This window comes from Pseudovibrio sp. W64 (genome assembly GCF_001623145.1).
In the GTDB taxonomy this organism is placed as follows: domain Bacteria; phylum Pseudomonadota; class Alphaproteobacteria; order Rhizobiales; family Stappiaceae; genus Pseudovibrio.
Window position 1 is genome coordinate 771,374 of sequence record NZ_LMCI01000038.1, and the last position, 57,671, is coordinate 829,044.

Below are 57,671 nucleotides of genomic sequence, written 5' to 3' on the forward strand. Positions count from 1 at the left end.
TAGCTCGGCAATCTGTGAGCGGATGTTTTGCAGGTCAGACAGAACTTTTTCTAAAAACTCTTCGTCCAGCTGCAAGATCTGCACGCGCTTTTCGCTGATGGCTTCCTTGGTCTGGGCGACCTGAGAGATCAGCCCGCCACGATCACCAACCAGCTCGGCCCGTTCCCGCTTGATGGCGGTGACCTGAGAGGCGTTGATCAGGCGCTTTTCCAAAAGAGAAGCAAAGTCGGCGAGTTGCTGCGTGACAAGATCAATGCTTTCGGCTTTCGCATCGCGCTGCACCTGCAGGCCTTCAATCTGCTGCTCCAGCTGAGCAATCTGCTCGCCAAGCTGCTTCTTGCGGCCTTTGATGCCTTGCTGACGGGCAGCAAAGAGAGCTTGCTCACCATCCAGAGCAGTGGCAGCAATCTTGTCGGTCTTTGCCAGCTCAACCAGATATTCCGGGAAGGTGACCTGAGCGTCATTGCGCCATTCGGCAGAAAGGCGGGCTTCCTGCGCCTGCATCTGATGAAGACGCTTGCGGGTGATGGCCAGATTGGCTTTCACCACCGTTTCATCAAGGCGGAACAGCACATCACCGGCTTTGACCTCATCGCCATCTTTGACCAGGATTTCGCCGACAATGCCGCCTTCCTGATGCTGCACTTTCTTGGCCTGTCCATCGACAGCGATGGAGCCGGAGGTGATCACTGCGCTGTTGATCTTGGCAACGGAGGACCAGCCGCCAAGGCCAAGCACAAGAACGCCCACAAGGACGAGGCCCCAGCGCATGTGTTTCTTACGAGAGGTCTGAATGGTGGAAAGGGTTGTTTGCTCAGGCATGTGGCACCACGCTCAATGGTCCTGTTTTTGCAGCAGCTGGGGCTGGTTGTGCGCCGGGGGCCGGTTTTGCACCGGGTGCTGGCACACCAGCTGGGGCGCTGATTTTTGGCAGGACTTCGTCTTTCGGGCCAAAGGCGGCCTGCTGGCCATCCTTCACAACAAGCAGCAGATCAACAGCTGAGATCGCGCTTGGACGGTGGGCAACGACAATGACAATGCTGCCGGTCTCGCGCATCAGCTTGATAGCGCGGGTCAGGGCTGCTTCGCCTTCTGAATCCAGATTGGAGTTGGGCTCATCGAGCACGATCAGGAACGGGCTGTCATAAAGCGCACGGGCCAGACCCACACGCTGACGCTGTCCGGCAGAAAGCAGTGCCCCGCCTTCACCAACCTGCGTGTCATAGCCATCAGCCAGACTGGTGACCAGCTCATGCACATTGGCAAGCTGGGCGGCTTCTAAAATCTTCTCGTCATCGCGTTCTGGAGCAAAGCGTGAGATGTTTTCGGCAATGGTGCCGTCAAACAGTTCCACATCCTGCGGCAGGTAGCCAACAGCTGTGCCCAGACGATCTTCCGACCACTGGCCCAGCTCAGCGCCATCCAGACGAACGGCACCGCGCAAGATTGGCCAAACGCCGACAAGCGCACGGACCAGACTGGTTTTACCGGATCCGGACGGGCCGATAATGCCCATGCCATCGCCTGCTTTAAGCTCAAAGTTGACGCCAGCCAATGTGACTGCACGAGCGCCCGGAGGCGCTGTTGCGATCTGCTGTACATTGAGGGCCTTGCTTGGCAGTGGCAGTTCGGTTTCTGGCGGGGTCTCATCCAGACCTTCCAGCGATTTTTCCAGACGGGTGCGGGCCTGACGGGCTGCGATGAACACGCGCCACTGGCCAACAGCCTGCTCCACAGGAGACAAAGCACGGGAGGTGATGATGGACGCTGCGATCATAACGCCAGGAGAGACTTCCTGAAGGATCGCAAGCCATGCACCCACGGCCAGAACGGCAGAACCGAGCAGGAAGCGGAAGGCTTTGATAGCAGTGGCGAACAGGGAGGCGCGGTCGCCTGCCTTGGTCTGGGCATCATAAAAGCGGGCGTTGGTTTCATCCCACTTGTTGGTGAGTGTGGAGCTCATGCCAAGGGCGCGCACCACTTCCGCGTTGCGGCGAGCGCCGGAGCGGGTGTTGCTGCGCTGTGCGTTTTGTGAGGCCAGCTCCCTGGAGGGATCGCGGCTCATGAACTCGTTGGCAAGAACGAGAGAGAGGATGATGACTGCGCCAGCCAGTGCCAGCATACCGAGCCAGAAGTGCAGTACGAACACCAGACCCAGATAGATCGGCATCCATGGAATATCAAAGAGCGCGGCTGGACCCTGACCACCCCAGAACTGGCGCATGGTTTCCAGATCGCGGATCGGGTCTACATTCTTGCCGCTGTTGCCCATGCGCAGTGGTACGCGCAGGTTGGCAAGGAACGCGGTGCGCGACAGACGGGCGTCGATTTCCTGAGAAATACGCGAGAGGCCACGGGCACGGATGCCTTCCAGCAGGGCGAAGAACAGATAAAGGATACCGGCGAAGCTGGCGATGATCACCAGTGTTGGCACGCTGTGGCTGGCGAGCACGCGATCATAGATCTGCAGCATGAACATCGGACCCGTCAGCATCAACAGGTTGATGACCAGACTCAAAACCCCAACGCCCGCATACCCGGACCGAGACGCCGCAAACGCCTCGGCGACTATGCGCCGAGGTGATTTATTTGTAGGACTATTCATTTAAAGATCAGACCAGCTGGAAGTCGTCTTGATGCAGATCTGATTTCAGAACGCCTTTGAGGGTCACTGAGTTATCATCATCCAGAGCTATTATTGTATCTGTGCCATCATCACTGGTTGCAGCAAGAATGTCATCATAATCGCTGAAGACGTCACCATCAAAACGAATGATGTCGTCAGATGAAGCTCCTATCTCAAAGTCCATTATCTGATCATGACCAAATGTCGGGTTAGTGAAAAGGAAGGTATCAGATCCTTCTCCCCCAATTAGAACATCACTGTTTGATGTTCCAGACATTATACTGCTGTTCTCAGTCCCTAAGAGCATCACTTTTCCATCGTCTAGCAACTTGATGCCATCAAACTTTGCTCCGTCAGCAAACTCGAAGCGTTCAATATGATCACCTAGATTAGAGACACGCAACTGCCCCTGCTCACCCTCATTATTCCAGCGGAAGTTAAGTGTGACGCCGTTGATATTACCGTAATCCTGCGTGTCAATGATGGTGAAATCTGCAAGGCTCAGGTCAGCAAAGCGGATAATGTCATAGCCATCATTTGCACCTTCACTGCCATGGATCAGAGTGTTGCCACCACCTGTGCCGTAAATATAGGTATCATCCCCGCCATAGCCATATAGATACTGCCAGTTTCCTGCGCCTTGCACGGCACTCAAAGTGTCGTTGCCGCCAGCTCCAAAAACGAAGTCATCATAGTTGGAACCATAAATGATAGTGTCTTCATCACCCGGAAGAGCCAACAACCTGAGACGCCCTTCAGTCCCAAACTCAATACCGCCAAACTCTGATCCGTCCGCAAACTCAAAGCGTTCGATGTGCTTGCCAAGATCCGAAAGATATAACGTTCCTGATTGCCCATCTTTGGTCCAGCTTAACCGCAGGGCTTCGCCGTAAGAAGCATGGTCGTATGTCGTCACTTCGAAATCTGAGAGATTCAAATCTTTAAAGCGAACCGTATCTGTTCCACTTCCAGCCCATTCTCCATCCTGTGTTATCCAGATTTCGCCATCATCTGCACCGATCAGATAGGTATCATCTCCTTCCTGACCACGAAGGTGTTGCCATGATTGATGATAACCACCAGCATCAAGTGTATCGTTGCCCTTACCTGCATCGATGATGTTGCTAACATTTGTGCCGATGATCAAATCGTCTCCATCAGTTCCCGTCAGGCCAATACGCTCATGTGAATGGAGGCTTAGATCTGTAATTACTGTGCCATCAGCAAATTCAAAGCGTTCGATGTAGTCACCCATTTGTGCAACACGGAGTTGGCCTTGTTGACCATCAATGCTCCACTGAAACTTCACTACCAGTCCATTGGAATCGCTATATTGCTGAGTACCAATCTCGAAATCTGAGAGATTTAGATCGATAAAGCGAACAGTATCAAATCCATCATTTTCTCCTTCACTTGAACTGATCAGCGCATTGCCACCACCGATGCCATAAAGATAGGTATCATTACCATTATAACCGAATAAGTGCTGCCAATCACCGGCTCCTTTACCTGGATCAAGGACGTCAGCTCCTGTTGTTCCGTAAAGGAAATCATCATTATCCGACCCTGTGATTTTTACTCCTGCATCTCCAGCCGCTCCATAAAGCTTCAAGCGTCCATCATCACGGACTTCTATCTTTTTAAGAGCAGAGCCATCTGCAAACTCAAAGCGTTCGATTTGAGTATTGTCAGTACTCCAGTTCTTGACGGTAAGGACGTCAGAAATGTCCTCCAGATCTTGATCCGAACTGGATGGATCGATCAGGTAGAACTTCAATCCATCGTTATCGACAACAATCTTCAGGTCGGCAAGGGTGATGCCGTCTTCGAAGCGGAGGGTGTCTGTGCCGGAGGTCTCGATTAGGGTGTCTTTGCCAAAACCTCGGCTGAACACATAGGTGTCGTTGCCGGAGCCGCCTTTAAGCTGGTCGTTGCCAGCACCACCAACCAGGGTGTCGTTTCCTGAGCCAGCGTTTAGCATGTCGTTACCACCAAGGCCCATGATCAGGTCATCAGATGATATTCCTGTAAAGGTGTCATTGCCTTCGCTAAGAAGGGCAAGGCGGCCCTTGATTGATCCATCGGCAAACTCGAAGCGCTCGATGGAACTCTGCCAATCTTTAATACGCAGCACGTTTGAGAGCTCATCCAGAGCTGTTTCCGGATTATCTGAAACAAGCTTATAGACCAACAGGTCTGCGCCATCTTTCACGAACTTCAGATCGGAAAGCGTGATGGTGCCTTCAAAGCGGATGGTGTCCAAGCTACCTGAACTGTCGATAACCACGTCTTTGCCAAAGTTGCCTACAAAGACGTAGGTGTCACTGTCAGCGCCACCTTCAAGTCGATCATCTCCGGTTCCACCGATCAGGGTATCATCACCAGATCCACCTTTGAGAACATCATCGCCTTGGTAGCCTTCAATACGGTCATTGCCACCAGCACCATCAATGATGTCGTGGTTCTCGCCTGCAATGAAGACATTGTCCTTGTCAGTGCCAGTAAGGTTATGGCTCTTGCCGAGGCCAAGTTCAGCTGCGGCCAGCAAGGTTGCGACCCAACCAGAAGCAAATGCGCTATCAGGTTCATTGGCGATCAAAGCATCAATGGCATCTTTGTTGTCTAGATACTTACGGTAATCGTTAGCAATCTGGGCCTGACGCATATACTCCGCAACACCTTCAGTCGTGCGCGGATCAACAGAGGTGTAGATAATCCTGCTTCCAGCCCCATCGCCAAGCTGGGTAACGTCGTCCTTCCAGTTCTCGTGAGCTGCGACCTTAATCAGATCCCCATCTTTGAACTCCAGATTCTGCAGGTTCTGGAAGATGGCGGCCCGTACCATGCCAGCAGTATCCTTGCCATGGATAAGAACACGCTGGCCATCGGTATTGCGGAACAGTTCTGTCTTGAAGTCATCCCAGCCTTCAGGGTTGTCACTGTGATGATACCCAAAGGTGTGATAGGTCCATGAGGTGGCCCAATCAGCGTCACCGCCAATGTCCTCAATCACCGCATGCATGGTATCCTTATAGGCTTCCTCCATGCCATTGACGACACTTTCAATATCGCGGTTGGAATCTTTGTTAAAACCGGTCTGAGATGTGATCTCGTTGTTTTCATCATCAAAACGTTGCTCGCGGTAGTAAGCTGGATGATCGCCAAACCACTTGTCAAACTGATCTGAAAGAGCCCCGCCAAACCAGCGATCAACGGTCTCAAAGATAACCGCTCCACCGACAGTCCCAATAAAGGCGCCGATACCTGGGAGGATTAATGCAGTCAGGAAGGTGCTGACTGCAGTAGTTGCTACGCCCGCGACAGCGCTAGATACTGCGCTGACCACAGCGGTAGATGTAGACCAGGCTGTCGCTGCTGCCGATCCGATTGAGGCAAAGACACTCTCACCAATGGAATCGATCTCAACCACTTCATTGGCAAGAGTATTACCAATAAAGCTACCAGCGGCTTTGACAAAATTAACTGTCTCAAACCCAGCAAAGATCTCATCAACCTCCAGGCCACCTGCCCAAACATCGATATCTGACAGATTTTCGTAGAGCTGCTGTGTGATTGTATTGCCAGCTGTGGTGAAGGCTCCTTCTGCAAACCCTTCCAGACCAATCGCCTCAGAAAGTTCACCCATCAACAACGACGAAAAGTACCCGGTGACCTGGCCTTCCAGATTTAAGACAAGCTCCTGACCAAAATTATCGAGTGTGTAATCTGTCAGGATGTCTTCCAACACGCCAATCGTTGTATCGGTGGAATCTTTAACTACGTACTTGATTGAGCTTTGTATGAACTGGCCGAAGTTCTGCCCAATCGTGCCTAATATGGTTGAGTAACCAATTTTGGCAAAGGCATTATCTCCGGCAATCAGAGCTCCAAACTGGGAGCCAAGTGTGACTCCAACTGCAGAGCCATACTGAACACCACGATCTTCAAACTCGAGCAGCTGAACATCTTTGACTTCATTGGTCTCTTTGTCATACGTGGTGTATGTGTGGATCTTGACGCCTTTGTCGTCATAGACGACAGTTTTGTCTTCTCGGATTGTATCGCTTGCATCATCGAAGCCAGTGCCGGTTAGATGTACGATCCCACCATCGGCTGAGATGTAATCAAGCTCCTGCTTACCAGCATCATTATTAAAATCATGATTAAGATAAGTCGCGCCTTCGGGTAAGTAGTCCAGGATCGAAGTGTTGTGTACCCGAATATCTCCAGCGATGTAGGTATGCGTAGATTCAACTTCGAAATTGTAAGTTGCGTAACGGCTCCCGTCTTCATTTAAATGCGCTTGAAACGAAGCACTATCAGCAGTTACCTGAGTGTCAGGAGAGGATGTCGGGAGACTGTTTAAAACAGCCGAGCAGTCAAAGGCAGGCGCAACAGCATCTGCTGTAATTTTAGTCAGTGTCATAAGATCTATCAAAACATGCGATAGTGCCCGTTATCCGGGCACTCGTTGAAGAAATACAGGTTAATTGAGCTTAGAGCGGAGGCGGAGCGGGATATTGGGCTTACCTCGTGCGATATCTTCAGCGCTCCGTGTGATTATGTGGCGCTCTGATGGTACATCGCCTACAGGCAATGCTGATGGCTTACTTTCCCATTCAGCCGCCCCATAAATCTCCGTCAGGCTCACCTGTGATCGCTGCAGCATATAATCTTCTGGTGCTGGTAGGTTATCACTAAAGATCCAATGAAATGGCAGTGGCGTCTCAGAACCATCCAGCTTGATATAACCACCTTCAGTCAACTCACCATTGGCCGCTTTGATCAGGTCAAGTAAGCAAACATCGCGGCCATCATCCAGAATAAAACGGGATCCAGCACGGATCTGGGCATTCTGTTTAATTGCTACATTACCATCAGCTTGACGGTCACCTGTCACAGCCCAAAGAAGAGCATCTCCTTCGCTCCCAACTTGGCAGCCTGTTCCTGCACGTACTAAACTTCCATCGCTCTTCATCAATGCGCCGTCACTGCGCAAAATATCGATGATTGGCACGTGTTGCCCTTTAAACTGGCCATCTCCGCAATAGGTTACGTGACCCGGTGTAATCATCAGCCCGAAGACATCCAGAATGTGCTTAGATTGTTTGCGGAGTACCTTCGAGACCCGGCTAGCTACTAGCTCACCAGCTGAGTTATAAGACTGTACTTCATCGCCAACAGCGATCTCTTCAATCGGCTTGTTAGTGCCGTTGGCAAGCAGAATCGGAGTACCAGCGAGAAAGCAGGGTTCAACATCAATAAAACCGCCACTGTCATCTGTAAATACTCGCGCTATCTTCTTGAAGCCGTAATCCTTCAGTTCTGCTTGAGAAAAACTATGCCCGTTCGCATCAACAATCTTTGTTTTGAGATTTAGGAGCCATGTGCCGTCCGATTTTCTTCCAACAGCCTGAATTTCTTGGGTTACTGTTAACTCTGAGCCGTTTTGATCTTCGAATGTCCAAGAAATACTTGCTGGGTGACCCGTTTCACTTATATAGGAAATCATCTCGGTGTAAGCGTTACTTTCGAATGGATGCGTCTTTACTTGGCCTCCAAGTTTAATATCAAAAACATCTGCGCTTACAGTGATTGAAGCTTCAATCCCACCCCCAACTTGTAGTCCGGACGAAGTATAAAGTGTTGTTCCCTCAGGTAATAGACGAAGAGCTTCTGTTACACTTCTCAAATCAGACTTATCAAAGTCTCTGACAACGTTTCCTATATGGTCAAATAATCCTAGTCCGGGAGTAGAAACGCCCGCACCAACTGCGACGCCTCCCTCTACAGTTACGGATATGCCAGGAATTATGGCATCCGCATCACCATCACCCAAGTACACAATTCCTAACTCACCAACGTATTCAACAGGTAATCCTGGACCGCCGAGAGTACCCCCAGCTGAGTAAAAGCGACTGATTGAACCATCTGTTTCGTAAACTGAAAGTTTGCCAACCTCAACACCGACTAGGTTGAATATGCTAGCTTCTCCAGCCGTAGCATAAGTCAAGGCAAAATCATTTGGCAAACTAGCTGCGGCAGCTTGGAGAAATGTATCGTCAACAGTATCTCCTAGTTTTACTAGGTTTTTTATTAAGTTTTGAAGGTCGATATCTTGCATTTTTTATTTTCTTAGGGTGAATTCGATAAACTCGATTAGGTACGTATATCCCAACATACTGAAGGGAGTAAGCAAAACGTGCCAAAGCCCAATTTTTGAGAGCTTCACATGAACACCTTTAATCGGGTCACTTTTTTTTCGGAAGAAAGCTGGTATCAATTGAATTAGGTTTAGATTTTTGCAAAGCCCCAGCTCACGGAGTTGGCGAAACTCATCTTGCTTCCTAATTCGATGAAAGGAGTAAATGGCTCCAACAAAAATTGCTATAATGCCAACATAACTTAGGATGTCGAAGAACAAGAGCTCACCTTTCGTTAAGACTTGATTTCCAAGCGGAGTGTTTTAGTCAAAGTACCTTTGCTATCTTGCGACTGGTCTTAACTATTTGCCAGGGAGAGAAAACCAACTCATGGTTGTTATCCGGGAAAAAGCTACTTGATCCTGAGCGACAAATGATCATTTTGTAAGTTATTTATTGGTCTTGAATCATATTTTTGTCTATTAAAACAATTAGTTGAGCTTTTTGGGGAATTTGCTGAAGACATAGTAGCCAGGCACAGTTTCTAAGACTTTTCCACGTCAACTATATTTGCTCTCACTTAAGCTGCTGCGCAATTAGAGCTAACTCATTTACAACAGAAGCTTACCTATCCAGATATGTGGAACTGCCTCGATGTGCTTCACCCATAAAAAAGTCGGGTGGTGTTCGAGGGAGTTCAGTCGTGCCCAGGAAACTCGATAACCTCATTATTGTCGACGACCTTTTCAGGTTTAGATAGCTCTTTCCCAACTGATAAACAGTAATTCAAAGGTTTATTTTAAATTCAAGATATTAATTGGTGTTATATAACAGCATACTAAGTAAAAGGATTTTGCTAGTTATAGATGCTTTCTAAAAAAAGCTGTTCATGTCGATGTATAGCGTTCGAAACAGGGTCATCCATGGGTTTCCGAGATTGCTTGTTCTTAGTTTTGTTCTATATATGTTCTCATGACTCAGAAGGTAACTCAACTCTCCAATGTCGCTTTTGGCGGTGATTGGTCTGAAAATTTGCTGGAGCAGTTTGAGACGACAACCGTGCTCAAAGTGCTGCGCGAAGCCGTGGAAACCTGCCAAGAGGAAGATCCACGAGGACAATCACTCTTGGATGCCATCGAGCACTTAAAATCCTCAATCGACAAAGGAGAGGATCTGGCGAACGGCCTTTTGAAGGCACTGGACAAGGCAGATCCAGTACAGCACCAGAAAGAAGCGCTTCGTTACTTAGAGCTTATCGAGCGGCACTCAGGAGGCCGTTACAGATAACGACAGCCAGACAAACAGCGCTCTTTAATACGGAAAGCCGCTGAGCGGCTTACTTCTTATCTGTTCTCTAAGTCCCCGCTCTGCGTGGTCAAGGCAACCTGCAAGCAGGCATTCCGACCAGCTTCCTTCGCTGCGCTACATGCAGCCGGTTCCCTCCGGTCGCAATGACCTTGACCAAGCAGAACGGCCTCCCTGTGACGAGAAAAGTGAGAGCGAACCTTCCAGAAAGGGAAGGGGAGCTGAACACACAAACTCAAATAGGGATGACCGCCATGGGCTCTACTCCTGTCCAAGAAAAGACAGCCTCTATCACACAGGCCGTGCAATCAATCTTCAAGTCACTTGAAGTGCTTGAGAATGATATTCGCCAAATCGTTTTGCATCACGAACATACAGCACCGCATGATTACCATGAGGGTGAGTTTGTGATTTATGCTGCTCTTTACGTCAACGGCGAAGAAGATCAGCAACCTCGTGTTGAAGGCCTGATTGCACATGCATCCAGGACGCCGAAACAACTCACCTACAAGTTCATCAGTGAAGAGAACAATCCTTGGCCTCGTGAGTGTCCAATCTCGGTTTTGGACTTCCTGACGCCGACCAGGCACCCATGGGCCATTGCTTGGCGTGAGGAATGCCGGAACTTTCAGCTTAATCGAGAACCTTTCAAACGCATGGCGAGCTAGGGAGATCCCCCATGAAATACCTTTCTGTATTTGCCTTCTTTCTTCTTGTCGCCTGCAGCTCAACCCATCAACCGGCCACGCCGCTCGATTTGGAGGGGATGGTCACAAAGCCACCATTGAATCAAATGTGTGGGGAAGGGGAGTTCACTCTCGAAGGATCTCGCATCATCTGAGTCTCCGGATCGCGATCAGCTGAGCAAGCTGGTCGAGGATCTGCAGCATACACCGCGGAGTGAGTTCAATGGATGCATTCAAACTGCCTGAAGGCAATGTGCAAATTGCCCTCTCTGGTGGGCGTACCAGTGCCTACATGCTCTACCAGATCTTGAGAGCGAACGGAGATCTACCCGAGCGAGTAAAGGTGCTGTTTCAGAACACCGGCAGAGAAATGCCCGAAACACTGGACTTTGTGAAGGAGATCGGAGCGCGCTGGAGCGTCGATGTCATCTGGTTGGAGTATCAGCCTGCAGAGCCTTTGTTTCGTGCTGTAGATTACGCTTCTGCTTCTCGTGAAGGGGAGCCGTTTGAGGCATTGATCGCAACGCGGGCTTACTTGCTCAATCAGCGGGCGCGGTACTGCACAGCTGAGCTGAAGGAGCGCACTGCAACCCGCTATCTCAAAACCCTTGGCTGGAAGAAATGGAGTTCAGCAGTTGGGATACGCGCCGATGAACCGCACCGGATCGGCAAGCCCCGCAAAGAGCGTTGGACCCAATGGACCCCGCTTGCCACCGCAAATGTATCCAGGAAGGACGTTGCGGCTTTCTGGAAGGGGCGGAACTTCGACCTTCAGCTCCCGAATGTTGGAGGGAACTGCTGGCTTGGGAACTGTGACGGGTGCTTCCTGAAATCGGAAGCCAACACTGCAGCGCTTACAAGAGATTATCCGCAGCGTGCCAGTTGGTGGGAGCAGATGGAAGCTTCAAAGCAAGGGCAGACCACCAGCAAAGAAGCTGCACAGTTTTCCGAGCGCTATTCGCGTGCGGATCTGAGAGAGTATTTGTCCCGTCAGGGCGATTGGATTTTCGGCAATGAAGCCAGCTTTTGCCAAGCTTCAGCCGGTGAGTGTTTCTAGGAAGAAAGATTGATCAAATGACATACTTTGAACTTTCAATGTTACTTGCCATCGAAACAGTGGTTGCAGCTGCTTTGATCTCATTTATCGCAGGCTACCGGCTTGGAGTAGCCATGCGCTACACACCGCAAGCCATCGCTCTGGCGTTTGTAGGACTGCTGGCCTTCCTACAGCTCTTCTACTGGGATGAAACCATCTTCGTGTGCATTGTGATTGTGTCTGCTGTTCTGCAAGTCGAAGGGGTGGTGGTTGCCGCAAAGATTAAGGTTTTGAAGATTGAACGTGATACATAGGCCACTGGTAGAAATAGCTAGACTAAATCAATTGACGAGTACAGCATACAAGTAAGCGCTTTGCGCTTACCTAGAGGATATTGCTCGGAAAGGGTCGGTTATGATTTGTAGATTTTTGATTTTTGCTTCTCTTACAGTATTACCTATGGAATTAGTCGCTCAAGAAACTTCACACTGTAATGCGCTTTTACAGCACGGGATTAATAATATTACGCGCTATCAAAGCGCTGAGCACGCAATTGCTTATAAATACCATCAAAATTGCGGATCAGACTTTGATAGTATGAGTGACAGCAGAGTTCGTGCTGCTGCTGTTAGTGTTTTTGGTTATGGGTCTGGGCAGGCTAGTGGGAACAGTTCACAGATGCGAACTGCTTTGAGGAAATGGTGTGACACTAATCAGGATTTTGCGGCTTCTCGAACACAGCTTTTCCAAGAGGCTAGTACTCTAAACTCATCAGCACTAACAGCGTGGAATCAGTGCCAAGATATCGCCAAAAAGGCGGTGAACATCAGTTTCCAGGCTTTGGGTGATCATTCAAATTATGTTCACATAGAAGTTGATAGTACTTTGGATGCCAATTTGGTGTTCTTCGGTGTTGATACGGACGGATATACCTGTGAGACAAAGTTAGTGGATCCAGCGGGTAACGTCACAACGAATGCGGTTAATCAACGGATCGGAAACTCAAATATTCAGATTGATTGCCAACGGGATGCGCCAGTTACTACTGAAGAAAATGGAGTTGGGAAAATTGAGTTTAAGCAAGGGTACATAGTCGTAAATACGAGTGGCTCAGCTCTGCCAATCGCATTTGAGCAAGTCGTTGACACATACTATGTTACTCCTCCGGGTGCGATCATGGCATTCAATCAAGCATATTGCCCTGAAGGTTGGACACCCTTCAAGGAAGGGGCTGGGCGCTTTATTGTTGGGGCTTCCGATGAGATTTCGTTCGCATCGCAGGGTGGGCGAGCCGATATACCAGATGAGGCAGCACATAATCACACTGGACGTACGAATGGTATGGATGACTTGGGCCAACCGCATCCACATGGACATGATCGTCACAGTGATAACAATCGAAACCACAATCACGCATTCTCGACCTCAACTGTTGCAGCGCATAATCATGGAGGAGATAATATGCCGCCATATGTCGCAATGACATTGTGTCAGCGCTGATTTTCTCTTCATAAACTGAAGTGCTTGACCATCGGTTTAGTTGATAGCTTCCGGCTTGCTCACGGCGGGTGTTACCGCCATATGTCAGCCGGAAGCCAGTTGTCGTTCTTATCTGAGGAGCCGCTGCTAGGGGCTTCGCCCCATCGCTGGCGCAAGGACTAAAGCCGCTTTGCGGTCTCCAGGCCGGTCTCCCCATCCTTCCTTAGCTTTGCTTGTGCCGGCAGACCGGTACCGCAAATCTGCGTGCAGGACTCGACCTGCAGCTGCAGGTCGGCTTTCGCGCACACGCGCTCAGGTGGGTGATACCCCTCCGGCCTTCCGATCCTTGCACCGCTCCCCCCGCTGTCTTCGACAAGAAGAAAGAAACGGACCTCAAGCGGGAGCAAAACACATGATTATCTCAGACGCCCTTTCAATCCTCGGCTTGTCTTCAGGTGCCAGCCAGGACGAAATCAAAGCGGCCTACAAAGCAGCGGCCAAGAAATACCATCCAGATCTAAACCCAGACGCCAGCGCTGCAGGCGGTGAGATGATGAAACTCGTAAACGCTGCTTATGATGCTCTAAAAAATGCCGACAGCACCGAAACTGAAGAGGCCACAAACAGCAACTATGGGGAAGAACTCAACGCGGCATTGAACGCGATTATCAATCTGGATGGTTTGGAGATTGAAATTTGCGGTTCGTGGATCTGGGTGAGCGGTAACACCAAGCAACACAAAGACGCCCTGAAAGCAGCCGGTTTCAAATATGCATCCAAAAAGAAAAAGTGGAACTACCGCCCTGCAGCTTGGCGTTCTAGCAGCCGTGGCCGGTATTCAATGGACCAGATCCGCGAACGTCACGGCAGCGTTCGCCCATCCAAAGCGCATTTTGGTTATGCGTCTCTTGAGGCTGCAGCGTGACCCTTTCTGATACAGTAATGCCAGTTGCAAAGCTGCTTTTCGAGGGAGAGGGTAAGATCCTCTCCCAAGATCACCTCGTCACCGTTGAATCTCAGGTGGGAGCTTTGGTTATCAGGTTTTTTTCAAGCAAAAGACGGATAGTTGTAAAGGCCAGCTTGCGTCAGGATTTGGGAGATTGCCACTATTGGCGAGACTTGAAACCGCATGCCACGCCTGATGAGAATGTTGAGTTGCGGCGAACCTTTGCGCCAGGACGATTTACGACACAAACTCAGCAAGTCCTTACTCAAATCAACCGCGATATCGTCACGCCTGCACTACCCCGAGCCTATAAAGCTTTGGCCGAAGTCGCAGAGCACGAGCGAAAAAAACGGAAGATTGCAGAGACAATAAACCGAGCTGCGCCCATGGAGGCTGAAGTCAACATGTTTGGCAGATACAAGCTGACAGAAGCCATTCGCAAGTTTGATCCTCAAGCCAGTGGGTCGATTGAGGTCAGAGCAGACAGCGAATATTGCGAAGTCGAGATCCGGAGCTTGTCACTTCATAAAATGGAAAAGCTTGTCGCGTTTCTCAATGAGGATTGAAAAGAGAAGGCGAGGGGAGCCCTCGCCATCTTGTGACCTGTGAAACGACTTGAGCTAGTGGCCGGTGCTCAGCGGGATCTGCGAGATCCCACATCGCACTCACTCCGTTCATAAGGTGACGTATGAAACAGATGCAGAAGCAACCTGAAATGTCCAACTCTGTCCAGGCGCGTTTGAAGGCTGCAAATCGGCGTCATAGGCCCAGGTCCATCCTGTTGCACTTGGAGCCCAGAAGTTAAGAGTGAGGCTCATGTCGGACTGAGGAGCCTGTGAGGATTTTCGAACGGTAACTCCGTTGACAAGCCATTGGATGCCAGTTGATGACCAGATGATATGCAGATCAATAGGATTGCCGAACACTTGATGAATGGTGTTTTGTACAGCTGTGCCTCGGCTGCTGTCGAGGAAAACATTTGTGTTGATCTGCGGCTTTGGTTCGTTCCAGTACTTTGAGATCAGCTCAAAGTCTATTTCATCTCTCTGATCTTTATCCTGATTGAGGAGGTTATAGGCAAACAAGGCGGCAACAGCACCTTTGGGCATCAAGGTAGGGCATATGACTCTCGCGTGAAAGGCGACCTTCGCGTAGCGGCTCAGTCCCCATTTTTTGATTGTATTGATCTGAGCGCCGAGCAGGCTAGTGTGGTTCGGGTCAAGTGGGTTGTATGTGCTAAGCCTTAACTGAGCGCGGCCATTTTCGACAGGTGTGCAGCCAACTGAGCCTTTGAAGTCAGTTGGGTTACGCAGTGCCGTGCGTCCCAGAAAAGACGGGTTGTAACCAGAATGCCAGATAGGGCTTGTCCAGACAGACCGATCCACGTCCGGACCATCGGTAAAAGCAAAATTCTTCGTGATCCAAAGTCCTGGCTCAATGGTTTCAAGTAAATTACTTTTGGCATCCATAGTCTCATCCTCGGCATATCTGCTTGATTGATAAGATATCGTAGCGCGGGGTTATGACTGCTGCATCGGATCTTATTAGGTAGAGTTACGACCACGTAAAGCAGCACGGTTAGCCAAGAACTAAGTCCCCGCTCAATTTGCTCAAGGCAACCTGCAAGCAGGCAGTGCGACCAGCTTCCTGCGCTGCGCTCCGTGCAGCCGGTCCCCTTCGGTCGCCCTGACCTTGATCAAACTGACCGGCTCCAAATGACAAGGAAAGTGAAAGCGGGCCTCACATTGAGGCTGCTCACTTATCAGGTCAGGAGAGCCGGACATGAGTGCAAAGATCTTAACTTTTCCAACCAAACAGAACACGATGAGCCGCAGGGATGTAATCTCATTTTCTGAAGCGCTGGATGCTGCATGGGATGCTTCGTTGGAGGCCACAAGTGTTTTTGTCGAAGAAAACGGCGACTATTTTTCTAAAGGCGGGGCTTATGTTGTGTTTGATGACCTCAATGCTCCATTTGTGCGCCTTTTGAAGGTCAAAGGAGTAGGAGAAGCTATGATCTCCGGAGGGTGGAAGGTGTCACTTCTTCTAGGCCTGCCTTATAAGTCCAGCTGCGCTTATGAGGCAGGCTGTAACGCCTTTGTTGAAGAGTTAAAACTTCATAATATTTTGGCGCGTGTGGTTGCTTATGATGACCATGATGAGGCGACTTGAATGAGGGGCTTGTCTCCCTTCTCCGTCATGAGCAAGATGCGTGAGAGCTAATGAGCAGAGACACCTAGTTTAGTCTGTGCTGGCGGCAATCAATCTGAATAACAGATGTAGACAAACGCGCCATTTCCAAACGCTTCGAAACGTCCGCCGAATGGGCCTATAACGTGTTTTTCTACAGTCTCTTTTGTCATCCGTGGCGGATAGGTGCCCTTGATCTTCATACCCTTATGAACGGGGCCAAGGATCTCGAAAGACGGCTTTCGTGGATCATCTGTTGGGGCATTGCTAAGAGATGGTTTGTCGGACATTTAAGCGCTGCTCTCATGAGTTGGATACTGGTAAGCAGAATAGATTGTACCACCACATGTGACGGAATAAAGTAGTTCGGAATGATTGAGGCGTTTGGAGTAAAAGGGTTTATAATCTCAGCTAAGAGCTAAGCTCATGACATTACTTGTTTTATCAAGGTGCTAAGCAAAAATTTGCATTCATCGGTCCAATGTAAACTTCACTAACCCTTGCTGATAAAACGTTACTGATATGCCCAGATTAGACGCTTTAGGTTTCATTGTCACAAACGTAGTCGGGAACATATAGCTTCCAATCCTTCGCTATTGCAGCACGTAGCAGCTGACCATTAGCCGCCATTCGCGTTATCTCAGGGTAACCAAGGGCATAGCGAAATTTCAACTCTAAGTCGCTTTGAACAAATGCTCCGTTCATGTCTCACAAAACGGACCGTTGCTTACTAAAAGGGTGAGGTGCTTACCTTCAATGGTAACTGAGATCTGATAGCAGTGGCAGCATTACGTCGGGCTCATATCCATTAAACCAAATTTCACCATCAACATTTTGCTATTTTGAATATGTGACACCCACTTACGCAATGTAGAACTCATCTTTTAGTTGATGATGGCAAATCTACAAGGTGCACATAATAAGCCTATTGATATAATTGATCAGTAGGCCTGACTGTCTACTGATCAACCTTGCAAGTCAGTTAAAGCGCTGCGAGCACCAGAACCTCGATTTTGTAGTGAGGTTTTGCCATGCGGGCTTCGACGCAAACTCGTGTTGGGGCTGCGTTGAGATCAGCGACCCACTCATCCCAGACGTTATTCATCCCATCATATTCACGCATGTCTGCCAGCCAGATCTGGACGGAAAATACGTTTTCACGAGTTGTCCCTGCCTCAGCAAGCAAACTGTCAACTTTTGCGAAAACGTCTTTTGACTGTTCGGTGATGTCACCCTCAACCAGCTGAGACACCTGACCTGCCAAGTGAACGACATCATTGTGAATTGCTATGGCAGAAAAGCGCTTTGAACCGCCTAGTTTTTTGAGTTCTGAGCTCATTTTTACTCCAGTTTTCATCAGTCGGCGTGTTCATGCAAACACCTGACCTCTTGCATCGGTTTTCTTAATCTTGAGATTGAAGAGCGGCTGCTGATCAGTCGTTGTCTGTCAGGCCAGCACCAGCGCCACGCAGGCGGGATGCTTCTGTCGCCGGGGCGAAAGTTCGCTGTGCAAATACCCCAAGCCGGGCCCAACATGCATCCCCAACAACCGCTCGATGGATAGGTTTGCTTTGCGAGAGCATTTGTGCCGGAGCAGAGCATTCAACCCGTTTGGCATGGGAGGAGAAAATCGCTTCAGAGTTGCCCTGAACGCAGAGTTCCTTGCCATTGGTGACCATGCGCGTGCCTTCCCATTCCACAGCAACTGGCTGGCCAAGACGCAAGGCTGCACCAGATGCGAAAGGGACAACCAGCAACGGGTAGTCAACTTCCAGCATTGTTATGATGTTGCCCAGCTCCATCTTGATCGCACAATCGCTCATCGCGGCGCCCGCAATGAGCGGGCTTAGCCTGCCTGCCGGAGCACGCCAAATGCCCTGAAGTGCCACCGGTGATAGGTCAACTGCTGGTAATCTGTCGTTCAGCTCTAAGAGTGAGACAAGCAAGTCTGGCCCAGGAAACCCAAAAGACGCAAGCCAGCGCGTTCCTTTGGCAGCCTCCTCACATAAGCCCCATGGCAACCCTGCACCACGAGAAGCACGCTTGCACATCGCTTCGATTTCATTGAGAGAATAACTCATCTAGTTGCCCCTGCTCAGTGCTGGATAGACCCAGAAATCATCAGATTGTAACGCCAACTCCTCCGGATAAGGCGCGTTTGCATACATGTTGATGCGTACCCAACGATCAGAGCGCGGATCGAATTGCACTGCACCGAAAAAGGCAAGTTTACATCTCAGCATATCGATCGGCAGAACATCGCTTGCAATCGTATTGTCGCGGATTTCAGCATAGGGCGCCTGATTGACAATCTGAGCGCGGCGAACGATGTGCCGGTATTCAGGATGCCTCAACAGAAACTGAGCGATGTTTTTGTCTTCTGGCCAGTGGCCCAGAGCATGATAAAGCGCAGCTGCATCTCGCCCGGGCGCTAAAGGCTGCTCATATTCTTCAATCGGCTCTTCAAAGCGTTCACCCAGACGCGGCTCCAGCTTTTCTTCAGAGACGTACCAAGCCTTTGCTCTATTCTGCTGATCGCTCCAATCAATCTCCAGAGCCCAGCCATAAACACGTTCAAGAACCCCTCGCAGATCACCGAGTGTCATTGCACCGGCTATGCGGAATGTTGGCGTATTGTCAGCGGCCATGGTGTTTGCCAGATCATCCACAAGGGCGCCATAGGGTTCCAACATCAATGAAGTCAGACACTCCTGCCCTTCAAGAGTCAGTTCTGTTTCTGCCCAGGCATTTAGCTGGTTCCAGGGATGGTCACTGGTTTCAGAGAGTGTTCCAGCTTGCTGCTGCAGTACTACGAGATCACGCTTGAGCCCTTCAATCTTTTCAGACTGGACCTGATGGTCTGTTGTCCAGGACGTCGTCAATAAAATGCTGCGTTCCAGCAACTCACGAAAGAGTTCAATCTCTTGTTCACTTGCCTGAGGGAGTGCACGTACGCGCGCAGCAGCTTGTTCCCTCGCGGCAATCCAATTGTTAAACAGCACAGGGTGATTGAGCAGAAACGGTGCCATTCCCAGCCCGGTCGAGTTCCCGATGCCCATAGAACGAGCGATAGCAGGATCCAACTTTATAGCTTTGCTTCCCCCCTTCATCCGCGCCATATGCTCGACAAGGTCGCGTACAAACGCGCGCGTCAGAAAGACGGAAAGCATCTCCACCTGGAACGGACTTTGGAACTCAGGACGGTCCGCGATCATTTCGCGATCAGCCGCCCCAAACTTGCCTGACCCATACACAGCAGTGGTGCGCATGAGATATCCGACGGCTTCGATCTTCTCTAGATCCGGCTGCTCTCCCTCTGCCAGAGCCGCCACGATGTGCTCCCACAAACGCGTTGAGCGGTTAGCGCGTGACAGCGACAGCTCAGTCTCACAAATGCGCCCAGCCTCTTGCAAAGGTACGTTGCGAGAAAGACGTTCAATATCCTCAGAGGTCGGAATACCGTCAAAAAGAGCGAACGTTGCATCCCAGGCATCCGCGATCACGCGATCTGATCGTTTCCCAGCTGGCAGGTCATGCGAGAAGGCAACCAGAGAGTAGGTTCGATCCAGACCATGAGCGGAATAGACAGCATGCCCGACACCGTTTTCATCAATATCAAAGACAGGTCGGTCAAATCGCCAATTCTCATTCTGCATGCGTCTTAAAAGAATACGCATGAAGGACAGGCGCGATTGATGGATTGAACCGAGCCGGCTTAACTTCATCACCTTATCAGGTGAACGCAGCTGGGTTGCATCGGCTTCACAAACACTCATAATCATCTCATCCTCTGGACAATCCGAAGCTTAAATTGCCCGAGCCATATAGGATATATGTACTCGGGCAACATGCTTAGCTGTCTCTTCCTTTCGCTATTGTGATGCGCAAAGCATCCCAAAGTGACGGAATGAGTAGCAAGGATACTGGTACCGCTGTGATGACGATAAAGCTCTGCAACTTTGAAACGCCGCCAGACCCGACAGAAATCAGGATTATTGCCATCATGCCCATTGCAATGCCCCAGAACACACGGACTGCCATAGATGGTGTACCGCTCTTGGACATAGTGACAGAGATGACGTAGGTCATTGAGTCGCCCGTTGTGGCCACGAAAATCGTTGTCAAAACCAAGAAGAGAAGAGAGACAAAGAAGCCAAGCGGAAGCTGCTGTGTGATCGCCAGAAGTGCAGCTGGAAGATTGAAGCCTTCAAAAGCAGTCGCAATGGAGCCAGCCTGCTGAAGTTCAAATGCAATCCCTGAACCGCCAACAATAGTGAACCAGAAGTTTGTGACAATTGGCGCAACAATGGACAGCATGATCACAATAGAGCGAATGGATCTGCCACGAGAGACACGCGCGATGAACATCGCCATCAACGGCCCATATCCCATAAACCAGCCCCAGAAGAACACAGTCCACCAACCAAGCCAGCCCGGTTCTCCGAAGACACCAGCTTCACCGCGATAGAGCGCCATGCCGAAGAAGTTGCCAAGGTATGTTGCAAAACCTGAAAAGAAGCTGTTGAAGATGAAGGCTGTAGGACCCGCAAGCAAAACGAAGAGCAGCAAACCGGCAGCCAGAATGACATTCAGGCGGCTCAGAAGCTGGATACCTCTGGAAAGACCCGAGATGGCTGAAATCGTATAGAGCGCGACCAGGCCAGCAATCACAACAGCTTGTGTTGTAAACCCATCTGGAATGCCAAACAGATCACTCAGACCGTAACTGACTTGCAACCCTAGGAAGCCAATCGGACCCACGGTTCCAGCAACCACAGCAATGATACTTGACGCATCTGCTATAAGACCAATTGGACCGTTGATCGCTTTGTCGCCAAAAACTGGGTAAAGCAAGGTCCGCGGTGCGAGTGGCAATCCTTTTTCATAGTGATAATGCATCAGCATGACGGTACTCAAAGAGCCAAGGATCGCCCAGGCCAAAAAGCCCCAATGCATAAAGCTTTGTGCCATGGCTGCATCCACGGCAGCATCCGTACCGGCTTCTGCGCCAAACAGTGGAGGCGATGACAGGAAGTGCGCCATTGGCTCACCTGCAGCCCAGAAGACACCGCCACCTGCCAGCAGGGTGCACATGATCATTGCGCCCCACTGGAAGACCGTAAACTCTGGCTTTGCCAGGTTGCCCATAATTGCCTTGCCGCCCGGCAATACACAAAGGATCAAGCCCAATAGAAACGTCGACAGAAGCAGCACCTGCCAAAACAAGCCGAAGTATGTTGCAGAAATATTGAAGCCCCAATCAACAAATGCAGATAATACATCGAGATTGATAAGTGCGACTAAGCAGAAGAGCACGATAAAGCCACCTGTAATCGCAAGCAGCGGCATATTGGTATCGTTAGCGTCCTCTACAGATTGCTTGGTAATGTCCGTCATGTTTCCCTCCCTGGTGACGGCAATGCAGCATGTTCAGTTAAGCTGAACAGTTCTTCTTCAACTCCGATGGGGATGAGTTAAGCAGCCTCTTTTCGGCTGGCGCTGCGTGAAAACTGCTTTCATAAAAGCAGTACCAATTTCGGCCCATGATCCCTGCAGTTTCCTCCTCATTGAAACCGACAGTTCGCAAACCTCTTTCAAGGTTGCCAAAATCTTTGTTGCTCTCGAACCATGTAGGCATTGGCGGGAAGCCCGGTGCGCTCGCCGATCCCTCACCGTAATCCGTCTCTTTTGTCCAACGCCCCATACGCATCCATTCCACGATGCTATCTGGCTGGTCCTGACAAAGGTCAGAGCCTATGCCTAAATGCTGTGCACCAAACTTCTCTGCAGTCCGCGCAATCATCGTGCAGAAGCTTTCAAGCGTGCACGCTGATTTGTCTTTGAGGTGATGTGGATAAAGCGAGAAGCCCAGCATTCCGCCATTTTCTACGACAGCCCGAATGACTTCATCTTTTTTGTTGCGCAGTGCAGGTGCCCAATCAAACGGATTGGCATGCGTGATTGCGATTGGTCTTTCAGAATAGTCCGCAGCCTCAATCGTCGACCGATCAGCAGAATGGCTCATATCCACAACAAGCCCGACCCGGTTCATCTCCCTGACAACCTGTTTGCCCATCCGCGTAAGACCGGTATCTTCAGCTTCATAACAACCTGTGGCAAGCAACGACTGGTTGTTGTATGTCAGTTGCATGAACCTTGCACCAAGGCGGTGTACGATCTCGACGAGGCCGATATCATCTTCAATCGGGCTTGGGTTCTGGAACCCAAAGAGGATTGCAGTTCGATTGGTTTCGCGTGCAACATCGATATCAGCAGCGACATATGCGGGCATAATGAGATCGGAATATTGCTCAAACCAACGGTTCCATTGTTCAAAGTTGAGGACCGTCTCGCGAAAGTTCTCATGATACGCGATCGTTACATGAACAGCGTCTAATCCCCCCGCCCGCATTTGCCGAAAGATTTTCTCAGACCAGTTGGCATATTGAAGATTGTCGATCCACATCACACAGGAACTCCGGATGAGATGTAGGAGGTTTTGACGATGGTGTAGAAGTCCTTCGCGTGAGAACCCTGCTCACGTGGGCCATATGAACTGTCTCCACGACCACCAAATGGAACGTGATAATCGGTGCCAGCTGTCGGCAGATTAACCATCACACACCCAGTACGCGCGTTTCTGCGGAAATGGGTTGCCCTTGCGAGGTTTTGCGTCACGATGCCTGATGTCAGTCCGAAATTGGTGTCATTGACGGTCGCGAGCGCTTCATCATAACTGCCAACCTTAATGACTGCCGCCAATGGAGCAAACATCTCTTCACGGTTGATTTTCATGGAACTGGTCGAGTTCAGGAAGACACCGGGCGACATATAGAAACCCTGCGTCGGCATCTCCAGACGTTGCCCACCACATGCGAGCTCTGCACCTTCGGATTTACCAAGCTCCACATAGGCCAGATTTTCGTTGAGCTGCTGCTCAGAGACAACCGGACCAATCTGAGTACCCGCCCGCAATGCATGACCAACCTTCATGGCTTTTGTGCCAGCAATGAGCTTCTCAACAAACGCGTCATGAATGGCTTCGTGGACAACCAGACGGGAAGACGCTGTACACTTCTGACCAGTTCCGCCAAACGCACCACCGATTGCTAAAGTTGCAGCCAGATCAAGGTCAGCATCATCCATAACAGCAAGAGCGTTTTTGGAGCCCATTTCCATCTGAACACGTGTGAAATTCTGAACAGCTGCTGATGCTATGCCGCGACCAACCGGAACAGAGCCCGTAAAGGAAATCGCATCAACTTTCGAGCTCTCAACCAAACGCTGACCAATGTTACGACCAGAGCCCATGACCAGTGAGAAGAGGCCTTTGGGTATGTCTTGCCGCTCAATAATCTCTGCCAGAGCGACAGCAGAAGCAGGCGTCAAATTTGCCGGTTTCCAGACAACAGCATTTCCAAATGCAAGCGCTGGAGCAATCTTCCAGGAAGCCGTTGCTGTTGGGAAGTTCCACGGAGAGATGATCGCAACAACGCCAACAGCTTCCCGGCGGACATCAACCTCGATACCATCCCGCACTGAATCTGCGTTTTCACCGATCTGACGCAGTGTTTCAGCGGCATAGTAGGTAAAGAACTGGCCCGCACGGTAGACTTCGCCCTTACCCTCCGCGAAAGGTTTACCTTCTTCACGAGAAAGCAGAGTGCCAAGTCCCTCGGCACGCGCCATCATCTCAGTTCCAATCGCATTCAGCACGTTGTATTTACGCTCAATGCCATAAGCAGCCCATTCCGCCTGAGCAATGCGTGCCTGGTCCAAGGTCGCTTCCAGCTGATCAGCGGATGCCTGCGCAAATAGACCAACAAGATCACTCAGATCCGATGGGTTCCGGTTCTCAACTTCGCTTGTGCCAGCGGTCCAATTTCCTGCAATGAGATTCAGTTTTGTGTCGACCATGTGATCTGCTGCCTATTCGCCTGTAGAATTACTGAGCAGACTATGGACACATGATACAATTTCAGTCAAAATCAAACTTCTGTAACTTGTTTCAGGAAAATTGAAATGCAGATCAAGATTGAGATGCTTCGTTGCTTCGTCGCTGTTGCACGAACCGGCAACCTTAGTGATGCAGCCGAGGTTCTTGGGCGCACACCTTCAGCACTCTCCATGATGCTAAAACAACTGGAAGAGAATCTGGGACAATCATTGTTTGAGACTGATCGTAAGAACCGGCTCTCAGCGCTTGGATCTTTCGTTCTGGAGCAGGCAGAGTGGGAACTTTATCAATTTGACGGCATGGTTCAGGACATTGTGAACTTCGCAAAAGCAAAAAGCGGAAAAGTGCGGTTGGCCGCCGTTCCATCTGTTGCAAACACAATCATGCCGGAAGTCATTGCACGGTTCCTTTCTATGCGCCCTGATGTTCACATCGAACTCCGCGACATGGATTCTGCTTCCATCCTACGCGAGCTAGCAAAAGACCGTATTGATCTGGGCATTGCCTCCACACAGGGCCACGCCACTTCATTTCACACTCAAACTCTCTTCTCTGACCGCTTTGGTATTCTGTGTCACAAATCCAGCAGTTTGCTTCTAAAAGATCAAGACTTGAGTTGGGAAGACTTGAAAGGGGAACGCTTGATTGCAAACAATCTGTCTCAGTCGATTCAGGTTTCAGCTTGTCAGAGGCTACACGCTGAATCTGGTCTAAAAGTCCATAACATAACATCATTGATAGCAATGATCCGTAATAAGGTCGGCATTACTATTCTACCTGAGACAAGTGCTCAGATACTCAACACAGACGAGATCAGTTTTGTTCCGCTTCCAGGAGCAGGCCTCCAACGAGAAATTGAACTTATCAGAAAATCAGAAACACCTGCTTCCCCAGCAGCAGGAGAGCTGGAGCGGACAATTCTGACATTCATTCAAGATAGAAAGTAAGTTCTTTCAAAATACGAAAGAAACAACAGTGCCTTCTATGCAGGCAGCCTCAACTCTTGATGGAAACACTTGAATGGCAGGTAATGGCCCACGATGCTGGCAACAGCCTCTCACTTACCTCAGTTCACGCAGTGCAGTGAATGGAAGTAAAGTCTGATGGGCTCAACTAATCGCTGCAATACATTCGGCAAACTTCTCAGCTACAAGAGGGACGTCGATCTGGAGGCAAAACTCAACCAGTGGGAGTGATTTTACAACCTTCACCGGCCGCTTACGAAGCACTCAGAGAAAAGTTTACAGTCAACGCCTTAATCGCCTCGTGAGTAGCTGCACCTTACCGATCGGTTGAATTGCGACAATCGGGATGCCATAAAAGTGCAAACAGCAGGAAGCGCGGTGCGAACCCTGCCGAGAGCATAAGTAAGTGTCGTTTAGACTTATTGAATAAGGCCGTACCGAAAACCCTCAGCTACCGCGTGTGTTCTATTCGAAGCATGCAGCTTTCTGGCAGCCGAAGCCAGATACCAGTCCGCAGTATGCTGAGAAATATTTAGGATCTGACTGATCTCCCAACTTGTCTTGCCTGCAGCTGCCCACTTCAGACACTCAAGTTCACGAGGAGTAATGCGATGACGAGGACGACTGATGTTTGAACCAGCTAGTTCACGCACTTTATTACTTGTATAAATGCCAACCAGATGAAGAACACTGATTTCGCGTTCATTCAGTCGAACTTCTGGTCCACCAAAAATCAGCATGCCTTGATAGTTCTGAAGGCCACGCACTGGCACACACACTCCGTCATACATTCCGTAATCGCGTGCTTCTGACAGAACTTGCTGTGCAGCTGCAGAAAGATTGCTATCACGGGCAACGCTGGACCAAAGAAATGGGCGACTAGCAGTACGCGCTTTCGCGACAATCGGATCATTTTGTATGTAATTACGATCGAGATAACGTTGTTGCCATTCAGGCCGCCAGCCACTCAACATAATAGACCCATCAAAGGATGTGTTAGCTTCGGGGATCGCGGCAAGACAAAAACTTGTAAAGCCAAAAGACTGACCAAGTTCAGCAAGACGCTTAGAAACAAGATCAGGTGTCTCTTCATTATTAACAGATTCAATAAATTCTAGTGCAGCAGTCAATGAGTTCATTTTATACGCCCCTACATATAATGCCTCCAACAATCTTACCTTACGAAATATTCACCTGATTTATAAGGTGAAGCTATTACCCATCATCTAAAAGAGGCTAACTATTTTCATAACAATAAATAAATGTATTCAATATTACTTCGTTCCCAATAGAAATATGCCCATAGATATTAGTACTGTTAAATTGCACTATGTTTTATTTGAATAGGTCTCATTTAAAAATTTCAGATTTCAAATTATAAATAGATTTTTATTAGGAAAATACATTGAAAAGAGCGCGTTAACACTTGGTTAGTGTTTTCTTACTGATACGGTTCCGCATTTAATCCAATGAAAACATTATACTTTTTTACACATGGTCGAGATCAGATTTCGTGCTTCTATTTGCCCTAGATAGATGCAAAAACCTCAGCGATATATCTGAGGGGGACAACGGGGACAACTCCATTCCAGGGCCGCTTTGGGCTCAAAATGCCCCTTATCTTATCGGGCGCTTCACATAATCATATGCTGAGAAGAGCTCTTCAGAAAGAGACCGTAGTCTCATCTGCAAAGACTCGCGCAACCCTTGATAGAAGTCGTCGAAGGTCCGCTCATGGCCCTCACGCACGCGCGCTCAAAGCACGGCCTTATCTCGACAACAACACGACCGAGCGGGCAATGAGACCTGTGGCTCTTGGGCGGAAAAATTATCTCTTCATGGGATCAGAAGGTGGCGGCAAAGCTGCGGCAATCGCCTATACCTTCATCGAAACAGCCAAGCTCAACAATGTGGACCCCTCATGCCTGGCTCACGTTGGTTCTGACCTAAGTCGTTGATCACAAGATCACCGACCTCATGCCGTGGTGTTACGCTGCAAAGTCAGCGTAACAGGGCCCATTGCTGGTTGGTAGGTCGCCTTCACCAAACGCTTACCTTACACCCCAATGTTGGGATTCTAAATTATACGAAGATGAAGTCCTCTGCACCAATAAGTGAGAGATCCGTATTTTGTAAAATGATCTCACTATCTCCAAAGGCGACAATGACGTCGGCATCCCTATTGGTCAAAGACAGCTCTGTAAAGGAGTCCGCGCCAAATTCAGAGCCGAGCTGAATAAAGTCAATTGTGTCCTGAAAGTCAGCAATAGTGTCAGTGTCACCTATACTCGTGAAACTAAAGGTATCACGTCCCGCACCACCTTCTAAAAGGTCATCTCCTTGAGCTCCATCAAGGAAATCATCGCCAGAGAAGCCCTGAAGTACATTCTCCAAGGAATTTCCAACCACAGTATCACTGCCAGCGCCACCAGAAGCATTTTCTATCTCAACACCATTGGCGATGGTATACCCTCCGCGCACACCCTCTGCATAGGAGAGTACACCACCGCCTGTGCTGCTGTAATCAAGAGTAGCGGCTACAAGCGAGATATTGACGCTGCTGAAGCCCGTATATGCGATTGTATCGATGCCGCCAGTGTCCCAGATGCACGAATAAAATGTGCCCGAACCGTTAAGTTCTGGTAGGAGATATGTATTGTTATCTATATTCGCGTCTTTTGCTCCGTATTTCTCCTGTAGAAGCGCCAGGTCGAACGCCATAGGGCCCACCGTCGCGCCATAATCACTCGGCCATTCCGGATAAAGCTCTGCATGGCCGACATTATAGCTCATCATGGTATAGATACCTTGATTGAGATTGAAGTCACCATAATCGCCGCGTGAGCTGGAAACCCCGTTCATCACACTGGAACCGCCCCCGGTATCATGAGGGTGCGACATACCCAATCCATGACCAACTTCATGTTGAAACACAAAGTACTCAAGTGAGCCTGGATCCAGATTTGCTAAATTCATATTAGAGGTATTGAAAACGGCTACGCCTGGATTTGCTTCACTCGGAGGATTCATATAGGCATAAGTACTGCCGCCAAAGGCAGATGTTACAAATTTAAACTCTGCATTATTTGAGCTGCTTGCTACCGAAAAAGTGAGATTTGTCCCTTGCGATAAGTCGTTTAACGACGCCATCGCACCATCAATCTGCGCCTGCGTCCAGCCATCTGAACTTTGGCCATCAAAAACTTCACCAGCTTGCGCAAAGTAGACAGAAATATTTGTTGTATCTACAGCTGAACCACCCCAATCGAGCGCATCTAGCGGTGATGGAGGCAAGGTCTCCTCCACACTGACAGTATAACTTCCGGTCTGCCCATCTGAGTAGGCAGCGGCGCTGATGTAAAATCTGCCTGACGTGGATGCCAGGAAGTCTAAAGATGAATTTAAACCAGACCCGCCATCATCGTCAAACGCAACTAGGTTTCCGGAGGCATCGTATATTCTTAAATAAGTATCTGTAACTGGCGCAGCTCCGCTCCCATTAAGGTTGATCGTATAATTTGATCCCGCACTAAGGTCGATCGCCACCCAGTCGCGGTCCCCATTGGTTTCAAGTGTACCTGAAAAGCTATCCCCTGCGGCAATGAGATATTGTGTCGACGGCCCTGCGTCAGCATCTTCTCCCTCATTCAAGACTAGAGTATTTGCTAAGAAGTCCGCCACCTCGACCTGTGTTGTAACCTGATCGGCAGCTGGCGCGCTGAGGGCCGCTTTTTGCTCCGTGATACTTGAGTTGTAGGATATGCTTTCTGCAGTTACATGTAGTTGATTCATCATGCATAATTTACACATTTTCTACATCCTTTAATATAAAAGCAATCATGTAAGTATAAAATTAAATATGATTCTTGCAATATTTAATTGCATAAATAGTATTCATTAATATATTTAATCATTACTTATATTAGGCAGGAGTGTTCTTCGTATATTTTACATGTATGAGTCATTCGGTGTAAGTCTTTGCAGATTTCAGCATTGATTTTCTTAAGTACTTCTAGCGCTTTGGTTTTCCCTGGATTGGCCTCCTTGTTCTGGATGCTGTTTCGCGCGACTGATTGCAGGGGAAGGTTTCAACCTCCCGTGTGCCTGCAGGTGTTTTGGATAAGGTACTCTTGAAGCGCTTCAGTAATGTAGCGTACGGTGCGCCCGATTTTGCAGAACGCAGGTCCCGTTCCCTTGCAGCGCCATATGTTTAGGGTTTGCGGGGGAATTCTCAGGCGGGCTGCGGCTTCTGCTGTGGTGAGAAGTTCGATCGGGTTCATGCGGCTACCCCTTTCAGTTGGAAGTTTGCTCAGCTCTCTTCCATCATCTCCGCCCAGTCCAGAGCGGCCATTTAGATGGTAGGTAAATGATCTGACCTGCAGTGTGGGTGTAATTGCGCTTCTTGGCCTAGTGCTGCAAAGGCGCGTAGCTGAGCTAATATATTAGATTAAATTTCGCCGGCAAAGTAATTTGAAGTATCGAAATGCGTGCCATAGTTGATCTTTTAGATATGTGATGCGTGCATATTGAATATAAATATTCATCTATATCCAGGGTGATCTCACGTAGAGAACTTATTATTGTATATTGGTTGGATATTCGTTTGAGGCAATTAGTTTATATAATGCAATGGTTTAAATAGATATCAGGTGAGTGCGTCAAAATGTATTACTAGATTTCCTTTGAAAAGAACTAGACTTAAGTTGCAGTTAATTATTCAGGGATAGAGAGGTTGAGAATAAATTGAACTAATTCAATGGAAAATAATCATGTCACTGCGCCTAAGGATATTCGCCGCTGCGAATGCCGTGTTTTTGCTTGGCTTTATTGCACTTATCACAGTTGTTTCCGTCCTTATGTCCAATTCCTCAGAAGAGGCCGGTCAGGAATTACTTATTGAGAATGCCCAGGTTCAAGCGGATCTGGCCAATCAAACAATTAGCGAAGCACAAATTATCACGGCAAGTTTTGCAGACCAGCTCGAACAAACATTGCGCCATGCCGATCTAACTCGTGAGCAAATCGCCCAGATCGCCCGAGACTTCTTTGCCAACAATCCGTCCATTGATGGCCTGACCACCTCCTTCGAGCCAAATATGATTGGCGAAGATGCTAGCCACGCTGGTCAGGATTATTCCGGAAAAACCGGCCGTTTCTCACCTTACTTCTCTCGCAAGGATGGCAAGGTTGGGTGGCGTATTGCAGGTGCGGACGAAGCTGATGCTGATAGCTGGTATGGTCTTCCGCTCAGACTGGGTCACGACGTTGTCACACCGCCGTACAGCTTTGAATCACAAGGGGACACCGTAATGGCTGTCTCCATGTCGTCACCTGTCTTCAATGGCAATGGTAATGCAATTGGTGTCATCACTGGCGACGTGTTCCTTAACGGCTTGATCGCAAGTCTGGAAGCTTCCAGAAAATTCAAAAGTGGGTTTGTCGGCCTCGTTAGCAACGATAGCAAATGGGTAGCTCACTCCAATTCGGAGTTGAAAGGCGAAGAAATTCCAGCAGAGATAGCTCAACTTCTCACTGAGGCAGGTACGCAGCCAACTGTTGTTGAGCTTGGTGATAAGGAAATAGCGAGCTATCCGCTGACACTGCGTGGTACAGAGCAGGTCTGGTCCGCAATTGTCTCCGTGGATAAGTCAGAACTGCTCGCAGCTGCCAACGCAACACGAAACAACGCTGTTATTACGGCGCTTATCTGTCTTGCCTTTGGTGTCGTCGTTCTCTGGTTCGTTGGCTCCTCCATTGCAAGACCTGTTGTCGGTATCACTGCACGGATGAACTCTCTGACAAAGGGCAATGTAGATGAGCCTGTTGCCTTCACTGACCGTAAAGACGAGATCGGACAGATGGCGAAGGCTTTGGAAGTCTTTGTCAGCAATGCAGTTGAGCGCCTGAATCTGCAAAGTGAATCCGAGCAGGAGCAGGAAGCCCGTGCACTTCGCCAAAAGCATATTGATGAGCTCATTACGGACTTTGATGATACCATTCAGGAAAGTCTGACGACAGTCGCGGATAACTCAACTGAAATGGAAGTCTCTGCCAAGGCACTGACGGGCATCGCTGAGCATGCCACTGAGCAATCAACAACGGCTGCCGCCTCTTCTGAGGAAGCGTCTACCAATGTACAAACGGTAGCGTCGGCAGCAGAAGAACTGGCTGCATCCATTGATGAGATCAGTCGCCAGGTCGGTCAGACTCAGAAAGTCGTCGCAGATGCTACATCTACGGCCCAGGTCACAAATGATAAAGTCTCCAGTCTGGATAGTGCTGCGCAGCGTATTGGCGAAGTGGTCACACTCATCCAAGCGATCGCAGAGCAAACCAACTTGTTGGCTCTGAATGCGACCATTGAGGCAGCTCGTGCCGGCGAAGCTGGCAAGGGCTTTGCTGTTGTTGCAGCTGAAGTGAAAGAGTTGGCCAATCAGACCTCAAAGGCGACCGAAGAAATCTCCAGCCAGATTGTAGGCATTCAGAATTCGTCTCAGGAAGCCGTTGGCGCAATCAGTGCAATCACCAAAACCATGTCTGACGTCAATGATATCACAGCAACTATCGCAGCTGCTGTTGAGCAGCAGGGGGCAGCAACCACTGAGATTAGTGAGAACGTGCAGCAAGCAGCTGTAGGCACTCAAAATGTTGCTGAAAGCATGGCGGGTGTATCATCTGCCGCATCAGAAACCAGCGCAACTGCAAGTCAGGTTCTGTCATCCTCTCAGATCCTGAATAAACAGGCAGACCTGTTGCGGGACAATATTGCAAGCTTCTTGCGCAATGTAAAAAGCGCCTGATAACAATCAAATGCTAATATTTAGATGGCTCATTCCGGTTTCGGGTGAGCCATTTTTTTATGTCGCAGCTAACGGTGAATTCTGAGAGTGAAGAAGCTCAGGATGCTTAAATATGTCAAAAGGCACACCACTGAGTAATACCATGTTGCCGAGACAGAAAATGCCAGTTCCAGAAGAGCAAGGCATCCCAGTGTCAGGACCGAAGAGAGCAATGCATCCATTGTAAATGCGCCTGCTGCAAACACATAGTGGTTCTGCTTCAAACCAACTGATGAGTTGGATGCAATCGAAGCACCGATGAGGTCTGCTTTCAGGAAATACAATATTGCATTGCCAAGCAGAAAGATGGAGACCTGATAAAACATGAAACGCAACACGCATTGTTTACAGTGATCTGATGAGTTGCGAGGCAGTATCTGCGTTTTTATTAAAATACGCTATGTGTCATGAGGTAGCGGAAGCAGGCCGTAAATATCTGTATTTTTACTGTTATCTGCTAAATTCAACATATATGAGTTATGCAACAACCAAGAAATTGTTGAATGAGTTGATGTGAGGTTTGCCTCACACATGCTATGCACTATTGAAAAGCCTTGAGTATTGGCATACACGCTGCAAAGCCAAACAAATAAATCGTAAAATAGAATTCACGGAATTAAGGATCATTCATGCGCGACGGTGGACGAATTGCGGCTGCAATTGAAGTGCTGACAGAGATTAATGAGCGCCGCCGTCCTGTGCAGGAAGCCCTGAAGGACTGGGGCAACAAGCATAGGTTTGCGGGATCCGGTGATCGGGTTGCTATCGGCAATCTGGTTTTTGATGCGCTGCGCCACAAACTCTCCCATGCTCAGGCGATGGGATCTGACAGTGCGCGCGCGCTTGTTTTGGCAACCTACATCTGGGGCTGGTGCAATCAGGTGGAAAAGCTGGAGCAGGTGATGGAAGAAGACCGTCACGCACCAGAACCGCTTTCCGACGCTGAACGTGACGCATTGATTGAAAACAAGCAAGTCGGCGATAACGACCAGATCTCAGCAAATGTTCCAGAATGGCTCTGGCCGCACTTTCAGGATAACTTTGGTGACGAGACGCTGGCCGTTGGGCGTTCTCTTTCTGAACGTGCGCCGATTGATATGCGGGTAAACACGGTCAAAAGCTCGCAGGAAAAAGTCCTCAAGCGTTTGTCTCACCTTAATCCAGAAGTAAGTGGCTTGTCTCCTGTAGGCGTTCGTCTTGAACCTGTAATTGGGCCGCGCAAATCACCTCACGTTCAGGCCGAAGAGAGCTTTCGCAAAGGCTGGTTTGAATTGCAGGATGAGGCCTCTCAGATCGCATCTATCCTGTCAGGTGCTCAGCCGGGTGAACAGGTTTTGGATCTATGTGCAGGTGGGGGCGGTAAAAGCCTCGCTTTGGCTGCGCAGATGCAGAACAAAGGACAGATCTACGCTTATGATGCCCATAAGACGCGTCTAGCGCCACTTTATGACCGTATGGCCCGCGCAGGGGTGCGAAATATCCAGACGATTGACCCGCAAACCGGCTCTCTTGATATCTGCGAAGGCAAGATGGATCGCGTGTTCGTGGATGCGCCTTGTTCAGGTACTGGTGTATGGCGTCGTCGTCCAGATACCAAGTGGCGTGTAACAGAAAACGCTCTGAATGGACGTGTTGAAGATCAAGCTCAGGTTCTGGAAACTGCGACACGCTTTGTGCGTTCAGGTGGCAAGCTGATTTATGCAACTTGCTCTTTGGTGCCAGCGGAAAATCAGCTGCAAGTCAAAGCGTTCCTTGAAAAGCACGCTGACTTCAAGCTTGTTGATCTTGCGCCGGTTTGGGAAGAGCATTTTGGTGCAATAGCATCCCGTCGTCCACTGTTTAAGGATGGCGGTATGATCACTCTGACGCCTTATCATACCGGTACTGATGGCTTCTTCATCGCGATGATGGAACGTAATTGATATCAGCACCTTGGCTTAAACAAAAAAGCATGTCGCATATGAAATGCGACATGCTTCGAAACGGCAAACAAACCATGTGATTAGCTGGAGGCTTTCTCTTCAAGCTCATCAGGTACCTCAGATTTACCCTTGACGACATCTTCCGCCAGCTCTTCAGAAGCGGCATTTTCACTCTGTGCCTCAAATACGCTTTCACCGGCCTCTTCCAAAGCTCTGGCTTCTATGCTTTTGCTGTGCTCTGAAGGCTCAGGCGTAACTTTCTCCTCGCGAATAGGCCGTTCATAACCTTGCTCAGCAAGATATTCGACCTCTTTGATCGCTGCTTCGGTTGCCTCCAAAAACTGACTGTTTCTGGATGAAGAGGTCAAGACATCGCGAGCGGCATCAGTGGCACCAGCTGCTGCAAGAGCTGCGCCAAGTGCGTTGCTGACTTGCTTATTGCCTGGTGCAAGCCGCCATGCAGCAGCCGCGTGATAAACTCCGGCATAAACAAGACCAAGTTTGCGCTTGCCAATGCTCAGATGAACGAGCGCAGCCGCGTTCTCAGGCTCACACGCATGAGCCAGCTCAAAGCTCTCTACAGCACTGGAGGTGTTTTCTTCCAGCAAGTAAGCGTGCCCCATTGCGACAAGCACTTCGACATTGCGGGGCTGCAGGTCATGAGCCTTGTCCAGATGTGCCAGTGCTTCCTCACTCTTTTTACGAATGATGAGTAGCTTTGCGAGGCCAACCAGAGCAGGCACATATTGTGAGTCAACTCTGAGCGCAGCCCGATAGTTCAGGGTTGCCGCTTCCGCCTTGGTCTCCGCACTCAAAGCATCGCCAAGAAGTGAAAGAGCAGGGGCACTGTTTGGGATCAGTTGAACAAGGCGTCGGGCATACGGTTCTGCTTCTGCATGCCCATGCATCTTGATCAAAATGGTTGCAAGCCCATAAAGCGCATTCCGGTTCTCCGGCTCAGCTTCCACCACCGCATCAAAGGCTTCTTTAGCTTGTTCCAGATACCCCAGCAAAAGCAGCGCATTACCCATGTTGGAGCGTGCAGCCAAGTGTTCTGGCTTCATGAACAACACTTTACGCAAATGGGCGACAGATTCCCGCAAATCTCCATTGCGCAACATAATCGTTGCCATCTTGAAAAGAAGCTCGACATCATCAGGGTAGCGTCCAACAAGATCCTGATAGACTGGGATCACTTCATCAAAGCGCTCGTCCTGTTCCAAGTAGGCAATAGCATCAAGTGCAGCATTGATTTTTTCTTGCCGGGCGTTAGTGTCCGGTGTACCGCGCAGTGTCTCTGTCATCTTTTACGGACCCCCTCGTTGGGCAGTGCCGCCCGTAGATCCATTCGGATGGACCTGCTGACAGGCAATTCTGCGAATCAAATTCGTATCTATGCACGATGAAGCCTAAGCGGTTGGCAAATCAGCGTCAAAGGTGGAACGGGTTGATCCTGAAGGAAGGCGTGGATAGATGATATTGAACGCATCAAAACCACATTCAGGGGCTAGTGCCTGGGAAAAATCACCAATATTCAAGACAGCTTAACCATTTTCCGTTTTCTTATCGGTCAATGGAATGAAGCAAAGCATCCGACGCAGGGCAAAGGGTTATGGCGGAGAAATACCGTGCGAAAATAACGACACAGGCAAGTTTGTTTGAAGACGAACATAACGTCGAGTTGTTGAACTATTTGCCTCTGCGCATCATCGCGACTGGCCGCTTTATTGAGCGCCGGCTTTCCGAACATTTACAGAAGCAATATGGTTTATCGCTTCCCTCGTGGCTCGTGTTGAGTGCACTGGAGCGGATGGGTGCTGTGTCTGTACGGGAGTTGGGGCCAGTTATTGGATTGGATACGGTGGCTGTATCGCGTGCTGTAAAGCGCCTGTCAGAAGCAAATCTCATCAAAAAACATGAGCACCCTCGAGACCGTCGCCTTGTCCGTTTGAACTTGGCAGAAGATGGACGCGTTGTTTTGCGAGCTCTTGAGGCCCAACTCGAACAGCTTGAGAAGAATCTACTGCCGCAGTTAGATGTGCAGGAGCGCATCAGATTGGGGCAAATGATGAGCCGTATCGAAGAACACGAGCAGTCGATATTGTAGCTGACTGGACCTTCGGACAAAGCACACAGAAAAACATCATCTGCCCTTAACGGAACCGCGATTTTTCCGCGTAAAAGACCTTTCCAAATCAATGCGCACAGAGTAGAAGCTGCGCATGACAGACCGCATCCTCATTATTGATTTTGGTTCTCAGGTCACTCAGCTGATCGCGCGCCGTGTGCGCGAGTCTGGTGTGTACTCCGAGATCGTTCCGTTCCAGTCTGCAGAAGCTGCTTTTAAGGAGATGAATCCAAAGGCGGTGATCCTGTCAGGTGGTCCGGCATCCACGACTGAAATGGGGAGCCCACGCGCACCCCAGATCGTATTTGAGGCTGGTATTCCTGTCCTCGGAATTTGTTATGGTCAGATGACCCTTTGTGTCCAGAATGGCGGCAAAGCGGAAGGCTCTGATCATCGCGAGTTTGGCCGCGCCTTCCTTGAAATTAAAGGGAAAAGCCCACTATTTGATGGGGTTTGGGACGAAATTGGCTCCAAACATCAGGTTTGGATGAGCCATGGTGACCGTGTTGTCGAGCTGCCCGAAGGTTTTGAGGCAATTGCAACCTCTGAAGGTGCACCATTTGCTGCTTATGCAAATGAAGCCAAAAAGCAATACGGTGTTATGTTCCACCCAGAAGTGGTTCACACTCCCGATGGTGCGAAGCTCATCGAGAACTTTACGCATAAGATTGCAGGTTGTTCAGGCGACTGGACAATGGCTGAATACCGCCAGCAGGCGGTAGAGAGTATTCGTCAGCAAGTTGGCGACAAAAAAGTCATCTGCGGCCTGTCCGGTGGTGTTGACAGTTCTGTTGCTGCAGTGCTGATCCATGAAGCAATCGGCGACCAGCTCACTTGTATCTATGTTGATCACGGTTTGATGCGCATGGGTGAAACGGAGCAGGTTCTATCCATGTTCCGAGATCACTACAACATCCCGCTGGTACATGTGGATGCTGCTGATCTGTTCATTGGTCAGCTGGAAGGCGAGAGTGATCCGGAAGTCAAACGCAAGACCATCGGCAGGCTCTTCATTGAAGTGTTCGAAGACGAAGCGAAAAAGCTTGGCGGCGCAGACTTCCTCGCACAGGGCACGTTGTATCCTGATGTGATTGAGAGTGTTTCCTTCACGGGCGGTCCATCCGTGACCATCAAGTCACACCACAACGTGGGCGGCTTGCCAGAGCGCATGAACATGCAGCTGGTTGAGCCACTTCGTGAACTGTTCAAAGACGAAGTTCGTGACCTTGGTCGTGAGCTTGGTTTGCCAGACAGCTTCATTGGACGCCATCCATTCCCTGGTCCGGGTCTTGCGATCCGCTGTCCGGGTGGTATCACCCGTGAGAAACTGGATATCCTGCGTCAGGCAGATGCCATCTATCTGGATGAAATCCGCAAAGCTGGTCTCTACGACGCTATCTGGCAGGCATTCGCTGTTCTGCTGCCAGTTCAAACCGTTGGCGTTATGGGCGATGGTCGTACCTACGAGTTCGTCTGTGCCTTGCGTGCAGTGACCTCGGTTGATGGCATGACAGCAGATTTCTATCACTATGACATGGAATTCCTTGGGCGGGCTGCAACCCGCATCATCAACGAAGTCCGCGGTATCAACCGCGTCGTCTATGATGTGACCTCAAAGCCTCCGGGAACCATTGAGTGGGAATAAACTCATCAGAAACCGGGGAGGGCAACTTTCCCGGTTTTTTCTTGTCAAGAGACCAATGCGGCTTCTAATTTTGCATGGATTTCTAATTTTATAAGTTCGTTCATACTGTTTGATGTTTTGGAATTTGGGGGCAGTCGTCAATGGATCTACCTGATGCGGAGTTATATCTAACTGAACAGCATAGAGAACTCTTGCTTTGCCAGCGAACCGATTTGATTGGCAAGGATGAAGACGCAGTCCTTGGTCTATACCGAAAACACATCGCCAAAGCTGTTCGAATGTTGAAGGATCACGTCCCGGATCTTGCTGCGAAAGGGCGATTCCTGGATATCGGCTGCGGCCTCGGATTTGGCCTGCTCGTTTTAAAGGAGCTTTATGGGGCGGATCATTGTTTCGTCGGCTTAGACAAAGATGGCAAAGACACAGAAATCAAATATGGTTTTAAGCTTCATGCAGAAATATACAACGACCTGACGCGCACAGCCGAGAATTTGCAGCTCAATGGGATTGCACCTGAAAACGTCAGTCTTATCAATCTGGATCATAACGCGTTTCCTGATGGTACTTTTGATGTCGTTGTGTCTTTTCTCGCTTATGGTTGGCATTTTCCAATTTCAACGTATTTTGAAACATTGAAGCAAGTTACCAGAAAACAGAGCATCATCTACCTCGACCTACGCCGTAAGACAGACGGCCTCTCAATGATGGCTTCAGAGTTTGATCTTGTCTGGGCAAGAGAAAATAAGAAGGGTGTCAGTACAATTTGGCGAGCGCGTTAGAGGTAGTCTGAGCGTCAAGGCTACCCAAACAACTTCGCGCAGCTGATGCAATAAAGAGCGGCTGGGTCTACGCGCAGTCGGGCTTCGGGAATGTCGTCTCCGCATTCAAGGCAGAAGCCGTACTCCTCCTCTTTGATCCGCTGCAGGGCGCTATCGATCCGCTGAAGTTCTCTGGCGCGTTGGCGGTCATTGGCTTGAGCCATCGCTTGCCGTTGCATAGCGTCCATGCGGGAGAGGCGGCCAACGGACTGTTGGTCAAGCGCAACCGTTGCACGGTCTCCCTCAGAGATAGCAGTGAGTTCTGTCAGTTCCGCCTTTCGTGCAAGAAGTAACGTCTCTGCATCATTGAGAGCCAGTGTCATCAGATCATCTCCCGCCCAAACCGTCAGGTAACCAGTATGAGCGCGAATTGAGAAACTGTGCAAGCAAAACAAAACGCCCAACATAGTGGGCGTTTAAGGGAGTGGACTAGATTTTCATCAGGCTGGAAACAGTTTCTTTTTCGCCCACAAACTCTACACCCAGTGTATCCGCTGTCCTCCAGCGGACTTCGGTTTGCACGCGCTGGCGCAGGTGAACCAGATAGAGTGTAAACTCATCGGGAATATCGATCGTTGTTTCCATCTTCAAGCGGGCACCAAAATCGGACAAATCTCGAATAACACAGTCGAAAACCATCGACTGGCTCGCGAAAACAATGCGCCCTTCCTTAAGCGTACGCCGACGGCGAACGCGGCGACGTTCACTAGTTTCTGTTGCACTGTCACTTTCGGACATAGAACTTTCCAGGCACTGTTTCTGTTTGTGAAACCTTAGATCTTGCGCAAATATAGGAGTCAAACAGTCAAGTTATGATATATGCAGATAAACAACTCACCCTGATTTAGCGAGAAAAGCAGCATGAGCTCAAGGGTTCTGCGAAAAAGAATTGGGTAAATGTATAAAACACCTTACGCAGCGACGGTCAGGCTTATTGATATTTCACCGCGTATGGTCACAGTGCACAAGCCTATCTAAGGGCTTTAACGTAAAATACAAATCTAAAGGGTCACTCGATGACGCTGTTATTAGTTGGGCTATTCATCTTTCTGGGAATTCACTTCGTCCCATCTTTTCCTGGGTTTCGTGACTCAGTCGTTCAGCGCATTGGACTGAATCCATACCGGGCGATCTACTCACTGATCGTGCTGACAGGCCTTTTTTCCATGATCTACGGCTTCGTTCTGGCGCGTGAGGAAGATCTGTTTCCGCTGTACGTAACGCCATTCTGGCTACGTCATCTGGCTATGACATTGCTCTTACCAGTCTTCATTCTGGTTTTTGCGAAATTTATTCGCGGTAATATCGCCAAGTGGACCAAAGACCCCGTTATTCTGGCGGTAAAGATCTGGGCAATCTCCCATTTACTGGTCAATGGTGAGCCATATTCTGTTGCTTTGTTCGGTGGCTTTCTTGTCTGGGCGATCTGGGCGCGGATCTCTCTGAAGAAGTTTGATCGCAAAAACACTGCAGTCGAAGAATTCCCACACGCTCTGCGCAATGACATCATCAGCGTTGTGTTGGGCATGCTCCTCTACGGATTGTTTGTCTGGAAACTACACGAACTGCTGATCGGTATGCCGATCCTGACCTAGGCAAGCTCTCAAATCGGGAGATTTCAGCAAAACCGCGTGCGTGACTGATCAGTCACGCACGCGGTTTTGCTTTAAGCTGAGTATTTTGCGTGACCCAAAGATTGTTTTGCAATTAAGAACTCTGTGAAATACCTTTGCCCTCAATTGATCTTGGGGGAGAGCAATTCATGACATTATTGATTTCAGGTCTCACCGCATTTTTTGCGGTGCATTTGATCCCTTCGTTTTCAGGGCTTCGGGAGGGTTTGGTTCAACGTCTTTCGTTTAACGGCTATCGCGGGCTGTACACACTCATCTCATTGGGTGGATTGGTTGCAATCGTCTACGGCTTCGGTGCCGCTTGGAATGGTGATTATGCGCCTTGGTATGTCGCACCAAGCTGGGGCCGCCACGTCACCATGCTGTTGATGCTGCCTGTTTTCCCACTCTTCTTTGCCTCTCAATTGAAAGGCAATATTACACGCGTCACCAAACACCCGTTGATCAATGCAACCAAGCTTTGGGCGGTTGCTCACCTGTTTGCGAACGGAGAGCCTTACTCCGTGATACTGTTCGGCTCGTTTTTAATCTGGGCAATTCTTGTAAGAATTACGATTGCTCGCCGCGAGCGTATCAACCCGCCAAGCCGAGACTATCCAAACGCAACGCGAAACGATGTGATTTCCGTGGGTCTTGGTTTGATTTTCTACGGCCTGTTCGTGTGGAAATTACATGCAATTTTGATTGGGGTGCCGATCATAACTTGACCTTTTGCATGAGGTAAGGTTTCAAGACAGACATCAAAGTGGTCTCTCTCGGCAATTACACTTGTAAATGTTGGCAGGGAAAACTCTTTCATTGCCCTAATAAAGCCACTAATCGGTTGAAAGAGGTAGAGAAAGAGGTTTGCCTGCGGCTCTCTTAGTTTTAATGTGACGCCGCCCATTGGGATACCACGAACCTAAGAATCGTTGCTGCAGGAACATTTGAAATTATGTCCGACATTTTTCGCGAAGTCGATGAAGAAGTAAGAAGCGACCAGTTTTCAAAGCTTTGGAAGCGCTTTGCTCCGGTTGTATACCTGACAGCAGGTCTTATCGTTGTAGGTACCGCAGGTTTTCGCGGCTATGAGTACTGGCAGAACAAACAGTCTCAGGCAGCAGGCACTGAATTTCTGGAGGCTATCAAGCTTTCAGACGCAGGCAACTACACCGAAGCGCAGGCAGCTTTCGTTTCCATGGAAGGCAGTATTGGCGGTTATCCTATGATGGCCAAGATGCGCATTGGAACCGAGTTGGCGCTGGAAGGTAAACCTGACGAAGCCATCAAGGCTTTTGAAGCGGTCGCCGCTGACAGTGCGACACCAATCATTTACAAGGGTCTCGCCAACATCCGGGCTGCTTATCTGCTGCTGGATAACGGCGACCTTGCTGCGGTGAAAAAACACACAGAAGTACTGGCTGTTGCTGGTAACACATGGCGTTTTTCTGCTTTGGAAATTCTGGGTGCAGCTGAGTACAAGGCTGGTAATCTGGATGCAGCTCGCACGCGCTTCAGCGAAATTGTGAATGATGCAGCTGCTCCGTCAGATGTTTCCGGACGCGCACAAATTTATCTTGAACTAATTACCTCTGCATTGGGCAAAGACGAAAAGGGGACTGAATAAGTGAGCGAGACCAAAAGAAAGTCTTGGAAGGCTTTGATTGGAACCGGCGCACTTGCGCTGACGCTGGCTGGTTGTTCTTCTCTTTCCAGTCTAAATCCATTCGGCGGCGATGATGAGTTTCTTGAGGGAGACCGTCAGCCACTGTATCAAGGCGCATTAAAGCCATCTGCAACAGGTGGAGATGCCAAGATCGGTGCGGCGACAGGTGGGTCAACCTGGCCAACCGCTGCTGGTCCTAAGAGCAATGATCCGGGCAACATCGCAATCAATGTGAGCGGTGGTGTTGCATGGTCGTCGAGCATCGGTCAGGTCCGTTCTCCCGGCTTCTTTGGTATCGGCTCCAGCAACCCGCGCACCGCTGCGCGTCCGGTTTCTGATGGCCAGCGCATCTACGTCTATAAGTCAGATGGCAATCTCGTTGCTCTGACAACTGGTGGCGCCAAGGTCTTCACAAAGAACCTGGGTCTGGAAGGCGAGAATGAAGTTGCCGCAGGTGGTGGTGTCGTGCTTGACGGCGGCAAGATCTTTGTCGCAACCGCATACCGCAATGTTTATGCACTTGATAAAGGTGGCAACGTCCTTTGGACCAAGCAACTGGAAACACCGGTTCGCGGTGCGCCAGCAGCGGCTAATGGTAAAGTTGTCGTTGTAACTCAAGACAATGAAGTGATCGGCCTCAACCAGTCAGATGGGGAACAGGCATGGTCATTCGCTGGCATTGCAGAGCAAGCAGGCCTGCTTTCCTCTGCAAATCCGGCAATTTCAGGCAACACTGTTGTTGTGCCGTTTTCCTCAGGCGAGGTTATGGCACTTGACATTAACAGCGGTGAGCCTAAATGGATCGATACCGTTGCACGGTCCTTCCGTACACGCGCGCTCTCTGGCCTGACAGATGTTTCTGCAAGCCCGGTCATTGAAGGCAATAAGGTTATTGCAACCTCCGTTGCTGGACGCACACTGGGCATTGCTCTGAAAGATGGCGAGCGTTTGTGGGAGGCTGATTTTGGTGCCGTACATACTCCGGTTGTTTCTGGCGGTACGGTATTCTTGATCGGCTTGGATGATAAATTGCATGCAATCTCAAGCAAGACCGGCAACCTTATCTGGAGTGCCAAGTTGCCAACTGGCGAAAGTGACGCCAAGAATGTCAACTGGGCAGGTCCAATTCTGGCTAACGGCCAGCTGATCGCCATGTCCAGCAACGGTTATCTTGCATCTGTGAATGCAAAAACCGGTCAGGCATCCGCATCGCGGAAAGTGACCAGTGGCGTATTTGTATCACCAATTGTTGCTGGTGGACGCATGGTCGTCCTTACCAGTGACGGAGCGGTTGCAGCGCTGAACTAAACGTATTCCACAGAAAGTGGATACCGGTTTTCGAAACTGGGATACGTTAAAAAATAAAAGCTTAGAGGAGGGCGCATAAGGCGAACTACTCTAAATGCTGCATACCAGACGAGGAGTATTCGCGTGACTGCGACAGTCGCCATTATTGGCAGACCTAATGTTGGCAAGTCGACGCTCTTCAATCGCCTTGTAGGCAAGCGCTTAGCGCTTGTTGATGATACCCCAGGTGTGACCCGTGACCGTCGGTCCGGTGATGCACGCTTGGGCGATCTGCGATTCAAGATCGTTGATACTGCCGGCCTGGAAGAAGCAGAGGCAGCAAGCCTCGAAGGGCGTATGCGCGCTCAAACAGAAGAAGCAATCCGGGATGCGGATGCATGCTTATTCCTTATTGATGCACGCGCTGGCTTGATGCCGCTTGATGAGCACTTTGCGAACCTTCTTCGCCGTGCCGACACCCCTGTAATTCTTTGCGCCAACAAGGCGGAAGGCAAAGCAGGCGATGGCGGTCTCTATGATGCGTTTACGCTTGGGTTGGGTGATCCTGTTCCTCTTTCTGCGGAACACGGAGAAGGCCTGTCCGAGCTTTATGATTTTCTGCGCCCGATTGTAGATGCTGCAGACGAGATGGAAGGTTCTTCCGAATTTACTGAAGCACGTACAGATGTTGATGTAGAGGACGAAGAGATCGACGAGCCGGTTGGCACACTCGAACGCCCTTTGCGCATGGCAATTGTTGGCCGTCCAAACGCAGGCAAGTCTACTCTCATCAACCAGATGTTGGGTGAAGAGCGCCTTCTGACCGGACCTGAAGCTGGCATCACACGTGACAGTATCTCTGTTGAGTGGGAATGGCAGGATCACCATGTAAAGGTGTTCGATACTGCAGGTATCCGCAAAAAGGCACGCGTGCAGGAAAAGCTGGAAAAGCTCTCCGTTGCGGACGCCCTTCGCGCAATCAAGTTTGCTGAAGTTGTTGTTGTAACGCTCGATGCCACCATTTCCTTCGAAAAGCAGGATTTGCAGATCATCGATCTGTGTGCCCGTGAAGGCCGCGCAATCGTTATTGCACTCAATAAGTGGGACTTGATTGAGGATCGTGAGGATGCTTGGGGTCATATCAAGGATTCACAAGCACGCTATCTGAATCAGCTACGTGGTGTTGAGATTGTCACCATGTCCGGCATCAACGGGCAGGGCCTTGATAAGCTCATGCAGGCTGTTTTCCGGTCTTACGAGATGTGGAACAAGCGCGTTGGTACATCTGGCCTCAACCGCTGGCTGGAAGGTGTTCTGATCCACCATCCGCCGCCAGCAGTGTCTGGACGTCGTGTACGCTTGCGTTTCATGACACAGCCAAAGACACGTCCACCGCATTTCGTGGTGTTCTGCTCCAAGCCAGACAATCTGCCGGAGAGCTACACCCGATATCTTGTGAATGGTATTCGCGAGCGTTTTGACATCAAAGGAACGCCCATTCGTCTGTCCTATAGAAAGGGCGACAATCCATACCACAAGAAGAGAAGGTGATTTCGCTTTCACTTAATTTCATAAAAGGGCAGCAGTCAGCTGCCCTTTTATTTTGCCAAATCCCAGAGAACCAGGAACTGTCAGGGTTCTGAACATTGTCGCGTACTTGAATTTTTCTCTAGAAGTATCAGTCAGTGCCGCTAATAAGTTGCAATTCTTCCTGAATCTGCTTTTAATCGCGCTCTCTTTCCGCATTCCCTACATTTAATAGGATTATCATGTCACAAGACCGTTTTACGTTCGCCAACGCTCTGGTTAAGCGCGCTGGTGCCTATGCGCACGAATATTTTACGCGTTTGGAGACCCTCAATATTGAGAGTAAAGGTCATCAGGACATGGTCTCTGAGGCCGATCGCGATACTGAATTTCTTGTCCGCAAAGCCATTGCCGAAGCATTTCCAGATGACAGCATCGTGGGAGAAGAGGGTGATCCCAAACCGGGTACTTCTGAGTATACCTGGATCATCGACCCGATAGACGGTACGGCGAACTTTGTCTCCGGCATTCCACAGTGGTGTGTGATCATTGCTTGCGTCAAAAATGGCGAGAAATACATTGGCGTCACTTATGATCCGTGTGCTGATGAACTGTTTGCAGCTGAAAAAGGCAAAGGGGCAACACTCAACGGTACGCCAATGAAAGTGTCCACGAGCGATTCATTGTCCAATGGGTCAATCGGTCTGGGCTTCAGTGCACGCGGGCGCAATCAGGCTGTCAAAAGCGCAGTTGATGCACTGCTGGATGAAGGTGGGATCTTTTTCCGCAACGCGTCCGGTGGTCTTATGCTGGCATATGCTGCTTCTGGCCGTCTCATCGGCTATATCGAAGAGCACATGAACTCCTGGGACTGCATGGCAGGCCTGCTCCTTCTGGAAGAAGCTGGTGGGAAGTGTCAGGAAATTGACGTCGCCAACGCAGTCATGAACGGCTGTAAAGTTGTTGCTGCTTGCCCGGGTGTATTTGATCAGACCAAAGCGCTAACTGATAAGTGCTTCATCTAAAACACCTCAGATTGCACAACAAAAAAGCCCCGGCTCATCACCGGGGCTTTTTCGTATTTGTAGGCTTATGCCGTTTAGCTGGTCAGCTGCACGAAGTCCCTAAGTTCTTTGCTCGGGAAATCGTAGAGGCGACCATTCTCCTGGCTTTCTGGAAGACAGAAGCGCACGATGTCCTCAGAGATCTCAGAAGGATGCGGCAGGGTTTTTGGGTCTTCGCCCGGCATTGCTTTTGCACGCATGCCAGTCCGCATCGGGCCTGGATTGATGAGCATGGACTTAACGCTGGTCTTCTGCGTTTCGTTCACATACGTGCGCACAAGCGCTTCCAAGGCCGCTTTGGACATGGAGTATGGTCCCCAATAGGCGCGGCACTTATGTGGCGCTCCTGAGGTCAGGAAGACCGTACGGCCCGCATCGGACTGACGTAGCAGTGGATCAAGCGAACGAATAAGACGCCAGTTCGCAGTCACGTTGATTTTCATCACGTCATCGAACTTCTTCGGGTCCACATGACCCAGCGGAGAAGTCGGACCGAGAATACCAGCGTTACCGACAAGAATGTCGAGCTTTTTCCAGCGCTCAAAGATAGCAGCGCCCAAACGGTCAATCGCGTCGAAATCAGTCAGGTCAACTGGCACAAGCGTAGCTGAACTACCGGCCTTCTGGATTTCGTCATCCAGTTCTTCCAGTCCGCCAACAGTCCGTGCGATCGCAACAATATGCGCACCTTCTTCAGCAAGCTTTTTTGCAGCAAAATAACCAATGCCACGGGAGGCTCCCGTGACAACAGCAACACGACCTTCAAGTCTTTTCGAACTCATTGAACTTAACCAGTTTCTACAAGGCGGGGAGCCTGACGTGTGTCCACATCGTCAGACAAATCTGTAAGCGGGGTCGGATAGTCCCCGGTAAAGCAGTGATCAGTGAACTGTGGGTTCTCGTTGTCACGGCCATTCTCATGACCCATGGCACGGTAGACACCGTCAATGCTCAGAAAGGCAAGGGTATCTGCACCAATGTATTTGCGCATACCTTCAAGATCATACTTGGCAGCCAGTAGCTTCTCGCGAACCGGCGTATCGATGCCGTAGTAATCGGAGAATTTGATTGGCGGAGAGGCCAGGCGGAAGTGAACTTCCTTCGCACCAGCATCCCTGATCATCTGAACGATCTTTACGCTGGTGGTACCGCGCACGAGGCTATCATCCACCAGCACAACGCGCTTGCCTTCAATTTGCGCTCTGTTGGCAGAGTGCTTCAGCTTAACACCAAGCGTACGGATCTGCTGTGTTGGCTCAATAAAGGTACGGCCAACATAGTGGTTACGGATAATGCCAAGCTCAAACGGCACCCCGCTTTCGGCTGCAAAGCCAAGAGCTGCAGGAACGCCAGAATCTGGTACCGGAACAATTACATCTGCTTCAACCGCGCTTTCCTGTGCCAGCACACGCCCAAAACGCTTGCGAACGTCATAAACGGAATGACCGTTCAAAACACTGTCCGGGCGGGAGAAGTAGATGTACTCAAAGATGTCTGGGCGGGAAGGGCGCTTACCGAATGGGAAGTAGCTTTCGATACCACCCGGCGTACAAACAACAACCTCGCCATTCTCAACTTCGCGAATGAATTTAGCGCCAATGATGTCCAGTGCACATGTTTCACTTGCAAAAATCGGAGCGCCATTGAGATCGCCAAGAACCAATGGGCGAATTCCATAAGGATCGCGCGCACCAATCAGCTTTTTGCGTGTCAGCGCGACAAGAGAGTAAGCACCTTCCATCTGGCTGATAGCCTCGATGAAGCGATCTACGATCTTTTTCTCACGGGAACGGGCAACCAGCTGCAGAACCACTTCACTGTCAGACGTGGACTGGCAGATCGCACCGTCCTTGATCAACTGACGGCGCACGGTCATCGCATTGGTGAAATTACCATTGTGACAGATTGCAATCCCGCCACCATCAAGCTCAGCAAACAGCGGCTGCACATTGCGCAGTGCAGCTTCACCAGTGGTGGAGTAGCGCACATGGCCGATTGCGTACGGACCCTTCAGGTTGTCGATGGTTTCCTGCTGAGTGAAATGATCACCTACAAGACCCATATGACGTTCTGAACGGAACTGATCGCCATCAAATGTCACAATGCCTGCAGCTTCCTGTCCGCGATGCTGAAGCGCATGAAGCCCCAGAGCCGTCAGTGCTGCTGCATCATCATGTCCAAGAATGCCAAAAACACCGCATTCCTCGTGCAGGGTATCGCCGTCAAAATCTGCCTGTAGCTCTTTCAAAGCGGCAGAATTGTTTGATACGCCACTGCTCATGGCATCACTCCTTGGTTCTTACTTGGGCCAAATATCAAAATTAAGCTTAGTTCCGGCCTTCGCCGGAGGCCGTCAGCTGGTCCAGTCCGCGCCGCTCACTTGGGGAGTAACGGGCTTCTTCATCACTGGATGCGCCTGTTGCAGAGCCGGTCGTGCCGCCCTGCTTACGAATCTGGTCCATAATTGCGCGCTCAGGATCTTCCGGCAGTGCGGCAACCAAACTTTGACCACTGGTCACCAGCAGGTGTCTGGATTTGGCATCCATGATCCAGTTTGGTTGGCGTGGCTCTGGTACAAACCAGTTAAAGAACAGCAGCGCAACGACAACAAGCAGGAAGCCGCGGGCTGCGCCAAAAACAAAACCGAGGGTTCTGTCGAGCGCGCCAATTCGGCTGTCCAGCACGAAGTCTGAAATGCGCATGGTGATGTAGCTCACCACGATTAATGTCACGAGGAAGACAGCACCTGCAGCAATGGCAGTTGCCAGTGTGTCATTGGTTACGTGCTGCAACACAAATGGTTTCAGGCTGCCATAAAAAAGATAGGCGGCGACTGCTGCTGCGACCCATGATGCAATAGAAAGCACCTCACGCACGAACCCGCGAATCATAGCAAGAACGCCAGAGATCAGCATGATAACCAGTAGAATTCCGTCTAAGAGTGTGATCGGCATCTGTCGACACAAGTCCCTTGTTTGACTGGCAGGCAAACCAACAAAAATGCCTGCCGGTTAAAATCAGCCTAGGTTAAACCCTTAAGCGTTTTCCATTTTCTGTGCACTGGCAACAATATTTGCTACCAGATCTCCCAACTCCTCAAGTCCTTTAACCTGACCGAGAGCATTGGAGCCTTCTTTCATATTCCCGTCGGCGATAACCGCCTGACCGAATCCAAGCTTCTGAGCTTCCTTTAATCGGGAAGCTGCCTGAGCAACTGGTCGAACTGCACCAGACAGACTGATTTCGCCGAAATAGACGCATTCGAGGGGAAGAGCAACCCCACTAAGCGATGAGATTAAAGCTGCCGCAACGGCGAGGTCAGCTCCTGGCTCATTAATTCTCAGTCCACCAGCGACATTCAGATAAACGTCATGTTGCGCAAACTTAACACCGCAGCGTGCTTCAAGCACGGCCAAAATCATAGAAAGGCGCGCACTATCCCACCCGATCACCGCTCGGCGTGGTGTGCCAAGGGGGGAGGGTGCAACAAGTGCTTGCATTTCGACCAGCAAAGGCCGCGTACCTTCTATCCCGGCAAACACGGCTGAACCTGGAGCAGTTGCGCTTCGTTCACTAAGGAACATAGCACTGGGATTCTTTACTTCTCGTAGCCCCATGTCGGACATCTCGAAGACGCCAATTTCATCCGTTGGGCCAAAGCGGTTTTTCACGGCTCGCAAAATGCGATATTGATGCGCGTTATCACCTTCAAAATAGAGCACGGCATCAACCATGTGCTCTACAACGCGTGGGCCAGCGATCTGGCCGTCTTTCGTCACATGACCAACAAGAACAACCGTTGTTCCGGTTTTCTTGGCAAAGCGGACCAGAGCCTGCGCAGAAGCTCGCACCTGCGTTACTGTTCCTGGCGGAGAATCGGCCATCTCGGTCCACAGCGTTTGGATACTGTCTAAGATCACAAGATGAGCGCGGTCATCACCCTTCTTGGCTTCCAGAGTGGCAAGAATGTCTTCCACGCTTGTCTCGGCAGCCAATTGAACCGGAGCATCGCGCAAACCAAGACGCTCTGCACGCAAACGCACCTGATCCACCGCTTCCTCGCCTGAGATATAAACGATATTGTGCCCTTGATAGGCAAGATGTGCGCTGGCTTGCGTCAGCAGGGTGGATTTGCCGATACCGGGATCGCCGCCTACCAGCAGAGCAGAACCTTTTACAAAGCCGCCACCAGTCACACGGTCCAGCTCGGCCACACCTGTGATAATTCTCGGAGCGTCTTTGGTTTCTCCCGAAAGACCAACCAGCGGAACAACCCGGCCCTTGGAACGCGAAGCGGTCTTGGGCCCGGCTCCGATGCCGCTGGGCTCTTGCTCTTCCTGAATTGTGTTCCATTCACCGCAAGATTCGCAGCGGCCTGCCCATTTGAGTGTGGTTGCCCCACAAGACTGACAGACAAATGAAAGGGAGCGTTTCGCCATATCGAATTCAGGTTCCTGCCAGTGTTTAGCTCGCTAGCGTTTATAGTGGCGTGTATAGCGTGCTCCAAGGCTACACAGCAATTCATATGGGATGGTTTGAGCAAAGTTTGCCAATTCATCCACGTTTACATGTGCGCCCATAATCTCAACCGGAGCACCGCGTGACAGATGTTCCTCGGGAATATCCGTCACATCAACTGCAATCATATCCATGGAGACACGGCCAAAGATGGGAGCAAAATGCCCGCCGATATAAACCCGTGCGCCGTCAGGCTGGTCGTCAGAGCTGCCAACCAGTCGGTGCAAACCATCCGCATAACCTGCATTTATGGTTGCAATCCGGCTTTTTCGCGGTGTTACACGGGAAGCCCCGTAACCCACAGGATCGCCAGTGGGAACTTCACGCAAACTGATGATTTCCGCCAGTACATGTGCAACTGGAAGCATCGGGTTGCTGTCGTCAGGAACTGGGTTTCCTCCATAAAGCGCAATGCCTGGGCGAACCATGTCGAAGTGGTAATCAGCTCCCAGGAAAATACCGGCAGAGTTGCTCAAGGATTTGCGGGCGCCCGGAAACAACTCACAAACCCGCTGGAAACGATCCAGTTGCTTTGCGTTGAGCTCGTGGTCAGGCGTATCGGCGCAAGCAAGATGGCTCATGATCAGATCGATCTTGATGTCCTTAAGGAAATGAGGCGACTCACCAGTCTTCAGCGCGTCTTCAATAGACATGCCCAGACGATGCATGCCTGTATCAAAGTGTAAAGCCGCAGACAGTTCTTCATCCAGGCCTTGCGCAAAAGCAGACCATTCAGTTGCTTCCTCAAGACTGTTTAAGACCGGTTTGAGATTGAAATCGTAATAGAATTTCTCACGGCCACGAAAGAGGCCATTCAGCACATAGATTTCTGCGTGTGGCAGTTCTTTGCGCAGGTCGATTCCTTCTTCAGGAAGCGCAACAAAGAAGACACGGGCTCCGGTGTGATAAAGTGTTTTGCCAACTTCTGTAGCACCAGTCCCATAACCATTGGCCTTGAGTACCACAGCGCAGGTACAGCCATCACCCACCTTGCCATTCAAATAACACCAGTTCGAGCGTAGAGCGGTAAGGTCGATGGTTAGCTTTGCAGCACCGCCAGCAGAATGAGCTGCGCGGGCAGATGTAGGAGCGGCAGAATGTGTCACGCGATTGCCCTCAGATTCTTTGAATGCGCAATAACCTACAAAAAATATCTGAATTTAAAAAGAAAGACCCGGAGCACTACACAACTGATGTGCGTTACCCCGGGCCAATCGCTAATTCAGTAGGATAAACCAGCCTTACTCCATAATTCTGTCAGGAATATGGGCGTCGTCTGCCAGATCGGAGAAGCGAGTGAACTCGCCCTGGAACTGCAGATCAACAATGCCAGTTGGACCGTGACGCTGCTTGGCGATAATGACTTCCGCCTTGCCGCGCAACTGCTCCATCTTGCTACTCCATTCTTCGTATTCTGGAGTGCCTTCAGGCGGTTCTTTTTTGCCCATGTAATACTCTTCACGATACACAAACATGATCACATCCGCATCCTGCTCGATCGAGCCGGATTCACGAAGGTCAGACATCTGTGGTCGTTTGTCGTCACGGTTTTCAACCTGACGAGAGAGCTGGGACAGCGCGATGATCGGAACATTAAGTTCCTTCGCCAGCGCTTTAAGGTTGGTGGTGATCTCAGTAATTTCCTGAACACGGTTGCCCTGATTCTTGGAGGAACCAGATAGCAGCTGAATATAGTCGACCACGATCATATCCAGCCCCTTTTGTCTCTTCAGCCGCCGGGCTTTGGAAACGAGGGACGCGATGGAAATACCACCTGTTTGGTCCACATGAAGTGGAACGTGTTGCATATGCTGTGTCGCCGCTACCAGCTTCTCAAATTCAATCTCGTTGATGTCGCCGCGGCGAATCTTGGAGGAAGAAATCTCTGTCTGCTCGGAAATAATACGAGTAGCCAGCTGTTCGGCACTCATTTCCAAAGAGAAGAAGCCAACAACGCCGCCATTTACAGTCCGAACAGTGCCATCTGGCATCTCTTCAGTCTGATAATTTTCAGCAATGTTATAAGCGATGTTCGTAACCAGCGATGTTTTTCCCATCGCAGGACGACCAGCCAAAACGACCAAATCCGAAGACTGCAAGCCACCCATGAGTTTGTCCAGGTCACGCAAACCTGTTGAAACACCGGAAAGGGCGCCTTCACGCTGAAAGGCTGCTGCGGCCATCTCAATAGTTTCGGTCAGTGCACTGCCAAAGTCCTGAAAACCGCCGTCAGATCGGCCAGTCTCCGCCAATTCAAACAAACGACGCTCAGCATCGTCGATCTGAGAGGACGGTGGCATGTCGATTGGCGCGTCATAAGCAATGTTCACCATGTCTTCGCCAATGGTGATCAGGTTACGGCGAGTCGCCAGATCGTAAATGGTCTTGCCGTAGTCTTCTGCGTTGATCACAGAAGTCGCATCACCTGCAAGACGCAGCAGATACTGAGTTGCAGACAGGTCTGCAATCTTCTCATCTGCCGGGAAAAACGTTTTGAGCGTAATAGGCGAGGCAATCTTGCCTGCCTTAATCAACGCTCCGCATTTGTCATAGATATCCTTGTGGGGAGCTAAGAAAAAATGGCGCGCTTCTAAAAACTCCGAGACACGATAATAGGTCTCGTTGTTTACCATAATGGCACCAAGAAGCTGGCGCTCTGCCTCGGCATTATGCGGGACCACTCTCATGGTCTCACTAGCCTTCTCTAATTTTTGGACTGTGCCCTTCATTCCGCCCCTCGTGCCGCTTGGCAACTTGGTTACAGCTTTAAGGCGGGTAGGAAAAGGGGGCCTTCGCACCTTAAGCCCAGTTCTTTAACAAAATTAAATCAGCGGGGAAAATTGCAGGTTGCCAATTGACAGTCGCTACTCTCTAGACGCGAGAAAAGCTTAGAATAATTGTTTAAAATCAGCCGTATTCAGGGATTTTCGCCCCAACTACAATTATTAACAAACTCTTTTTTGAGGAATAGAATCAGCGGGGCCTTTGCCGATTCTGCCAAGATCAGTGCATAAAAAAAGGCAGAGTCAGAGACCCTGCCTTTTTCATCGAAAAGTGAAGAAAAATTATTCTTCGGTTTCTTTTTCTTCGCCTTCAGCTTCATCTTCGTCAGAAGCTTCTTCAGCGTTTTCTTCGCCGTCTTCCAGCTCTTCGTCTTCGTCGAGATCTTCGTCGAATTCAAAGCTGTCTTCTTCACGGCCTGTGAGGTCTTCGCCTGCTGCCTGACGGTTAGCTTCGTCTTCAGAACGAGCAACGTTAACAGAGATTTCAACTTCAACTTCAGGGTGAAGGACGATGGATACGTCGTGCAGACCGATGGTCTTGATTGGCGCGCGCAGGGAAACCTGGGAGCGAACAACGCTGAAGCCTGCTTCGGTCAGTTCACCAGCGATATCGCGGGTAGCAACAGAACCGTAGAGCTGACCAGTTTCGCCAGCAGCGCGGATAACAACGATGCTTGCGCCAGCCAGCTTTGTGCCAACTGCTTCAGCTTCAGTTTTACGCTCAAGGTTACGAGCTTCAAGCTGTACACGTTCGCTTTCAAAGCGCTCAAGGTTAGCTTTGTTTGCACGAAGTGCTTTGCCCTGAGGCAGCAGGAAGTTACGTGCGTAACCGTCTTTAACAGCTACGGTTTCGCCCATCTGGCCAAGTTTAGCCACACGCTCAAGAAGGATAACTTTCATGGAATATCTCCTTTGCTGTCCTGCGGAAAGTGTGATCCGCAGTTAGAGAGAGCTTCTCGCTGATGCGATCAATCTCTCAACCGTGATCCCGACATGTCGGGATCATGAAAAAGGTCAGGGTGCAAAACACCCTGACCCAATAACCAAGACTTACTTGATTACGAAAGGCAGCAGGCCGAGGAAACGAGCGCGTTTGATGGCACGAGCCAGTTCACGCTGTTTCTTCGCAGATACTGCGGTAATACGGGAAGGAACGATCTTGCCGCGCTCAGAGATGTAGCGCTGCAGAAGACGGATGTCCTTGTAGTCAATCTTCGGCGCGTTCGCGCCGGAGAATGGGCAGGTCTTACGACGACGGAAGAAAGGACGACGTCCTGCGGAAGAAGATTCAGCCATTTTCAATTACTCCGCTGCAGGTGCTTCAGGACGACGATCAGGGCGTGGGCCACGATCACCGCGATCGCCACGGTCCGGACGTGGACCACGATCGTTACGGTCACCACGACGACGGTCGTCGCGATCACGCTTCTGCATCATAGCGGACTGTTCTTCGTCCAGCTCTTCTACACGGATGGTCATGAAACGAAGAATGTCTTCGCTCAGGCCCATCTGACGTTCCATTTCAGCAACAGCCGCGTGTGGAGCATCTACATTCATCAGAGTGTAGTGAGCCTTACGGTTCTTGTTGATACGGTAAGTCAGAGTACGCAGACCCCAAGTTTCGATTTTGCCGACTTTGCCGCCGTTTTCTTCGAGAACAGTTTTGAACTGTTCAACGAGGGCTTCAACCTGCTGAGTAGAAATGTCCTGACGAGCCAGGAACACGTGCTCATAGAGCGCCATGTGGATTGCCTTTCTGAGTTAAACAATTCCGGTATTGGCGCAAAGCCCCTTCGAACGGCCCTCAGAAAAAGGCCCAGAAGATGTTTACACAAGAGCGGAGACACGGGAAGACGGATATCTTTCAACTCCTACAGCCCCAAAGGGCTGCCTTCCTTTAAGCCTCCGGCCTAATACCGGAAACGAGATGGGCTTTATAGCCAATCCCCTACAAAAGACAAGTACTATCGGGGAAAAAGACCTTTTTTCCAGATGCAGTCTTGACATTGCGCTTGCAAGGCGGCTCATGTCGCCCCGATGAATACGCAGGCAACCAAGGTTTTCCTTGGGTTTCTTGAAGGTGCAAGCAGCTGACCAATAGGGCATCTGCAGTGCTACTAATTTTGGCGGCGGTCATAATTTACACGTATTTGGTGAATTTATAGCCGCCCCATCTTGGAATACAAAGTGGACCACCCACATTTGAGGCGATTGGCCCACATTGACGCAATATAGAGTGCGACGGAGCTATTTATAAATGACTATTGCATTTACATTTCCCGGACAGGGCAGCCAGACGGTTGGAATGGGTAAAGAACTTGCCGACACGTTCCCGGAAGCGCGCGCTGTATTTGAGGAAGTTGATGCAGCTCTCGGTCAGTCTCTGACCAAGATCATGTGGGAAGGTCCGGCAGACGAGCTGACCCTCACTGCAAACACTCAGCCAGCTCTGATGGCTGTAAGTCTCGCCACTATGCGTGTGCTTGAGGCAAAAGGCGTTGACCTCTCCAAAGCTGCAAGTTTTGTTGCAGGCCATTCTCTTGGTGAATACTCTGCACTGGCTGCAGCGGGCTCTTTGAGCATTGCCGATGCAGCACGTCTGCTGCGCATTCGCGGTGACGCAATGCAAAAAGCAGTGCCAGTAGGTGAGGGCGCAATGGCAGCTCTACTGGGGCTGGACTTCGATCAGGCGATGGAAGTTGCACAAGAAGCCGCCCAGGGCGAAGTTTGTCAGGCAGCCAATGACAACGCAACCGGTCAGGTTGTTGTGTCTGGCCATAAGGCAGCCGTAGAACGTGCTTGTGAAATCGCAAAAGGCAAAGGCGCTCGCCGCGCTGTTCTGCTTCCGGTCTCCGCACCGTTCCATTGCTCCTTGATGCAACCTGCTGCAGACGCAATGGCAAAGGCATTGGCTGAAGTTGAAATTAAAGCACCGGTTGTTCCACTTGTTGCAAACGTTCTTGCTGCACCAATCACTGATCCGGAAGAAATCCGCACTCGTCTGGTAGAGCAAGTGACTGGAACTGTACGCTGGCGCGAATCTGTAACCTGGATGGCCGACAACGGAGTGACCACGCTCGTTGAAGTCGGCACTGGTAAGGTTCTCAGTGGCATGGTGCGCCGTGTCGTCAAATCTCTGGAAGGTGTTGCGATCAACACGGCAGAAGATATTGATGCACTTGTTGCACGCCTTGAAGGCGTCGAAAGCTAATACACAGATTTTGAAGGCTCAAAGGCACCGCATTTTGCACTGCGTATAGACGGAACCTATGGTTCCTCCCTATGAGCTTTCTTCAAACGGATTTTAAGCCGAGGAGACCAACGGCATGTTCAATTTAGAAGGTAAAGGCGCTCTCGTAACCGGCGCGACCGGTGGTATCGGTGAAGCGATTGCACGCGCTCTTCACGCGCAAGGTGCAACTGTAACCTTGTCCGGTACCCGCGAAGCGAAGCTGGAAGCGCTGGCATCTGATCTGGGTGACCGCGTTCACATTAAAGCAGCAAACCTGTCTGATCGTGACAGTGTTGATGCGCTTGTACCAGCGGCTGAAGAAATGATGGGCACTCTCGATATCCTAGTGAACAACGCTGGTATCACCCGTGACAACATCTTCATGCGCATGAAGGACGAAGAATGGGATCAGGTTCTTGAAGTGAACCTGTCCGCAACATTCCGCATCTGTCGTGCTGCAATCAAAGGCATGATGAAGCGCCGTCAGGGCCGCATTATCGGAATTACCTCTGTTGTTGGTGTTACCGGCAACGCAGGTCAGGTGAACTACTCTGCTGCAAAAGCTGGCATGATCGGCATGTCCAAGTCTTTGGCGCAGGAAGTGGCGTCTCGCAAGATCACCGTAAACACAATTGCTCCAGGTTTCATCTCAACCGCGATGACCGACGAGCTGAACGAAAAGCAGCGCGAATCGATCCTGGGCAACGTTCCAGCTGGTCGTTTGGGCACTGCTGAAGAAATCGCAGGTGCAGCTGTTTATCTCGCAAGTGATGAAGCAGCGTACGTTACCGGTCAGACACTGCACGTGAATGGCGGTATGGCGATGATTTAACGAAGAAATACGCAGCCGGTCCGATCCTCTTACAAATGGGGCAATCACTACTGGCGGCTGGTAAACCAGTGCTAATTGTGCTAGGAACCCGCCGATTAGAAGTGACCTCTTGGAAAGAGGAACGGAAAAGCTGCGGTTTTCTTTGGAAGCGGCTTAACATATGGGCCGTTGCGTCTTTTCAAAAGAACCAGAGTATGCAACACGGGAGCCGAGTGAAACAAGGCCCCGCGAAGCGGACCGAAACACTACCTTGAAAACCAATTGAGGACTTAAAATGAGCAATGTTGCAGAGCAGGTAAAGAAGATCGTTGTCGAACACCTCGGCGTAGAGGCTGACAAGGTCGTTGAATCTGCAAGCTTCATCGACGATCTTGGTGCAGACAGCCTGGACACCGTTGAACTGGTAATGGCTTTCGAAGAAGCATTTGGCGTTGAAATCCCGGACGATGCTGCTGAAACCATTC

At 50.1% G+C, this 57,671-nt stretch carries 52 protein-coding genes (1 of these 52 cut by a window edge); 24 read left to right on the forward strand and 28 right to left on the reverse strand.

What is annotated here, in order from left to right; translation table 11 throughout:
- The 4 genes from PsW64_RS20145 to PsW64_RS20160 form a co-directional block, all read right to left on the reverse strand.
- Positions 1-822 (reverse strand): biotin/lipoyl-binding protein (locus PsW64_RS20145; protein WP_153042410.1); only part of this gene is annotated, 822 nt, incomplete at its 3' end.
- Positions 815-2,605, reverse strand: a complete 1,791-nt coding sequence (locus PsW64_RS20150; protein WP_063304728.1) for a type I secretion system permease/ATPase — start codon at positions 2,603-2,605, stop codon at positions 815-817. The genes PsW64_RS20150 and PsW64_RS20145, both read right to left, overlap by 8 nt.
- A 7-nt stretch (positions 2,606-2,612) precedes the next feature.
- Positions 2,613-7,052: a calcium-binding protein gene (locus PsW64_RS20155; RefSeq protein ID WP_063304729.1), complete on the reverse strand. Its 4,440-nt coding sequence runs from the start codon at positions 7,050-7,052 to the stop codon at positions 2,613-2,615.
- 60 nt (positions 7,053-7,112) lie between these two features.
- Complete coding sequence (locus tag PsW64_RS20160) at positions 7,113-8,750, reverse strand: Hint domain-containing protein (protein ID WP_063304730.1); 1,638 nt, start codon at positions 8,748-8,750, stop codon at positions 7,113-7,115.
- Positions 8,751-9,741: 991 nt separating this feature from the next.
- Here PsW64_RS20160 and PsW64_RS20170 point away from each other — a divergent pair.
- The 7 genes from PsW64_RS20170 (at position 9,742) to PsW64_RS20205 (ending at position 14,787) form a co-directional block, all read left to right on the forward strand.
- On the forward strand, positions 9,742-10,056 hold the full coding sequence (locus PsW64_RS20170) for a hypothetical protein (RefSeq protein WP_063304732.1): 315 nt from the start codon (positions 9,742-9,744) through the stop codon (positions 10,054-10,056).
- Between the two features lie 272 nt (positions 10,057-10,328).
- A complete protein-coding gene (locus PsW64_RS20175) occupies positions 10,329-10,742 on the forward strand; it encodes a hypothetical protein (RefSeq protein WP_153042400.1) in 414 nt (137 codons plus the stop codon).
- A 241-nt stretch (positions 10,743-10,983) separates the two neighbouring features.
- Positions 10,984-11,817: a phosphoadenosine phosphosulfate reductase domain-containing protein gene (locus PsW64_RS20180; protein ID WP_063304734.1), complete on the forward strand. Its 834-nt coding sequence runs from the start codon at positions 10,984-10,986 to the stop codon at positions 11,815-11,817.
- A 17-nt stretch (positions 11,818-11,834) separates the two neighbouring features.
- Positions 11,835-12,110, forward strand: a complete 276-nt coding sequence (locus PsW64_RS20185) for a hypothetical protein (protein WP_063304735.1) — start codon at positions 11,835-11,837, stop codon at positions 12,108-12,110.
- Between the two features lie 100 nt (positions 12,111-12,210).
- Entirely contained in the window at positions 12,211-13,296 is a 1,086-nt protein-coding gene (locus tag PsW64_RS20190; RefSeq protein WP_063304736.1) for a hypothetical protein, read from the forward strand.
- A 391-nt stretch (positions 13,297-13,687) separates the two neighbouring features.
- Positions 13,688-14,200 (forward strand): J domain-containing protein, encoded by a 513-nt coding sequence (locus tag PsW64_RS20200; protein WP_063304738.1) that lies wholly within the window; start codon positions 13,688-13,690, stop codon positions 14,198-14,200.
- Positions 14,197-14,787 carry a hypothetical protein gene (locus tag PsW64_RS20205; RefSeq protein WP_063304739.1) on the forward strand — a complete coding sequence of 197 codons (591 nt, stop codon included), beginning with the start codon at positions 14,197-14,199 and terminating at the stop codon, positions 14,785-14,787. The genes PsW64_RS20200 and PsW64_RS20205 overlap by 4 nt, the downstream gene beginning before the upstream one ends.
- A gap of 108 nt (positions 14,788-14,895) precedes the next feature.
- Here the strand turns inward: PsW64_RS20205 and PsW64_RS20210 are convergent, their stop codons facing one another.
- Positions 14,896-15,690, reverse strand: a complete 795-nt coding sequence (locus PsW64_RS20210; RefSeq protein WP_063304740.1) for a family 16 glycosylhydrolase — start codon at positions 15,688-15,690, stop codon at positions 14,896-14,898.
- A 313-nt stretch (positions 15,691-16,003) separates the two neighbouring features.
- Between PsW64_RS20210 and PsW64_RS20215 the strand changes: the two genes are divergently transcribed.
- Entirely contained in the window at positions 16,004-16,393 is a 390-nt protein-coding gene (locus PsW64_RS20215) for a hypothetical protein (protein WP_063304741.1), read from the forward strand.
- An 89-nt stretch (positions 16,394-16,482) separates the two neighbouring features.
- Here the strand turns inward: PsW64_RS20215 and PsW64_RS20220 are convergent, their stop codons facing one another.
- From PsW64_RS20220 to PsW64_RS20250, 7 genes are all read right to left on the reverse strand, one after another.
- A complete protein-coding gene (locus tag PsW64_RS20220; RefSeq protein WP_057464026.1) occupies positions 16,483-16,701 on the reverse strand; it encodes a hypothetical protein in 219 nt (72 codons plus the stop codon).
- A 692-nt stretch (positions 16,702-17,393) separates the two neighbouring features.
- Positions 17,394-17,750 (reverse strand): RidA family protein, encoded by a 357-nt coding sequence (locus PsW64_RS20225; protein WP_057462235.1) that lies wholly within the window; start codon positions 17,748-17,750, stop codon positions 17,394-17,396.
- A gap of 94 nt (positions 17,751-17,844) precedes the next feature.
- Positions 17,845-18,492, reverse strand: coding sequence for a DUF3726 domain-containing protein (locus PsW64_RS20230; protein WP_063304742.1), 648 nt, complete (start codon positions 18,490-18,492; stop codon positions 17,845-17,847).
- Positions 18,493-20,187: a hypothetical protein gene (locus tag PsW64_RS20235; protein ID WP_244277314.1), complete on the reverse strand. Its 1,695-nt coding sequence runs from the start codon at positions 20,185-20,187 to the stop codon at positions 18,493-18,495.
- A gap of 76 nt (positions 20,188-20,263) precedes the next feature.
- Positions 20,264-21,808 (reverse strand): BCCT family transporter, encoded by a 1,545-nt coding sequence (locus PsW64_RS20240; protein WP_063304744.1) that lies wholly within the window; start codon positions 21,806-21,808, stop codon positions 20,264-20,266.
- A gap of 37 nt (positions 21,809-21,845) precedes the next feature.
- On the reverse strand, positions 21,846-22,877 hold the full coding sequence (locus PsW64_RS20245) for a membrane dipeptidase (protein WP_063304745.1): 1,032 nt from the start codon (positions 22,875-22,877) through the stop codon (positions 21,846-21,848).
- Positions 22,877-24,328, reverse strand: a complete 1,452-nt coding sequence (locus PsW64_RS20250; RefSeq protein ID WP_063304746.1) for an aldehyde dehydrogenase family protein — start codon at positions 24,326-24,328, stop codon at positions 22,877-22,879. Before PsW64_RS20250 ends, PsW64_RS20245 begins: the two co-directional genes overlap by 1 nt.
- Before the next feature lie 105 nt (positions 24,329-24,433).
- On the opposite strand from PsW64_RS20250, the gene PsW64_RS20255 reads away from it, so the two are divergent.
- Positions 24,434-25,315, forward strand: a complete 882-nt coding sequence (locus tag PsW64_RS20255) for a LysR family transcriptional regulator (RefSeq protein ID WP_063304747.1) — start codon at positions 24,434-24,436, stop codon at positions 25,313-25,315.
- Positions 25,316-25,752: 437 nt separating this feature from the next.
- Here the strand turns inward: PsW64_RS20255 and PsW64_RS20260 are convergent, their stop codons facing one another.
- Positions 25,753-26,472, reverse strand: coding sequence for a LuxR family transcriptional regulator (locus PsW64_RS20260; RefSeq protein WP_063304748.1), 720 nt, complete (start codon positions 26,470-26,472; stop codon positions 25,753-25,755).
- Positions 26,473-26,979: 507 nt separating this feature from the next.
- Here PsW64_RS20260 and PsW64_RS27675 point away from each other — a divergent pair.
- Complete coding sequence (locus PsW64_RS27675) at positions 26,980-27,291, forward strand: IS66 family transposase (protein WP_193757831.1); 312 nt, start codon at positions 26,980-26,982, stop codon at positions 27,289-27,291.
- A 124-nt stretch (positions 27,292-27,415) separates the two neighbouring features.
- Here the strand turns inward: PsW64_RS27675 and PsW64_RS20265 are convergent, their stop codons facing one another.
- Together PsW64_RS20265 and PsW64_RS28360 are read right to left on the reverse strand one after the other, a co-directional pair.
- Complete coding sequence (locus PsW64_RS20265; RefSeq protein ID WP_063304749.1) at positions 27,416-29,128, reverse strand: M10 family metallopeptidase C-terminal domain-containing protein; 1,713 nt, start codon at positions 29,126-29,128, stop codon at positions 27,416-27,418.
- A 293-nt stretch (positions 29,129-29,421) separates the two neighbouring features.
- On the reverse strand, positions 29,422-29,613 hold the full coding sequence (locus tag PsW64_RS28360) for a helix-turn-helix domain-containing protein (RefSeq protein WP_082831170.1): 192 nt from the start codon (positions 29,611-29,613) through the stop codon (positions 29,422-29,424).
- A gap of 489 nt (positions 29,614-30,102) precedes the next feature.
- Between PsW64_RS28360 and PsW64_RS20270 the strand changes: the two genes are divergently transcribed.
- Complete coding sequence (locus tag PsW64_RS20270) at positions 30,103-32,133, forward strand: methyl-accepting chemotaxis protein (protein ID WP_063304750.1); 2,031 nt, start codon at positions 30,103-30,105, stop codon at positions 32,131-32,133.
- A gap of 68 nt (positions 32,134-32,201) precedes the next feature.
- Here the strand turns inward: PsW64_RS20270 and PsW64_RS20275 are convergent, their stop codons facing one another.
- The gene (locus PsW64_RS20275; RefSeq protein ID WP_063291838.1) at positions 32,202-32,498 is read right to left on the reverse strand and encodes a hypothetical protein; all 297 of its coding nucleotides are present in this window, start codon (positions 32,496-32,498) and stop codon (positions 32,202-32,204) included.
- A gap of 303 nt (positions 32,499-32,801) precedes the next feature.
- Here PsW64_RS20275 and PsW64_RS20280 point away from each other — a divergent pair, with 303 nt between their 5' ends.
- Positions 32,802-34,094: an RsmB/NOP family class I SAM-dependent RNA methyltransferase gene (locus tag PsW64_RS20280; protein WP_063304751.1), complete on the forward strand. Its 1,293-nt coding sequence runs from the start codon at positions 32,802-32,804 to the stop codon at positions 34,092-34,094.
- Positions 34,095-34,174: 80 nt separating this feature from the next.
- On the opposite strand, the gene PsW64_RS20285 is transcribed toward PsW64_RS20280, so the two are convergent.
- Positions 34,175-35,398 carry a tetratricopeptide repeat protein gene (locus PsW64_RS20285; protein WP_063304752.1) on the reverse strand — a complete coding sequence of 408 codons (1,224 nt, stop codon included), beginning with the start codon at positions 35,396-35,398 and terminating at the stop codon, positions 34,175-34,177.
- Between the two features lie 308 nt (positions 35,399-35,706).
- Here PsW64_RS20285 and PsW64_RS20290 point away from each other — a divergent pair, with 308 nt between their 5' ends.
- The 3 genes from PsW64_RS20290 (at position 35,707) to PsW64_RS20300 (ending at position 38,646) form a co-directional block, all read left to right on the forward strand.
- Positions 35,707-36,201 carry a MarR family winged helix-turn-helix transcriptional regulator gene (locus PsW64_RS20290; RefSeq protein ID WP_057460936.1) on the forward strand — a complete coding sequence of 165 codons (495 nt, stop codon included), beginning with the start codon at positions 35,707-35,709 and terminating at the stop codon, positions 36,199-36,201.
- Positions 36,202-36,316: 115 nt separating this feature from the next.
- Complete coding sequence (gene guaA / locus PsW64_RS20295; RefSeq protein ID WP_063304753.1) at positions 36,317-37,867, forward strand: glutamine-hydrolyzing GMP synthase; 1,551 nt, start codon at positions 36,317-36,319, stop codon at positions 37,865-37,867.
- A 140-nt stretch (positions 37,868-38,007) separates the two neighbouring features.
- A complete protein-coding gene (locus tag PsW64_RS20300) occupies positions 38,008-38,646 on the forward strand; it encodes a class I SAM-dependent methyltransferase (protein WP_063304754.1) in 639 nt (212 codons plus the stop codon).
- Between the two features lie 20 nt (positions 38,647-38,666).
- Here PsW64_RS20300 and PsW64_RS20305 read toward each other — a convergent pair whose 3' ends face one another.
- Positions 38,667-39,008, reverse strand: a complete 342-nt coding sequence (locus tag PsW64_RS20305; RefSeq protein ID WP_063304999.1) for a TraR/DksA family transcriptional regulator — start codon at positions 39,006-39,008, stop codon at positions 38,667-38,669.
- 106 nt (positions 39,009-39,114) lie between these two features.
- Positions 39,115-39,423 (reverse strand): PilZ domain-containing protein, encoded by a 309-nt coding sequence (locus tag PsW64_RS20310; protein ID WP_057460940.1) that lies wholly within the window; start codon positions 39,421-39,423, stop codon positions 39,115-39,117.
- Positions 39,424-39,701: 278 nt separating this feature from the next.
- On the opposite strand from PsW64_RS20310, the gene PsW64_RS20315 reads away from it, so the two are divergent.
- The 6 genes from PsW64_RS20315 (at position 39,702) to PsW64_RS20340 (ending at position 45,803) form a co-directional block, all read left to right on the forward strand.
- Positions 39,702-40,280: an NnrU family protein gene (locus PsW64_RS20315; RefSeq protein WP_063288433.1), complete on the forward strand. Its 579-nt coding sequence runs from the start codon at positions 39,702-39,704 to the stop codon at positions 40,278-40,280.
- A 167-nt stretch (positions 40,281-40,447) separates the two neighbouring features.
- Positions 40,448-41,026, forward strand: coding sequence for an NnrU family protein (locus PsW64_RS20320; RefSeq protein ID WP_063288434.1), 579 nt, complete (start codon positions 40,448-40,450; stop codon positions 41,024-41,026).
- A 227-nt stretch (positions 41,027-41,253) separates the two neighbouring features.
- Positions 41,254-41,925, forward strand: a complete 672-nt coding sequence (locus PsW64_RS20325; protein ID WP_063291845.1) for a tetratricopeptide repeat protein — start codon at positions 41,254-41,256, stop codon at positions 41,923-41,925.
- Positions 41,926-43,272 carry an outer membrane protein assembly factor BamB family protein gene (locus PsW64_RS20330; protein WP_057460944.1) on the forward strand — a complete coding sequence of 449 codons (1,347 nt, stop codon included), beginning with the start codon at positions 41,926-41,928 and terminating at the stop codon, positions 43,270-43,272.
- Between the two features lie 123 nt (positions 43,273-43,395).
- Entirely contained in the window at positions 43,396-44,802 is a 1,407-nt protein-coding gene (gene der, locus PsW64_RS20335) for a ribosome biogenesis GTPase Der (RefSeq protein WP_057460945.1), read from the forward strand.
- A 218-nt stretch (positions 44,803-45,020) separates the two neighbouring features.
- Complete coding sequence (locus PsW64_RS20340) at positions 45,021-45,803, forward strand: inositol monophosphatase family protein (RefSeq protein WP_063304755.1); 783 nt, start codon at positions 45,021-45,023, stop codon at positions 45,801-45,803.
- A gap of 74 nt (positions 45,804-45,877) precedes the next feature.
- Here the strand turns inward: PsW64_RS20340 and PsW64_RS20345 are convergent, their stop codons facing one another.
- The 9 genes from PsW64_RS20345 to rpsF all read right to left on the reverse strand — a co-directional run bounded on the left by PsW64_RS20345 (position 45,878) and on the right by rpsF (position 54,886).
- Entirely contained in the window at positions 45,878-46,624 is a 747-nt protein-coding gene (locus PsW64_RS20345; RefSeq protein ID WP_063304756.1) for an SDR family NAD(P)-dependent oxidoreductase, read from the reverse strand.
- A 5-nt stretch (positions 46,625-46,629) separates the two neighbouring features.
- Positions 46,630-48,123, reverse strand: a complete 1,494-nt coding sequence (gene purF, locus PsW64_RS20350; RefSeq protein WP_063288438.1) for an amidophosphoribosyltransferase — start codon at positions 48,121-48,123, stop codon at positions 46,630-46,632.
- Positions 48,124-48,169: 46 nt separating this feature from the next.
- Positions 48,170-48,796, reverse strand: a complete 627-nt coding sequence (locus PsW64_RS20355; RefSeq protein ID WP_057460948.1) for a CvpA family protein — start codon at positions 48,794-48,796, stop codon at positions 48,170-48,172.
- 81 nt (positions 48,797-48,877) lie between these two features.
- Positions 48,878-50,281: a DNA repair protein RadA gene (radA, locus tag PsW64_RS20360; protein ID WP_063304757.1), complete on the reverse strand. Its 1,404-nt coding sequence runs from the start codon at positions 50,279-50,281 to the stop codon at positions 48,878-48,880.
- Positions 50,282-50,314: 33 nt separating this feature from the next.
- Positions 50,315-51,466, reverse strand: a complete 1,152-nt coding sequence (gene alr / locus PsW64_RS20365) for an alanine racemase (protein WP_063304758.1) — start codon at positions 51,464-51,466, stop codon at positions 50,315-50,317.
- Positions 51,467-51,601: 135 nt separating this feature from the next.
- Entirely contained in the window at positions 51,602-53,089 is a 1,488-nt protein-coding gene (locus PsW64_RS20370; protein WP_057460951.1) for a replicative DNA helicase, read from the reverse strand.
- A 336-nt stretch (positions 53,090-53,425) separates the two neighbouring features.
- Positions 53,426-54,043 carry a 50S ribosomal protein L9 gene (rplI, locus tag PsW64_RS20380; RefSeq protein ID WP_063304760.1) on the reverse strand — a complete coding sequence of 206 codons (618 nt, stop codon included), beginning with the start codon at positions 54,041-54,043 and terminating at the stop codon, positions 53,426-53,428.
- A 150-nt stretch (positions 54,044-54,193) separates the two neighbouring features.
- On the reverse strand, positions 54,194-54,439 hold the full coding sequence (rpsR, locus tag PsW64_RS20385; protein WP_008552033.1) for a 30S ribosomal protein S18: 246 nt from the start codon (positions 54,437-54,439) through the stop codon (positions 54,194-54,196).
- Positions 54,440-54,445: 6 nt separating this feature from the next.
- The gene (rpsF, locus tag PsW64_RS20390; protein WP_057460953.1) at positions 54,446-54,886 is read right to left on the reverse strand and encodes a 30S ribosomal protein S6; all 441 of its coding nucleotides are present in this window, start codon (positions 54,884-54,886) and stop codon (positions 54,446-54,448) included.
- A gap of 514 nt (positions 54,887-55,400) precedes the next feature.
- Here rpsF and fabD point away from each other — a divergent pair.
- The 3 genes from fabD to PsW64_RS20405 all read left to right on the forward strand — a co-directional run.
- Entirely contained in the window at positions 55,401-56,354 is a 954-nt protein-coding gene (fabD, locus tag PsW64_RS20395) for an ACP S-malonyltransferase (protein WP_063304761.1), read from the forward strand.
- 115 nt (positions 56,355-56,469) lie between these two features.
- On the forward strand, positions 56,470-57,207 hold the full coding sequence (gene fabG / locus PsW64_RS20400) for a 3-oxoacyl-[acyl-carrier-protein] reductase (protein WP_057460954.1): 738 nt from the start codon (positions 56,470-56,472) through the stop codon (positions 57,205-57,207).
- Positions 57,208-57,481: 274 nt separating this feature from the next.
- On the forward strand, positions 57,482-57,671 hold the 5' portion of the coding sequence (locus PsW64_RS20405; RefSeq protein ID WP_008551920.1) for an acyl carrier protein. Its footprint extends 47 nt past the window's final position; the window shows 190 of its 237 coding nt (coding positions 1-190); the start codon lies at positions 57,482-57,484; its stop codon lies off the right edge, out of view.

Coding starts and splice junctions, on each gene's coding strand:
- PsW64_RS20260 (WP_063304748.1), bottom strand. CDS start 26,472: ATGAACTCATTGACTGCTGCACTAGAATTTATTGAATCTGTTAATAAT.
- purF (WP_063288438.1), bottom strand. CDS start 48,123: ATGAGCAGTGGCGTATCAAACAATTCTGCCGCTTTGAAAGAGCTACAG.
- PsW64_RS20155 (WP_063304729.1), bottom strand. CDS start 7,052: ATGACACTGACTAAAATTACAGCAGATGCTGTTGCGCCTGCCTTTGAC.
- PsW64_RS20355 (WP_057460948.1), bottom strand. CDS start 48,796: ATGCCGATCACACTCTTAGACGGAATTCTACTGGTTATCATGCTGATC.
- PsW64_RS20180 (WP_063304734.1), top strand. CDS start 10,984: ATGGATGCATTCAAACTGCCTGAAGGCAATGTGCAAATTGCCCTCTCT.
- PsW64_RS20315 (WP_063288433.1), top strand. CDS start 39,702: ATGACGCTGTTATTAGTTGGGCTATTCATCTTTCTGGGAATTCACTTC.
- PsW64_RS20255 (WP_063304747.1), top strand. CDS start 24,434: ATGCAGATCAAGATTGAGATGCTTCGTTGCTTCGTCGCTGTTGCACGA.
- PsW64_RS20345 (WP_063304756.1), bottom strand. CDS start 46,624: ATGAGTTCGAAAAGACTTGAAGGTCGTGTTGCTGTTGTCACGGGAGCC.
- rpsR (WP_008552033.1), bottom strand. CDS start 54,439: ATGGCTGAATCTTCTTCCGCAGGACGTCGTCCTTTCTTCCGTCGTCGT.
- PsW64_RS20245 (WP_063304745.1), bottom strand. CDS start 22,877: ATGTGGATCGACAATCTTCAATATGCCAACTGGTCTGAGAAAATCTTT.
- radA (WP_063304757.1), bottom strand. CDS start 50,281: ATGGCGAAACGCTCCCTTTCATTTGTCTGTCAGTCTTGTGGGGCAACC.
- PsW64_RS20325 (WP_063291845.1), top strand. CDS start 41,254: ATGTCCGACATTTTTCGCGAAGTCGATGAAGAAGTAAGAAGCGACCAG.
- PsW64_RS20300 (WP_063304754.1), top strand. CDS start 38,008: ATGGATCTACCTGATGCGGAGTTATATCTAACTGAACAGCATAGAGAA.
- PsW64_RS20310 (WP_057460940.1), bottom strand. CDS start 39,423: ATGTCCGAAAGTGACAGTGCAACAGAAACTAGTGAACGTCGCCGCGTT.
- PsW64_RS27675 (WP_193757831.1), top strand. CDS start 26,980: ATGCTGAGAAGAGCTCTTCAGAAAGAGACCGTAGTCTCATCTGCAAAG.
- PsW64_RS20170 (WP_063304732.1), top strand. CDS start 9,742: ATGACTCAGAAGGTAACTCAACTCTCCAATGTCGCTTTTGGCGGTGAT.
- guaA (WP_063304753.1), top strand. CDS start 36,317: ATGACAGACCGCATCCTCATTATTGATTTTGGTTCTCAGGTCACTCAG.
- PsW64_RS20280 (WP_063304751.1), top strand. CDS start 32,802: ATGCGCGACGGTGGACGAATTGCGGCTGCAATTGAAGTGCTGACAGAG.
- PsW64_RS20220 (WP_057464026.1), bottom strand. CDS start 16,701: ATGTCCGACAAACCATCTCTTAGCAATGCCCCAACAGATGATCCACGA.
- PsW64_RS20275 (WP_063291838.1), bottom strand. CDS start 32,498: ATGTTTTATCAGGTCTCCATCTTTCTGCTTGGCAATGCAATATTGTAT.
- PsW64_RS20190 (WP_063304736.1), top strand. CDS start 12,211: ATGATTTGTAGATTTTTGATTTTTGCTTCTCTTACAGTATTACCTATG.
- PsW64_RS20225 (WP_057462235.1), bottom strand. CDS start 17,750: ATGAGCTCAGAACTCAAAAAACTAGGCGGTTCAAAGCGCTTTTCTGCC.
- PsW64_RS20370 (WP_057460951.1), bottom strand. CDS start 53,089: ATGAAGGGCACAGTCCAAAAATTAGAGAAGGCTAGTGAGACCATGAGA.
- PsW64_RS20340 (WP_063304755.1), top strand. CDS start 45,021: ATGTCACAAGACCGTTTTACGTTCGCCAACGCTCTGGTTAAGCGCGCT.
- PsW64_RS20175 (WP_153042400.1), top strand. CDS start 10,329: ATGGGCTCTACTCCTGTCCAAGAAAAGACAGCCTCTATCACACAGGCC.
- fabD (WP_063304761.1), top strand. CDS start 55,401: ATGACTATTGCATTTACATTTCCCGGACAGGGCAGCCAGACGGTTGGA.
- PsW64_RS20290 (WP_057460936.1), top strand. CDS start 35,707: ATGGCGGAGAAATACCGTGCGAAAATAACGACACAGGCAAGTTTGTTT.
- PsW64_RS20320 (WP_063288434.1), top strand. CDS start 40,448: ATGACATTATTGATTTCAGGTCTCACCGCATTTTTTGCGGTGCATTTG.
- PsW64_RS20285 (WP_063304752.1), bottom strand. CDS start 35,398: ATGACAGAGACACTGCGCGGTACACCGGACACTAACGCCCGGCAAGAA.
- PsW64_RS20200 (WP_063304738.1), top strand. CDS start 13,688: ATGATTATCTCAGACGCCCTTTCAATCCTCGGCTTGTCTTCAGGTGCC.
- PsW64_RS20250 (WP_063304746.1), bottom strand. CDS start 24,328: ATGGTCGACACAAAACTGAATCTCATTGCAGGAAATTGGACCGCTGGC.
- PsW64_RS20240 (WP_063304744.1), bottom strand. CDS start 21,808: ATGACGGACATTACCAAGCAATCTGTAGAGGACGCTAACGATACCAAT.
- PsW64_RS20265 (WP_063304749.1), bottom strand. CDS start 29,128: ATGATGAATCAACTACATGTAACTGCAGAAAGCATATCCTACAACTCA.
- PsW64_RS28360 (WP_082831170.1), bottom strand. CDS start 29,613: ATGAACCCGATCGAACTTCTCACCACAGCAGAAGCCGCAGCCCGCCTG.
- PsW64_RS20215 (WP_063304741.1), top strand. CDS start 16,004: ATGAGTGCAAAGATCTTAACTTTTCCAACCAAACAGAACACGATGAGC.
- PsW64_RS20185 (WP_063304735.1), top strand. CDS start 11,835: ATGACATACTTTGAACTTTCAATGTTACTTGCCATCGAAACAGTGGTT.
- PsW64_RS20270 (WP_063304750.1), top strand. CDS start 30,103: ATGTCACTGCGCCTAAGGATATTCGCCGCTGCGAATGCCGTGTTTTTG.
- rpsF (WP_057460953.1), bottom strand. CDS start 54,886: ATGGCGCTCTATGAGCACGTGTTCCTGGCTCGTCAGGACATTTCTACT.
- PsW64_RS20160 (WP_063304730.1), bottom strand. CDS start 8,750: ATGCAAGATATCGACCTTCAAAACTTAATAAAAAACCTAGTAAAACTA.
- PsW64_RS20235 (WP_244277314.1), bottom strand. CDS start 20,187: ATGAGTGTTTGTGAAGCCGATGCAACCCAGCTGCGTTCACCTGATAAG.
- PsW64_RS20150 (WP_063304728.1), bottom strand. CDS start 2,605: ATGAATAGTCCTACAAATAAATCACCTCGGCGCATAGTCGCCGAGGCG.
- rplI (WP_063304760.1), bottom strand. CDS start 54,043: ATGAAAGTTATCCTTCTTGAGCGTGTGGCTAAACTTGGCCAGATGGGC.
- fabG (WP_057460954.1), top strand. CDS start 56,470: ATGTTCAATTTAGAAGGTAAAGGCGCTCTCGTAACCGGCGCGACCGGT.
- PsW64_RS20230 (WP_063304742.1), bottom strand. CDS start 18,492: ATGAGTTATTCTCTCAATGAAATCGAAGCGATGTGCAAGCGTGCTTCT.
- PsW64_RS20210 (WP_063304740.1), bottom strand. CDS start 15,690: ATGGATGCCAAAAGTAATTTACTTGAAACCATTGAGCCAGGACTTTGG.
- PsW64_RS20305 (WP_063304999.1), bottom strand. CDS start 39,008: ATGACACTGGCTCTCAATGATGCAGAGACGTTACTTCTTGCACGAAAG.